The organism is Marinobacter sp. ANT_B65 (assembly GCF_002407605.1).
In the GTDB taxonomy this organism is placed as follows: Bacteria; Pseudomonadota; Gammaproteobacteria; order Pseudomonadales; family Oleiphilaceae; genus Marinobacter.
In genome coordinates, this window is record NZ_NXGV01000001.1 from 1,029,877 (window position 1) to 1,086,980 (window position 57,104).

Below are 57,104 nucleotides of genomic sequence, written 5' to 3' on the forward strand. Positions count from 1 at the left end.
CCTTGATGGCCGGCCGCCGGCCGGTATCTGATGAGGCATTGAGCCAGGCTTTGCAAGGTACCGGCCTGGCCGGGTTCGAAAATGTACCCTGTCGTAATTTGTCTGCAGGCCAGCAGCGGAGGGTAGCTCTGGCTCGTCTGTTGATAGCTGATGAACCGCTCTGGTTACTTGACGAGGTGTTTACCGCCATTGATTCAGATGGGGTTAAAGCGCTTGAGACTCTTTTGCAGCAGCGGGCCGCAGAGGGTGGCGCTGTGCTGGTTACGACCCATCATGACCTGGTTTTACCCGGTATGCATAAGCTGATTCTTGGAGCGGGAGGACTGTCTTATGAACGCTGAAGCCCGCCCGGAGGTTCGGCTTGCCAGCGGCAGTGTTGGTGCACTGGCTGCAATGAAAGCTGTTTTTGCGCGGGATATGAAGGTGGCGTTCCGGCAGCGTCAGGACCTGCTGAATCCGCTCCTGTTTTTTATTATGGTTGTCACCCTGTTTCCACTCGGCGTTAGCCCGGAAGTATCATTTTTGCGTGAAGCAGGAGCAGGTATTCTCTGGGTCGCGGCGCTGCTCTCCGTATTGCTGTCTCTGGACCACCTGTTCCGCCATGATTTTGATGATGGCACCCTCGAGCAACTCGTACTCCAGCCGCAGCCTCTGTTTTTGTTGATTCTGGCAAAAACCCTGGCTCACTGGATGCTGACCGGGCTGCCTCTGGTGGTGCTGACACCGGTTCTTGGCGTAATGGTGCATCTTGACGGGAACTCCATTGCGGTTTTGTGTCTAACGTTGCTGATTGGTACGCCGGTACTGAGCCTGATTGGAGCAATTGGCGCAGCCTTGACGCTTGGATTGCGCTCGGCAGGAGTGCTCTTGTCCCTGCTGATCATTCCACTGTACATTCCCGTGTTGATATTTGGCACGGGTACAGTTGCTGCGGCAGCGGAGGGAGCAGCTGTGGGAGCCTATGTGGCGCTGATGGGCGCTTTCCTGATGCTGGCGCTGACACTGGCGCCGTTTGCAGCGGCAGCAGCATTGAAAATCAGCCTGTCGAACGGGTAAAACAAGGTAAACGGTAGGACGGTGACCAACTGATGTGGCAATTTTTTCACAAACTGGGTTCCCCAAAATGGTTTTTCGGGATATCCGCCCGGTTCATGCCCTGGCTACTGGCCGGGGGAGTACTGTTGCTCATGGCCGGAGTTGTCTGGGGGCTGGCATTTGCACCCAAGGATTATCTCCAGGGCAACAGTTACCGGATTATCTTTATTCATGTTCCAACGGCGTTTATGGCTCAGTCGATATACATCATGATGGCGTCTGCGGCTGTTGTGACACTGGTCTGGCGCATGAAGCTGGCCGATGTGTTTGTCAAGGCGGTTACGCCGGTCGGGCTTGTTCTTACGTTTCTGGCACTGTTTACCGGGGCTGTCTGGGGTAAACCGACCTGGGGTACCTGGTGGATCTGGGACGCCCGGCTGACTTCCATGCTGATACTGCTGTTTCTGTATGGCGGTGTCATTGCTCTGGACCGGGCCATTAATGATGAGAAGTCCGCCGCACGTGCGGTAGCTGTACTGGTGCTGGTAGGGGTTGTGAATATACCCATTATCAAATACTCCGTGGAGTGGTGGAATACGCTGCATCAGCCTGCGACGTTTAAACTCACAGAAAAGCCGTCTATGCCTGCGGAAATGTGGGTGCCATTGCTGCTGTCAGTGCTGGGCTTGTATCTGATTTTTGGCTGGCTCGCCTGTGTCCGCATGCAAACGGAGATTCTGTCCCGGGAACAGCGTACCCGCTGGGTAAAAGAATTCGTAATGAAAGGAAGGAACTGACCGATGGCATTTGATTCCTTTTCTGCTTTTATCACTATGGATGGTCACGGCCCTTATGTGTGGGCATGTTACGCAGTTTTTTTCGTGCTGATGTTGCTGATGATGGTCGGGTCGGTACGGAGCAGGGCGGCAATTATTGAATCCTGCCGTCGTGGTTATGAGTTTCAGGCTGACAAGAGTAAAGTGGCGGCGACTTCTGCGCCCTCGGCATCCTTTGAACGCGTAAACGTTCCCCAAGACTGACTGACAGGTAAGTAAATGCATCCGATCCGTAAAAAGCGGCTGACTATTGTTCTGTTTCTTCTGGCAGGGCTTTCTATCGCTGTAGCGCTGACAACCTATGCGCTGCGCCAGAACATTAACCTGTTTTACGATCCAAGCCAGATTGCCGCCGGAGAGGCTCCGGTAGATGTGCGGATTCGGGCGGGAGGTATGGTGGAAGAAGGCTCGGTCATGCGGGACACGGAGAGTTTGAAGGTAGAGTTCATGGTAACCGACTTCAATGCATCGGTCCCCGTTGAGTACGTTGGTATCTTGCCGGACCTGTTTGCGGAAGGTCAGGGTATCGTTGCAATGGGCAAGCTTAACAACGAAGGCCGTTTCGTCGCAGATCAGGTTCTGGCCAAACATGATGAAAATTATATGCCCCCGGAAGTTGCTGACGCCCTGGAAAAGGCTTCGAAAGCAGGTGGGCAATCGATGCCCGGCAACGCCGTGCCTGCAACTAATTAAACACATCACATTCAACTGCCTGATTCCTGGAGAGCTTTGATGTATCCCGAACTTGGACAGCTCGCACTGATACTTTCGCTATTGCTGGCAGTGCTTCTTTCGGTTGTACCCCTTGCTGGATCACTCACCGGCCGGGACAACCTTCAGGCGTTTGCAAGGCCTCTGGCGGCGGGCATGTTTGTGTTTGTCGGACTGGCTTTTGCTGTGCTTACCCATGCTTTTGTAACCGACGATTTTTCGGTCGCCTACGTTGCCAACAACAGCAACAGCATGCTGCCCTGGTACTACAAGTTCAGTGCTGTGTGGGGAGGGCATGAGGGCTCGCTTCTGCTTTGGATACTGATGCTTACCGGATGGACTCTGGCGGTTGCCATTTTCAGCCGCCGATTACCATCGGTGATGATTTCACAGGTCTTGTCGGTTCTTGGCATGGTCAGTGTCGGATTCATGCTCTTTATCATTGTTACCTCAAATCCATTTGACCGTTTGTTGCCAAATGTTCCTTCTGACGGTGCGGATCTGAACCCGCTGCTTCAGGATTTCGGGTTGATCGTTCATCCGCCCATGCTTTACATGGGCTATGTAGGTTTCGCTGTGGCATTTGCGTTTGCTATCGCTGCGTTGATAAATGGTCGCCTGGATGCTGCCTGGGCCAGATGGTCACGGCCCTGGACAACGGTTGCCTGGGCATTTCTATCGGTAGGGATTGCCCTGGGAAGCTGGTGGGCATACTACGAACTTGGCTGGGGCGGTTGGTGGTTCTGGGATCCGGTTGAAAATGCCTCCCTGCTGCCCTGGTTGTCCGGTACGGCCCTGATGCACTCACTGGCGGTAACAGAGAAGCGTGGTGTTTTTAAAAGCTGGACAGTATTGCTGGCGATTGTCACCTTTGCGCTGAGTCTGTTGGGCACTTTCCTGGTTCGTTCCGGTGTGCTCACCTCGGTTCATGCCTTCGCGTCCGACCCTGAACGCGGTACCTTCCTGTTAGTCCTGCTTGCGTTTACCATCATTGCGAGCCTTGTACTCTATGCATTCCGGGCGCCGGTCGTTCACGTCCGCTCCCGTTACGGTTCTTTGTCGCGGGAAATTTTCCTGTTGCTGAACAACGTCTTGCTGGTTTCAGCAACGCTGTTAGTAGCTGTGGGCACACTGTATCCGCTGGTTCTTGATTTTCTGGATCTGGGCAAAATCTCTATCGGCGAGCCGTTCTTCAATCTGACTTTCAGCCCTCTGGCTGTGGCTACAGGCCTTTTGCTTGGCGTTGGCACGTTTTCCCGCTGGAAGAAAACCGATGCAGGCTGGCTTGCACGTAAGCTTTTATGGCCGCTGGCACTCAGTGTGTTGATTAGCTCGGCAGTTATGGCTGGCTATGGCGGCTTCACTCCCTGGGCATTCCTTGGCATATTTTCCGCGGTGTGGATAGCCACAGCGACCTTCTGGGATCTGTGGGACAAATCCTCTTCCAGAAAGGGCCGGGTGCATGGCCTCAAGCGTCAGTCACGCAGTTACTACGGTATGGTGCTGGGCCACCTTGGTATTGCCATAACCATGGCTGGTGCAACGGTTGTATCAAACTACGGAATTGAGCGCGATGTGCGCATGGTGCCCGGAGACGTTGCCGAGGTGGGTGACTATCAGTTTGTGTTTGTAGATATTGGTGAGCGGCAAGGGCAGAACTTTACCGCACAGTATGGCAGCTTCGATGTGATGCGGGACGGTAAGCGTATTGCTGAGCTGCATCCGGAAAAACGCCAGTACGCGGTGGGAATGAGCGTTATGACCGAGGCTGATATTGATGCAGGTCTGTTCCGCGATATTTTTGTTGCCGTCGGGGAACGTATTTCTGATAACGCCTGGGCTATTCGGCTCCAGTACAAACCACTGATTCGCTGGCTCTGGCTTGGGGCGCTGTTTATGGCTGCCGGTGGCTTCCTTGCAATATCGGATCGTCGTTACCGGATCCGTGAACGGTCTACGGAACCCTCCAGGAAATCTTCGCCTTCGCAAATCGATACTCAGGGTGCTGCGGGAGTGGTTTCATGAAGCGTTTCTGGTTATTCATGCCGTTGGTTGTGGCCGTTATTCTCGGTGTTGTGCTGTTTGCAGGCATTGGTAAAGATCCGACAAAGCTGGATTCAGCTCTGGTCGGAAAGCCGGTTCCTGCATTCAGCCTTGAAGACCTGAATGAGCCGGGAAACATTCTGGATGAAAACCTGTTCCAGGGTGAGATTACTCTACTGAATGTCTGGGGCACATGGTGCCCGTCCTGTCGTGATGAACATGGCGACCTTATGTGGCTCGCCCGGGAAAAGAATATTGTGATCATCGGGCTGAACTACAAAGACAGTCGGGATGATGCTCTGGTGTGGCTGGACCGGCTTGGTGATCCCTACCGCAAAGTCATATACGACCCCAAAGGCACTCTGGGTTTTGATCTGGGTGTTTATGGCGCGCCGGAAACCTTTGTTATTGATGCCTCCGGCGTTGTGCGATACCGCCATGTGGGTGTGGTTAACAGCGAGGTGTGGGAGCAGGTTCTGTTGCCGGTTATTAACGATGCACGGGAGAAGGGTTGATGCTTCGGATAATCTGTTTTCTCACGGTGATTCTTGCATCGGGCCTGTCTTATGGGGATGTGGCCGCTGTATATGATTTTGATAGTCTCAGCGAAGAGCAGCGTTATCAGGATCTGATTGCGGAGCTGCGGTGTCCCAAGTGTCAGAACCAGAACATTGCGGATTCAAACTCGCCTATATCCAAAGATATGAGAAACGCTGTCTATCAGATGATGCTTGATGGCGCCAGCAATGAGGAAATAGTTGAATCTCTGGTGGGGCGCTTTGGCGAGTTTGTGAAATACAAACCTGACCTGGATAGCCGCACCTTCATGCTCTGGGCGACACCTGCGATAGCGGTTCTTGGCGGCCTTCTTGTTGTTGCTGGCGTTGTTGCCCGCTCCCGTCGCGCCGGTACAACAGCACCGGCATTGAGTGCGGAAGAGCAGGCGCGCATTGATAAAATGCTTGCGAACCGGGATCAGAACGACAACGGGTGACTCGCAGTCAGAACATGCGTCTGATGTGTTAGCAACGTGCACCGTTATATTCATTTCGAACTTGTGACGATATCTCCATGACTGAAACATTCTGGATTGCCGCAACGGTACTGATCATTCTTGCCTTGGCGTTTGTGCTCTACCCCGTCATCTTCCATGGCCGGGACACCCGGCATCAGACGGATCTCCGAAACCAGAACCTGATGGCCTACCGCAGCCGTATGGCGGAGCTGGAAAGCGAATATCAGTCGGGTATTATTGACGATGAAACCTACCAACAATTACGGGATGAACTCGCCGGCGCCATGCTGGATGATGTCCCGGAAAACGAATCTCCTGTTAGAACTGTACCTGGCAGGAAGGCCGCTATGGCGGTTGCTCTGCTCTCAATACTCCTGATCCCGGCGGCCACCTTTCTGCTATATGACGAGTGGGGAGCGATGGACCGTGTTGAGGCTTTTGTTGCGATGCAGGAACTGGGTACCTCGGATGGCGCCCGTGAAGCGCAAATGAGCAAGCTTGCGGACCAGTTGCGCGAGCGGCTTGAGGCCAGTCCTGATAACCCGGATGGCTGGGCGATGCTTGGTCAGACATATATGCGTATCGAACGCTATGAGGATGCTGCCTGGGCGTTCCGGAAACTGGCTGACAGCGTCAGTTCCGATGACGGATCGCGGGCTGTAGCTCTTGGCATGTCTGCACAGGCACAGTTTTTCCGCAGTAAGGGGGCGATGACAGACGAAGTAACATCTGCAATTAACGAAGCCCGGGCGCTGAATCCCGATGAGGTTAACTCTCTTGGTCTGCTGGGAATCCACTCCTTCAGTCAGGGCAATTATCGCGAGGCGATTGATTACTGGGAGCGGATCCAGACAGTAGCACCAGATCATCCTCAGTTGGCTTCGATTCAGGGGGGAATCAAAGAGGCATATACGCGCCTGGGTGAGCAACCACCCGCTATGGATGGTAGCCCTGTGTCACAAGCTGGAGGTGCGGGAGTCAGTGTTCGAGTCACGCTCGATGAGGCGTTCAAAGAGGATATTCCAGCAGATACCACGCTGTTCCTCTTTGCCCGTGCGGCCAAAACCCAGAGCGGACCTCCCCTGGCTGTTGTCAGGTTGACAGCCGATGCGCTGCCCCTGGAGATCCGTTTGGATGACAGTTATGCCATGGCACCTCAAGCGGTGATATCAGGCGTAGATGAAGTGGTTGTGACAGCCCGTCTGACACGCTCAGGTAACATCAACGCCCAGCCTGGAGACTGGCAGGGCACCACCGACTCCCCGGTTGCCGTTTCTGAAGACCAGGGATCACCGATTACGCTGGTTATTGATAAGCAGCTGATTAACTGAGCCTCATCTCTGCCCCGACACCGACAGGTTGTCGGGGTAGAGTGGTGGCAAATCAGATTCTGAAGATGATCTTTCCATTTCTCCCCGGGCCTGCCTGAGCGCGTCGACCAGGCCACTGCCATTCCATTTTGTACTGTTTTTCTCTTCACCGCCGGTTGTCCGGCTGAACAGGCTTGCCTGCAACTGCTTGAGTTGCGTTTCCAGTTCCGTTTCCGGATATACGCTGAATGCGTCTCCGGCAGAACGGAAATCGTGGCCTGGCGAATGTAAATTGGCCCAGCTTACGAACAGTCCCGGTGTTGCAGCACTTCCTTCCTTTGCGGCCCGGACCAGTTGTTCAAAAACTGCTCTTTCGCTCCTGGTGTTAGCAGGTTCAATGTCCACGGATGCCCGGGATGAGGTTCTTCGGGTTGTCCACCAGGCAAGCATGGTAAGAACCCAGATTAGTGCCAGCACAAGACTTACCCATTGCCAGAAACGGTTGCCCTGTACCATATGAGCCTCGTTGCCGGAGCCTGCTGCTTCATTGCCGGTTTCCGGGGCAGGTGTGTCCTTGTCTGCTGTGGGGGGCAGTCCTGCGCCATCTGCAGCTACTACGTTCAGTGTTTGTGCAGGTATAACGGCTACCTTTTCACTGTCAGATTCAGTATCCCACCAGGGTATGCGAATCGCCGGAAGCAAAAGTTTTCCGGGTGCCACTGGAACCAGCGCATTGGTTTGCGTAAGGGTTGAAGCAATACCGTCAGGGCCTATACTTGTTTTTCGCACAGGCTCTTCGGGATAACTGCGAAGTCCGTCCGGCGTGGATGATGGCAAAGGCGGCAGGGCCTCTGAAGGCAGCCCGTTTGCCTGGAGGCTCAGTGTGCGTGTGAGGTTGTCCCCTGTCTTCAGGTTAAGAGTTGCGGGCATGCCTTTTTCAGCGAGAGAAAGGCTGGAAGCCGGAAGCCAGGTCGTGCCGCTGAATTCCGGCGGCACATCTTTTACGGGTACCTCGAACAGAGAAGCACTGTCCCGAAGGAACTTGAGTGAGCCATCAGCATTCCTGGCCTGGCCTTCAAAGCGAATGGCTGGCAGGTTCAACGGCCCGGGTGTTTGCGGAAACACTGCGTAGCGTCGTTCTACCACCCGGTAACGCACCCCATCGCGGTGGCGGAAGAACTCCCTCTGTTTGCCCAGAGTCTCGATGATGGCGTTGGGATGTTCAGGGTCGGACAGTTCGCCACGTATAAGGTTTCCCCGGAAGAACAGCCGCACTGTCAGTATCAGTTGCTCCTGAACATAGACTTCAGCCTTGTCTGCTGTCAGCTCAATGAAACTGTCCCGGTTGGTATTTGCCTGATCCGGAGGGTTGCCTGCGACCACCTCAATGGTTACGGGCCTGGATACAGAGTCTTTGAAGGTAAGCGCGGGAATGGTGAGCTTGCCAACTGATGTCGGTGCAAGCCGGTACGTCCAGGTAATCTCGCCCTCCATGTCGCCGTTTTCCGTGCGAATGTTGTATTGTTGATTGCGGGCAAGTATTTCGAAGTCCGGCGTCACCTTTTCAATATCCGGTGAAGGCAGGCTCGAGATGTCAAATTCGAAAAGGTTGCCCAGATTGACATCGATCTTGGTGGTGGCCTTGAGGGTCAGGGTCAGAACTTCGCCTTCGTACAGCCTGTCTCTGTCCGGTTCTGCGGTCAATTCGCCGGCGTGAGCCGGAAGCCAGAGTGCTGTCAGAACCATAAAAACCACGAGCCGGATTGCCGGAGTGATCAGCCGTTTTACCATGGTGTATCGCCCTCATCGGATGGTGTCTGGCGCTTCTGATATTGTTGCAGGAATTTTCGCTGTAAAAGTCCGCCAGGGTTGTCGGGGACACGGCGTAATGATTGTTCCTGGCTTTGCGTCAGGGGGGTTTCAGATACGGGTGCGGGGGCCAGAGCCTCTTCTTCTGAAGGCTCCCCGTCCGGAGTCTGCGCATTTGCATTGCTGTCTTCTGATGTGTCCCCGGGCTGCTGCTCTCCAGGCTCGTCCTGGTTGGTATTCTGTCCCTGATCCTGGGGATTGTTCTGGTTTTCGGCTTCGTCCGGTGACGCTTCCGACTCTCCTTCGTTGTTCTGAGAGTCTTCGTTTGCGCCAGAAGATCCGGACTTGTTTTTCTGCTGCTGGCTGTCTTCCCCGGGGGAGTCCGACGGGTTCTGATCATCGTTGCCCGGCTGCTGATCAGAATTTTCCTTCTGCTGTTCAAGCAGGTCTTCCACCAGTTGCCGGTTTACACGGGCATCTTCCAGCTCAGGATTGCGATCCAGGGCGCGGTCATAGGCTTCCATGGCCTCTTGCAGTTTTTCTGCCCGGGCAAGAGCGTTGCCGCGGTTGTAATCTGCCTGAGCTGTATCCGCTTCAGCGAAGGCTTTGGCTGCTTCATCATAACGTTCAGCCCTGTATAGCGCAGAGCCTCTCCACTCGGGAGATTCAAGTATGTCCGCAGCAGCGTCGGGATCTTTACTGATCAGTCCTTCGGCTCTCTGGTCTTGCCGTTGCCAGAGACTGTCCCAGTCCATAGCGGCTGCCGGCTGAGGTATCGCCGGCAGCAGAACCAGGGCTATCGCAGTAAAGGCTCCGCGACGCCAGCCCAGCAACAGCAAGGGCAGGGCCAGCCATAGCAACCAGTACCCGTCGTCTTTCCAGCGGTTTATAGTGAGCCCTGTGTCTGTATCCTGCCATTCGTCAGATTCCACGGGGCTGAGGTTCAGGGCATTTATATCACTGTCATCCAGCGTCAGCTCATGGCTTGCGCCTCCATTATTTCGGGCAAGCTCAGCGAGTGCGTCCGGGTCGGTGCGGACGATGACGATATTGCCCTTGTCCCGGATGAATCCGCGCCGCGCAAGGGGGATAGGGCCTCCATCACGGGTGCCGGCCGCCAGAGTACTGAGGCTAAAGCCGGAACCTGCAAGCTCATTGTGGATGGCCTCCCGATAAGAATCTGAAATGCCATCGGTAATCATCAGAATGCGGCCCTTGCCAGGAGAACCCTGCTCTAGAAGTGCGCGCGCGCTGGCAATGGCCAGGTCGGCACGGTTGCCCTGAACCGGCATGATTACCGGGTCCAGTACGTTGAGCATACCTGTGAGTGTGTTGCTGTCGTCTGTAAGGGGGGTGACTACGTGTGCGTCCCCCGAATACACCACCAGTGCGTTCAGGCTGCCTTCCCGGATCGCCAGAATGTCGCGGATCTTGCGTTTTGCGCGAGTCAGGCGGTCGGGCTCAAGATCCGTTGCCAGCATGGATAAGGATAAATCCAGCACGATCACCAGGCTGTCGCCGGGTTTCTTCAGAGGGGTGGGGGCCTCGCGCCATGCAGGACCAGCAAGTGCTATAGCAAGGATAACAACTGCGCTGATTGCAGGTACCAGACGTGATCCGGGTTTTGCTGCAGCGCCGCCGTATCGCCGGATAACCGGAGACAATAACTTTTCGGGTATCAGCCCGGCCCAGCCACTGTTGCCGGAACTCTTGTGTTTGAGTGCCAGGTAAAGCACGGGCACGATCAGCAGTAACAAGAGCCAGAACGGGCGCAGAAAATGGAGGTCAGCCATGGTTAATGCTCCCTGCAGTTTTCTGATCTGTGTGCTTGCGGGGCCGGGGCAGCTTGCCTTCGCTGCGCCGGAAGAGAAACAGGCTCAGCCAGAGAGCTGCGGCTATGCCTGCTGGCCAGAAAAAAAGATCGGTAACCGGACGGTAGAATTTTCCATCCAGCTCAATGGGCTCAAGCTGGTTAATGGTGTCGTAGATCGTCTCCAGTTCGCGCAGGCTGCGAGCGCGAAAATACTCGCCACCGGTTTGTTGCGCCATTCGTGTCAGAAGACCTTCATCAAGATCTCTTGAGGGGTTTATCCGACGTGAGCCGAGAAGTCCTCGCTGTATCATGGATTCAGCGCCAATGCCTATGGTGTAGAGCCGGATGCCCGCTGCAGCTGCAATTTCTGTGGCTTTATCGGGCGAGATCTCTCCAGCAGTGTTGGCGCCATCCGTTAGCAGCACCGCCACTCGTTGTTGTTGGGGCCTGTCCCTCAGGCGCTTTGTAGCCAGACCGACGGCATCGCCAATTGCGGTTGCACGCCCGGCCATGCCTATGCCCGATTCCTGCAGCAGTGTCTCAAGGGTTGCGAGATCAAACGTGAGAGGTGCCTGAACATAGGGCTCTGTGCCGAAAAGTATCAGGCCAAGCCGGTCCCCTTTGCGGCGGGCAATAAACTCGTTCAGTACCTTTTTGACGGCTTGCAGGCGGTTAATGCTGCGCCCCTGAAGAACCATGTCCTGCTCTTCCATGCTGGGCGAAATATCTACGACGAGCATCAGGTCGCGCCCGGATACGGGCATCTGGACCTGCTCGCCCACATGCTGTGGTCTTGCCATCGCCAGTACCAGCAAGGCCCAGGCCAGAAACAGCACCATAGTTTGCCAGCGAGGAACGCCATTACCCTGGCGCGTAACTCCAGGAAGGTCTGACAGCCAGTGGCCTACAGGAAATACCGGGGCATCCACAGTTTGCGCAACCGGCTTTTTCCATTGCAGAAGAACAGGTATCAGAACCAGAACCAGTACCCAGGGGTAGGCGAGACTCAGCATTTTTGTGCCTCCAGCCAAAGTCGCGCGAATTTCAGCGCCTGTGCGGGTTCTGCCGCAGGTTCCGGCTGCCAGGTGCTGTTCACGAGTGCTTCAGCAATGGCTTGCTGGGCAATGCCGTTATCGGGCAGGTTTTGTAGCAGGAACGCGGCCCACTGCCTGCCGGAAAGGGCTTCAGGGTGAGCCTCCGGATAACGCGCCTGTGCAACTCGTTTGAGTAGTGTGTTGAGTTGTGAAAACCACTGAGGCTCCTTTGAAGCATTGCGCTCGAGGTAAGCCAGTTCTGCTTTTGCAGGGGCTAGCCAGCGGTTTTTGTGTCGGTGGCGCCGGACCAGCCATATCAGGGCGCTGATCCCTACAAGGAGTGCAATGGCCAGAACCCACCAGCCCGGCGCGGGAGGCCAGAAGCCTCCGGCTTGTGGCAGGTGAATGTCCCGGAGCTGGCTTAACGGATCGTCTGCCATCATCTGATTCGTCCTCCGGGGCCGAGTATCGCCTGCAGGCTTGTAGCTGGTGCTTCGCGGGTTGAAACGTCGGTTGCACGGACCCCGGACAGGCGGAAGCACTCAGCAAGTGCAGCCTCGTGGTGGGTGATTTTTTCACGCCACGCCTGTTGAAAGCTGCGGTTGGACGCATCAAACCACACAGGGCCCTCTGCTCCTGCAATGGCAAAGCGGCCGCTTTGCGGCAACGCCTGCTCCAGTGGATCGACTACCCTCAGTGCACTCACGCTGTTATGGCTGGCCAGTGCCCCGAGTAAGGAACTCGTATTCCCAGAGATATTCAGAAAATCACTGATTACAAAGATCCGGCTGCCGGTGTGGGCTACACGGCGGGCTTCAGCAAGTGCAGTATCCAGGGTGATTTCGGATGAAGAAGACTCCAGAGATATGCGTTGCTGGCTGGCAAGCGTGTCGAGAATCCGTAACACAGACTTTTTGCGCCGTGCAGGGCGCTGAACGCTCAAGGCGTTACCGTTAAAGATAATGCCGCCTACCTGGTCTCCTGCTGAAAGCGAGAGCCAGGCAAGAATCGCGGCGAGCTGGGCACATCGTACCTGTTTGAAGGCCCCGGTACTGGCGAAGAAAAGGGTGGGGCCAAGATCGCACAGTAACAGAACCGGGCGTTCCCGCTCTTCTTCATAGAGTTTGGTGTGTGGGGCCTGGCGTCTTGCTGTCACACGCCAGTCAATGCTGCGGATATCGTCCCCGGGCTGATAAAGCCGCACTTCCGCAAAGGCCATCCCGCGTCCACGTTGCGACGAATGCTGAAGCCCTGCCTGACGCGCCCGTGCCGGGCGCGCCGATGGCAGTTTCAGTGCCCTGGCATCAGCCTGCAGGCGAATGAGTGCCTGCAGGCTGATGCGGGTTGTTGCATCACTGTCTGTTACATCCATGGCCGGTCTCAGGCGCTCACTGGCACGCGGTCAATCAGGCGCTGGATGACCGTGTCGGCCGTCACACCTTCGGCTTCTGCCTCGAACGTGAGCAGGATACGGTGCCGGAGCACATCGAAAGCCACTGCACGCACATCATCAGGCGTTACATAATCCCGACCATCCAGCCACGCAATGGCGCGAGCGCAGCGGTCGAGAGCGATAGTGCCTCGCGGGCTTGCACCGAAAGCCGTCCAGCGAGCCAGTTCCGGGTCCAGCGCGCCTGGGTCTCTTGTTGCCAGTACCAGCGCCAACAGATACTGCTCAACCGGCTCAGCCATATAGATATCCGCAACTTCAGCCCGGGCGTCAAAAACCTGATCGGCAGTCACGCGGATATTAGCTGTTGGCTGACCCTGGCGGTAGTCGCTTCTTGCCAGATGGAGGATGGCCTGCTCGGCCTGGGCCGATGGATAGCCGATCACCACGTGCATCAGGAAGCGATCAAGCTGGGCCTCGGGTAATGGATAAGTTCCTTCCTGCTCGATGGGGTTCTGGGTTGCCATGACCATGAACAGCCGGTCAAGCGGGAAGGTTCGCATGCCTACGCTGACCTGGCGCTCTCCCATTGCTTCGAGCAGAGCAGACTGTACTTTTGCCGGTGCGCGGTTGATTTCATCTGCCAGGACCAGGTTATGGAAAATCGGTCCGCGCTGGAATTCGAACAGCCCGGTTTCAGCGCGGTAGATCTCGCTGCCGGTGACGTCTGACGGCAACAGGTCGGGAGTGAACTGAATGCGATGAAAATCCCCTGTAAGGTGATCTGCCAGGGCCTTTATGGCTGTGGTCTTGGCCAACCCAGGTGCACCTTCTACAAGAAGGTGTCCATCAGCAAGCAATGTAATAAGAAGGCGATCAACCAGTTTTTCCTGCCCGATAATCCTATTGGCTAACTGTGCCCGTAACTCACCGAACGTATGCTGTAACGACATTGGAAGTGACTGCTCTCGTGCGTAGGTATTAAGTAAGTAGTTGCCGCAGTTTTGGTGTCTGACCGGCAAAAATCAAGGCTTTGACTATGCTTATCACACGATATTCTGATTACGTTTATTTCACACTAACTGAGGTCGCCCATGAATGCGCTGACAGTGGCCAGCAAAGATCAGTTTTTTGAACTTTTGGCTGAAGAGTTTTCCAGAAAGATTGCCAAGGCCGAAGCCAGAAAAATCAGCGAATTTGTAAAGCAGCATTATGCTCATACGCCATTGGAGGAGCTGGTCAGCCGGCGCCTCTCCGATACCTATGGTGCGGCACTTGCAGCCTGGCAGTTTCTGCAGAAACGCAGTGCCGAGGAAACTCCCGTCGCAGTATTCAATCCGGACCTGGAGAGCGATGGCTGGCAATCCACACATACCGTGGTGTTTATTCTGCATCCGAACATTCCGTTTTTGATCGATTCCCTGCGCATTGCTGTGAATCAGCGGGAAATCGGTACCCATTCAATTCAGCATTCCATACTCCAGTTAGAGCGTGACAAGGCTGGAAAGCTCAAAAATCTGCTGGCCACCAAAAAAAGCGACGCCGCCTCCGCCTATGAGGCGTTTATCGTTCTGGAAATTGACAGGCACAGTGATCCGGAAGATCTGAAGGAGCTGGAGCAGGCTCTGCAGGTTGTTTTGCACGAGGTGCGTATTGCAGTCTCAGACTTTCCGGTGGTTACCGGCAAAGTCAGCCAGATTGTAGATGAGCTGGATAACACTAGCGCCGGGATAAGTAGTGAACAAAAGGAAGAGGCTCGTGCGTTCCTGGGGTGGCTGGAGCACGACCACTTTACTTTTCTCGGCTACGATGAGTACGACTTTGTCAGTGACAAATCGGGCATGGTGGTTCGCCGGGTTGAAAATTCCGAGTTGGGCATACTTCGTGTGAATAATGAGCGCCCTGACCGGGTTCATCTCAATGAGCTGCCCAAGCGCACGCGCCATGAGATGACGCGGGCTGACGATATATTTATTTTTGCCAAGTCTGCCCAGCGCTCCCGGGTTCACCGACCGGCCTACCCGGATTACATTGCCGTCAAGAAGTTCAATAAAAAAGGCGAGGTGGTTGGCGAACACCGTTTTCTCGGTTTGTATACTGCGCGCGCTTACAATGAGCGTCCCGATGAGATTCCGCTGCTGAAGCGCAAGTTCCAGAATGTGATGAAACGCTCCGGTTTTCTGCGTGCTGACTATGCGGGCAAGGAGCTGGAACAGATACTCACGCTCTATCCCCGTGATGAGCTGTTCCAGATTGACGAGGATGAGTTGCTGGATGTTGCCAAAAATATCCTGTACATCCAGGAACGGCGGCACACTGAACTGTTTATGCGCGAAGACGTGTATGGTCAGTTTGTTACCTGTCTGGCGTTTTTTCCACGGGATATCTACAACACGGAACTTCGCCTGAAGGTTGAGCAGGTACTTCTCGAACGCCTGGATGCCGAAGACATCGAGTTTGTTACCCACTTCTCAGAGTCTGTACTGGCGAGGGTACAGTTCACCATTCGTGTTCCTCAGGTTGAAAACCGCAAGCTGCCAATCGCTGAGATACGAGAAAAAGTCATCGAGATGGCTCAGTCGTGGCGCGACGGGCTCTCGGATTCCCTGAGCGAAGCCTACGGTGAAGAGCAGGGTAATGAGCTCTACAGGCTCTGGGCCGCAGGCTTTCCTGCCAGCTACACAGAGATGTTCTCCGCGCGCAGGGCAGCTCTTGATCTTGAGCATATTTCGACTGCTTCGACTCGCAATGACCTGACGATGAGTTTCTATCGGGCACTGGAAGAGGACGAAAGCACGCTGCACTTCAAGCTGTTTTTCCCCGACCAGCCTCTGCCGCTGTCAGATGTCATGCCCATTTTCGACAACCTGGGTTTCCGTGTCCTGGGAGAACATCCGTTTGAAGTAACTGACCGCAATAACAAAACCGTCTGGATTCATGATTTCACACTTTATGCCCATAACGGCAAGGTGGTGGATATTCACCGGATACGACCAATTTTCGAAGAGCTGTTCCATCGTGTGTGGTACGGCGAAGCGGAAAATGATGCTTTCAACCGGATGCTCATTTCTTCTTACATGAGCTGGCGGGAAATTGCGTTGCTGCGCACCTACGCCCGTTATATGCGTCAGATTCGCTTTTCCAACAGCCAGACCTTCATCTCGAATACGCTGGTTAACCATGTTGAGCTCGCCCGGATTCTGCTTGAGTACTTTGACGTCCGTTTCAACCCGGATCGTTTTCAGAGTGAGGGCAAGTGCCAGGCGGCCCAGCAGAAACTGGAGATCGAGTTCAACGCGGGGCTGGAAGAGGTGGAGAACCTCAGTGAAGACCGTGTACTTCGTCTCTATCTTGAATTGATGCAGGCGACACTGCGTACCAACTACTACCAGCTTGATAAAGCTGGCGGCCCCAAGTCATACATCAGTGTGAAGTTTGACCCTTCCCGTATTCCGGATATGCCATTGCCGCTGCCTGTATTCGAGATTTTCGTGTACTCGCCCCGGGTGGAGGGTGTACACCTCCGTGGTGGCAAGGTAGCCAGGGGCGGGTTGCGCTGGTCCGACCGCTTTGAAGACTACCGGACCGAAGTGCTGGGGCTGGTCAAGGCCCAGCAGGTTAAAAACGCGGTGATCGTGCCAGTGGGCGCCAAGGGCGGTTTTGTTGCCAAACAACTGCCGGATTCGTCAGACCGCGAAGCTTTCCAGGCGGAAGGCATTGAAGCGTACAAAACATTTATCCGGGGGCTGCTGGATATTACGGACAACCTGCAGGATGCCGGTATCCTGCCTCCACCACGTGTGGTTCGCCATGACGGGGATGATCATTACCTTGTTGTTGCGGCGGATAAGGGTACCGCTACATTCTCGGATATTGCTAATGGTCTGGCTGCAGAATATAACTTCTGGATGGGTGATGCTTTTGCCTCCGGCGGCAGTAATGGTTACGACCACAAGAAGATGGGTATCACCGCCCGGGGTGCCTGGGTGTCTGTGGAGCGGCATTTCCGGGAAGTTGGTATTAATCCTGCCGAAGACGAGTTTACGGCGATTGGTATTGGCGACATGGCGGGGGATGTGTTCGGGAATGGCCTCCTGAGCTCCGAGAAAACCCGCCTGGTGGCTGCATTTAACCATATCCATATTTTTGTGGATCCGTCTCCAGACGCAGGAAAAAGCTATAAAGAGCGCAAGCGGCTGTTTGAAAAGCCCAGGTCTGCCTGGACCGATTACGACACCAAACTGATTTCCAAAGGTGGCGGTGTTTTCAGCCGTAACGCGAAGTCCATTCCGGTTAGCCCGGAAATCAAGAAGCTCCTGGGTATCAATTCTGATCGGGTACCCCCTAACATGCTGATTTCCCATATCCTGAAGGCGCCTGTCGATCTTCTCTGGATTGGAGGTATCGGCACTTACGTAAAAGGCGGTCGCGAATCCCATAGCGATGTGGGAGATAAAGCTAACGATGGTTTGCGTATCAACGGGGAAGAACTGCGCTGCAAGATTGTAGGAGAGGGTGGCAACCTGGGTATGACCCAGCTGGGCCGTATCGACTATGCCCTGAATGGGGGGCGGTTGAATACGGACTTTATTGACAACGCTGGCGGTGTTGACTGTTCGGACCATGAAGTCAATATGAAAATCCTTCTCAATCGCGCCGTTGCCATGGGTGATCTGACGGCCAAACAGCGTAACCTCATGCTGGAAGAAATGACTGATGATGTTGCTGCTCTGGTTCTCAGGAACAACTACCGGCAGACCCAGGCCATCAGTATTGCCAATGATGATGCGGCTTCCCGGCTTGAAGAATATCGCAGGTTGATGAATGTCTTTGAGAGTGAAGGCAAGCTCAACCGGGCTCTGGAGTTCCTGCCGGATGATGAAACCCTGTCTGAACGCAAACTGAACAAAAAGGGGCTGACGCGACCCGAGCTCTCTGTTCTGATTTCCTATGTCAAAGGCGACCTGAAGCAGACTCTGATAGACAGCAGCCTGCCAGATGATCCGATGCTGGCGCGGGAAATGTACAAGGTGTTTCCCCGCGCTCTGACCAAAAGATTCTCAAAAGAGTTAGGTGAGCACCAGTTGCGGCGGGAGATTATCGCCACACAGGTTGCCAACGATATGATCAACCACATGGGCATTACCTTTGTGGAGCGACTGAATCAATCAACAGGAGCAGACGCTGCATCCATTGCGCTGGCGTGGCTGATTGCACGGGACGTGTTCCGGATTGATAACTGGTGGGACAAAATCGAAGATCTCGATTTCCACATTCCGGCGCAGTTGCAGATGGAGTTGATGCGCGACCTTATGCAACTGATGCGTCGCTCTGTACGCTGGCTGTTGCGTAATCGCCGGGCAGAGCTGAGTATCCAGAACCACATGGAACGGTTTGCGGATAGCGTATGGGCTATTACCGCCGGGTTGCCAGAGTATCTGGGCGAACAGGCCCGTACTGACTGGGAAAAGCGTAACGAGGCACTGGTCAGCATCGGGCTGCCGGCAGAACTGGCATCAGTGGTATCGGGGACAGGCTATTTATACTCCTCGCTGGGCATTATTGAAGCGCAGGAAGCCACTGGAATGCCGCTGAAAACCGTTGCAAATCTCTATTATGAGTTGGGTGACAGGCTCGATCTGAACTGGTTTGCTACTGCAATAGCGGGCCTCAAGCCGGCATCTCACTGGCAGGCACTGGCGCGGGAGAGTTTCCGGGAGGATCTGGACTGGCAGCAGCGGGCGCTGACTACAGGGGTGCTTAATCTGGCTGCAAAAGCCGAGGACGTGCCTGTCTGTGTAGAGGAGTGGCTGCAGCGACACGATGCCATGATCGAACGCTGGAAAACCATGCTTCTGGAACTCAAGAGTGTGAGGGAACCCGAATATGCAATGTTCTCGGTTGCTCTGCGTGAGTTACTTGATCTTGCGCAAACCACTTTGCATCAGCCCCATGGGGACAGCAAGCCTGAGCCGGCCCCGTAACATGACTCAGACAAACTGAGTATTGCGTTGAAGCCATGATTCCCGTTCAATCGTGACCGGGAATCATGAAATGGAGTCTGTTAATGGGTCAGCTTGACCGTATTCTTGAAAAAAACCGGGCATGGGCCGAAGGTATCAAGGCCGAAGATCCGCAGTTTTTTCATCGTCTCTCGAACCAGCAGGCGCCTGAGTATCTGTGGATTGGCTGTGCCGATAGTCGCGTGCCGGCCAACCAGATTGTTGACATGCTTCCGGGTGAGCTGTTCGTGCACAGGAACGTTGCCAACGTTGTTGTGCATACTGATTTTAATTGCCTTTCGGTACTGCAGTTCGCGATAGAGGTTTTGAAAGTAAAGCATATTCTGGTAGTCGGCCATTATGGCTGTGGCGGTGTCAGAGCTGCTTTGCGCAATGAAGGCTTCGGGCTGATCAGTCATTGGCTGAGGCATGTACAGGATGTGCGGGACCGTCACCAGGCAGTGCTGGATGCAAGTTCCAATGAGCATGACCGGATTGACCGGTTGTGTGAGCTGAATGTGGTTGAACAGGTTGGGCATGTGTGTCAGAACAGCATTGTTCTGGAAGCCTGGAAGCGCGGTCAGCAACTTAACGTGCACGGTTTCGTGTACGATGTCGCTGATGGCATACTCCGTGATATGGGTATATCAGTTTCCGGCCCTGAAGACTGGGAACAGATCAAGCAGAACAGCCTGGATGAACTGGTATTGCGCCCGGTGCGCTCAGGTCGCCAGAAAAAAGTCTAGTTTCAACCGCACAACGGCGTTGTCCAGTCCATGCAGAGTTTATCCGGCTCCGGTTTACCTAATTCCCATCAGGCACTGCTAAAAAACCAGTCCTTGTTATCCGGCCGGCTGGCCTTGCTGGGTGTAGCCTCGGCACATCTGTTGCGAGAGCTTCCCGGCACTGGTCTTGCCATGAGCGAACACGCAGGGGTTTTTCATGCGCTGGGGCAGCAGGGCGCCTGGCAGGCTTGTTTTGGCTATGAAGATCCGGTTCTGGCAAATGGCGGCTCCTATGACACTGTTGTGGTGTTTTTGCCCAAAGCCAGAGCCGAACTGGAAATGCGACTGGCACTGGCACATTCGCTGGCAGCAGAGAATGCGCGATTGATACTGGTGGGGGAAAAAAAGGAAGGCATCGCCGGAGCCATAAAACAGCTGAAAGCGATTGCTCCCCAGGCCTCTAAAGTTGACAGCGCACGCCATTGTCAGGTCTGGTGTGCGGAAGGCATCAGAGTGGCACAGGGGTTCCGGGTTCAGGACTGGGTGACCTGGGGGAGTGCAGAGTGCGCGGGAATATCCGTCGAGGTTGCCGGGCTGCCTGGTATCTTCAGCCATGATGGTCTGGACAAAGGCACGCGACTGCTGCTCGAAACGCTTGCCAGGCAACCAGTTAATGCGGAACGATTACTGGACTTTGCCTGTGGAGCGGGTGTTATTGGTGCATGGATTCAGGCATGGCAGGCTGAGAACAAGGTATCCATCGCCGGTGTCGATGGTGTGGATGTCCAGTCCCAAGCGGTAATCTGTGCAAGGGAAACCTACCAATGTAATCACGCCGCCGGGAGAATTTTCGCTTCAGATGGCCTTGCGGGCATCGACGGGCTCTGGTCCGGGGTTGTCAGCAACCCACCATTTCACACTGGTGTAAAAACCGATACATCCATGACCGAGCAGTTCCTTCAGGACGTAAAGAGGCACTTGTTGCCGGGTGGGGAATTGCGTCTGGTTGCCAATAGCTTTCTGCCTTACGAGCCCCTTATCAAGCGTTACATCGGACGCGTCGAGCGCCTGAGTGAAGACGGGCGCTTCACAGTTTACCGCGCTTTTATGGGATAGTTCGATGTCTGGTCTAACAACCGCAGTACTGGATTTCGCCGGTGGCAGCCTGACTTTGAGTCGCCCTGGTACAAATGATCCGGCGCTCCGCGCCTGGAGTGCCGCCGATGAACTGCTCTTGCAGACGGCGTTTGATCACCTGGAAATGGCGCCGGATTCCCGGGTATTGGTGGTTGACGACCAATACGGAGCCTTGACGCTGGGGTTGTCCCGGTTTACACCGGATGTGGTTGCTGATAATGCACAGTTAAGTGCTGCTCTGGTACTTAATGCGAGCCAGAATCCCGGCAATCCGGCACCTGCACGCACATACAGCTGGTTGCAGCCCCCCGCCGGTTCTTATGATCTGATTCTGCTGAAGATCCCCCGCGAAGCGGACTATCTGGCCTGGCTGCTACGCTGGGTCAATAGCGCGCTCAAAACAGATGGAGTCATACTCGCGGCAGGGATGATCAAGCATCTGCCGGATCGCAGCGTTGACGTGTTTGCCGGAACAGTTGACGTGCGACAGGTGGGCCGGGCGGTAAAAAAAGCACGTGTTATCAGTTGCGGCCGGGGGCAGGCAACACTGGATAACTGGCCGGGTACCTGGAAGGGCTATGAGTTGGGAAAAGACAGTGGGCTGGAGGGCAGTCTGAAAAAAGGTGGGATTCGCGTCGCCGCCATGCCTGCGGTGTTTGCACGGGAGAAACTGGATATTGGTACACGATTGATGTTGCCCCACCTGGCAGCCGCTCTCGAGCCCTGTCGCTCTGGTGCACGTGTTCTGGATCTGGCATGCGGCAATGGCGTTCTCGGTCTGGCTGCGTTGGCCGCGAAACCGGATATTGAGATCACTTTCAGTGATGTTTCCAGTCAGGCAGTTCTCAGTGCGCGCAGTAATGCAGAAGCTGCATTTCCCGATGCCAGGGCTTTGTTTGCACATTCGGACGGGATCGCCAGCCATAACGAACCGTTTGAACGGATTCTGTTAAATCCTCCGTTTCATGAAGGCGGAGTGGTTGGCGATCATATTGCATTAAGGCTTTTCGAGCAGGCATCACGGAATCTGTCTTCAACGGGACGCTTGCTTATGGTGGGAAACCGGCACCTTGGATACCACCGGAGCTTGCGACGTTTTTTTTCGCAAGTCCGTCAGGTGGATGCTGATCCGAAATTTGTGGTCTTCGAAGCCTGGCGCGGATGACTGCCTCGCGGTCTGTAACTTATAATTCTGCCGCAGGACGGTCGTAACCCAGGCGCGCCAGTGTATCCACGATGGTTTGTGTCTGGCTGTCGATTTCGATGTTGACCTTCATACCTTCTTCTATTGCGCCAAAGGTTGTGGCCCGCAGGGTTTCCGGGATCAGGTGAACATTGAACCGGTTTCCGTCTACCTCGCCAATGGTAAGGCTGGCACCGTTGATCGCAATATAGCCTTTGGGAAAGATGTAGCGAGCCCACTGGTCTGGAACCTGAAACCAGATTGTCACGTTGTTTTCCGGGCGCAGAATTTCAACCACACTTGCGGCTGTGTGGATGTGCCCCGATAACAGATGACCACCAATCTCATCTCCGATACGCGCTGCCCGCTCAAAGTTGACATTATGTCCCGGTTCCAGATCGCCTAGTGTTGTCAGTCTCAGGGTTTCCTGCATGGCGTCGAAAAACAGAGTGTTGCCGGACTGGCGGGTAACGGTCAGACAGGTACCATTTATGGCAACTGACGCGCCAATACTTACATCCCCTGCGCTGTTATCTGGCAACCGGATTGCAAAGGTACTTAACCCGGTTGCAGCGGTGACATTTTCAACAACGGCAATACCCTGAACAATACCGGTAAACATATGAAGGCCTCTTTAGAGAATGGCGAGTATCAGTGAGTGCAGCAGTGGAAGGAAAGGATAGCGAGCACGACAGCTGTTGCCAAGTTTGGAGGTGCAAGTTCTAACTGGAAAGTCAGATGATTAAAGGTATGGGGCGGCTGGTCGATACTCTGTGAGATCATGCTCTTGAATCAGAGGTTTCATAACGAATTGGATAAACCGCCATGGCTCAGAATCAGAGTGCTGAAGAAGCTGTAACAGGAGCCGCGCAGGGTGCTGTGTTGCGTCCCGGGCGGTCTGCTGACCCTGCCCCTGCGCAGCCAGACCCGGACGAGGGTGCTGAAGCTGGTGAGGTGGATAGTGTTCAGTCCGGCGAAAAGCCAGAGGAGGGCGCTGATAGCTCTGATGGTACGGATCCGGCTCAGGCTGAGTCGCGTCAGCGAACGCTGAGGCTGATGCTGCGTCAGTGTGATCGCGTGTTACTGATGGATTTTGACCTGCTGGCCATGAACGACTGGCCAGACAGCTTCAGTGTTGCAGCTGCACGGCGAAGCCGGGATTTGTGGATGTTTTGTGCTCTGGTAGCTGCAATTATATTCCTGAGTGGCCTGACGGGTTTTGTACCCGCCTGGATTGCCGGGGGCGGATTTGGAGCCTTCGTCATTATTCTGTTATTGGGCATTCCAGCCATTCGTCGGATTTACACGTCGAAACCTTCTTATCTAGACTTGTTGATCCGGCGCCAGCGTATGATGCGTGATGCCCGGAAACACGCTGAGCACCTGGAAGGTAAAGATGGGTTGATCTGGCAATGTGCCCGCATGACCGATTTTAATCCTGCCCTCAAAAATACCAGGTTCAGCAGTCTGCTGCGGTTGTCGGAGCAGAAAGCTCTGCCCCGGGCTCTGTCCCGGCGGGAGCATGTGAGGCTTTATCTGATTTATCTTCTTGAGGCGGAGAAAGCATATAGCCGTGCTCAGGCAGCTTTTTTCGAAGGTAATCAGGATGCGATTGACAAGGGCTGGCAAAAAGCCGCTGCGAGTCCGGAGGACAGGGCTTGACATAAATGCGAGTCAAACGTATGTTTCAAACAGTCGTTTGCTTAGAGGCGCTCAAAATAAAATGGCCCAGTCGGATACTGTTGATCGAATTCTTGATGCTGCAGAGGAGTTATTTGCTGAACGTGGTTTTGCAGAGACTTCACTGCGCATGATAACCAGCAAGGCGAAGGTAAACCTTGCTGCGGTAAACTACCACTTTGGCTCCAAAAATGCGCTGATCCATGCAGTCTTTGGTCGTTTTCTGACACCATTTTCAGCAACACTCGAGAACGCATTTGACGAACTTGAAGCGCGTTGTGAAGGTAAGCCTCCAACGTTGCATCAGACTCTTTGGGCTCTTACTGAGAGCGCTGTTCGTATGCCTCAGCGCAATGAGATGGGTATTTCTATCTTCATGCGACTGCTTGGGTTGGCGTATACCCAGTCGCAAGGGCATTTGCGCAAGTTTCTTGAGCAGGAATACAGCCAGCCATTCAGCCGGTTTATGCATATGTTGAAGGAAGCCACGCCACAGCTCTCAGCTGTGGATCGTTACTGGCGTATACAGTTCATGCTTGGAGCTACTGCGTTCACAATGTCGAGCAGTGATGCTCTGCAGGATATTCTGCGCAACAAACTCGGTGTTGAAACTACCGTTCAGGAAATTGCCGCACGCCTTGTACCTTTTCTTGCTGCCGGCATGCAGGCGCAGGATGCATTGCTGATTCCTTCCATAAATCAAAAGATCCCGGTTGCCTGAGTTGTATCCTCTCGGTTAGGCTTTGCCCTGAATCCTGAAGGGAGCCTGGCCCGTTGTGAACCATCACAACCACAATTCCTGTTCAATTGATATCAACCTGGCAGACCAGAGTCTTGCCCTGCTTGATGCGAACGGGAGCACTATTATCCGCTATCCTGTTTCCACTGCGCTCAATGGCGTGGGTGAGCAGGACGGCAGTGGCTGTACACCGGCAGGTGAACACTACATACGAGCGATGATTGGTGCCGGGCAGCCTGCCAATACCGTTTTCTGTGCCCGTCGCCCCACAGGTGAAACCTACACCCCTGAGCTTGCAGCTACCAACCCCGGACGCGACTGGATTCTCAGCCGCATCCTCTGGTTATGCGGACTGGAGAAGGGGAAAAACCGTGGCGCGGGCGTTGATACTTTCCGCCGCTTTATATACATACACGGTACCCCGGATACTGAGCCAATGGGGCTGGCGCTTTCCCATGGCTGTATTCGTATGCGAAATGACGATGTCATAGAGCTTTTCGGGTATGCCTGGCCAGGGATGCCGGTTACCATTCGCTGAACCTAGACTGACAACACTGATTAGAGGGATCTGATGATCGGAGACATTATGGCCACTCTTGACGGCTGGATAGATAATTTTGGCGTGCTATCTGAGCCATGGCGTGTAGGTATTGTGGTGTTTTCGCTGGTATTCGGAACTGCTGCTGTTGCCTATATATTCAGTCATATCATTACGGCCCTGGAACGGCGGTTCACGAAGACCAATAACCTCTGGGATGACGCAGTACTGCATGCTGCCCGTAAGCCAGTAGTGGCGTTTGTCTGGCTTCAGGGGGTTTACTGGGCCGCAGAAGTGGCTCACAACTACTCATCGGCCGAAATTTTCAAAGCCAATGAAACTGTACTCAAAGTAGGCTTCATTTTTATCTTTGTCTGGGCATTGCTCAGGGCGATAAAAGAAGGAGAGGGCATTCTTGTCTCTCCGGTAAAAATGAAAAAGCCGATGGATTACACCACCATTAATGCGATCAGCAAGCTGACCAGGGCCGTGGTCATCATTACAGCGGTGCTGATCAGTCTGCAGTCTCTTGGCTATAGTCTTTCGGGCGTACTTGCCTTTGGTGGTGTGGGCGGTATTGCTGTGGGTTTTGCAGCCAAGGATTTGCTGGCCAACTTTTTTGGTGGATTTATTATCCATCTGGACCGGCCGTTCAAGGTTGGTGACTGGGTACGGTCGCCGGATCGTAACATTGAGGGAACTGTAGAGCATATCGGGTGGCGGGTTACCACTATCCGGACATTTGACAAGCGTCCTCTCTATGTCCCCAATGCGACGTTTACAACCATCGCTGTAGAAAATCCCTCGCGAATGACCAACCGGCGTATCTACGAGACCATCGGTATCCGGTATGCCGATGTGGGCGATATGGCGACCATTGTGTCCGATATCCGGTCCATGCTTGAGAGTCACGACGATATTGATAATAAACAGACCTTGATCGTGAATTTTCTGGCATTCAATCAGTCATCGCTGGATATCATGGTTTATGCCTTTACTAAAACGACCCAGTGGGTCCGTTACCATGAAGTGAAGCAGGATGTGCTTTTGAAAATCAGCGATGTGATTGCAGACCATGGCGGCGAGATAGCCTTCCCGACTCAGACCTTGTACATCAATGATGATGGCCGGTCCTCCGAGACAGAAAACGAGACCGGAAATGGTCGCAGTAAGCCAGATGAAAACGCGAGAAGTATTGACGGGAATCGCTCGCCACGCGCTAGTCAAGGTAGCCGCATGCAAGACCCTGGCCGCCGTAACGATACCCGGGAGGGCGATGTTGGTGAACAGTCCCTGGATGCGGGAGATGGAGATTGATGTCAGATACAGGCAGTGTGGTAGGGATTATTGGCGGCACCGGCCTGACAACTCTTTCAGGCCTTGAAGTCAAAGGCGCGCGAACTGTGGACACGCCATGGGGTGTGCCGTCTTCAGATCTGACCGAGGGGTGTCTTGATGGTCAGTCTGTGATGTTCCTTTCCCGTCATGGTAATCCCCACCGGATACCGCCCCACGAAGTGAACTACCGGGCGAATATAAAAGCTCTTTATGACGCGGGAGTGCGAACGGTAGTCGGAGTGAATGCGGTGGGCGGGATTCATTCAGATATGGGCCCGGCTTGTGTGGTTATCCCTGATCAGATCATTGATTACACCTGGGGCAGGGCAGGCACTTTTTTCGAGGGTGATCTGGAAGCAGTAACCCATATCGATTTTACCTGGCCCTACGATCAGGCTGCGAGGGATATTCTGATACGGGCTGCAACAAACTGTCAGGTGCCGTTTGCCGGGTTTGGTGTATACGGCGCAACTCAGGGTCCCCGGCTGGAGACGGCTGCAGAAATACGCCGTATGGAGCGGGACGGATGTGATCTGGTAGGGATGACCGGTATGCCGGAAGCGGCTCTGGCTGCGGAATTGGGTATGCGCTATGTATGTCTGGGCCTGGTTGTAAACCGGGCGGCAGGGAAGTCTGATCACATTATTACCATGGAAGAAATCGAAGCAGCCATCGAGCAGGGTATGTCTGGTGTCAGACAGATTCTTGAAAACTCGATGGCTGATCTCGGTGCGCTTGCTAGTTTGTCGCAATCTTCCTGAAGAATACGAGGACGCCGATAGTGGGGGAGTCCAGGAAGTGAATTTCCTCGCTTCGCATCCTGCGGGTTTCGCGGATCCAGGTCAGTAGCTCTGGCGGTATGTCAGGGTTGACGGCCAGCTCTGTTACTGTGCTGCTGTCGATGGTTTCGCCTGCACTGTCGCCTTCGATGACTCCCGTAGTGTCAACCTTTCCTTCCTGCCAGTGATTAAGATGAGCGGTGACGTGCAGGTAGCGCCGCCGATCGATTGTAATATACCCTTCAACTTCTCTTTGGCCTGCCTGCTTCAGCCAGTCTCCGATTTCAATACGCAGCGGCTGGCCTTTATAGTTGGGAGGGAAAGATTCGTACCATCCGGCGGACATAAGCACCCGGTAGCGACCGCTGCGCTCCAGCCGATTGGCTGCGCTCCCTAGGTGTAGCTGGTTAGGTGATGCGAGTTTGAATGACGAGATCACGTTGCCGTCACCGGTCACACGATAAAGATCTTTGCTGGTGTCCACCGGCGGCTCTACTTTCCGATTGAACATGCGCTCATTCACTGCACCCGGATCGACTATGCGCTCCAGAATGACGAACTCTGCCCGGTAAAAGTTGTTGTTGCTCTGCTGTGCATGGCTAACCATCGCAGTCGATAGTAATAAAGCCGTCAGAAGTGTACGTGCCAGTAGCTGATACATGCGATTACCGTCAGTCTGCAAGAGGTTGCTCCAGTTTTGTTCGGGCCGCTTCAGGTGGTTGCGGCACTTGGTGCAGGTGCAAGTTCGCCCAGCATCCCGGAAATGCCGTCGAGTTTACCATTGGTTGAGACGTCCTTCAGCCGAAAACGGAAGCTGTTGGCACCCTCAAGGCGATATGTGTCCGGAGCGGATTGCATTTTTTTAACCAGCGTCAATGGATCCACCGGCGTTGAGCTGCCAAATTCAATACGTGCCCATTCCTTGCCTGCGTCTACTTTAACAATGCCCAGAGCTTCCGCCTTGAGTCTGAGCTCGGTTTGCCGAACCAGGTTTTTGGCTGGCTCCGGTAATAAACCGAAGCGGTCAATCATCTCAACCTGAAGTTCTTTTAATGCATCGCGGTCGCTGACACTGGCAATTCGTTTGTAGAGCATCAACCGGTTATGAACGTCCGGGAGGTAATCCTCCGGGATCAGGGCCGGTATACGAAGGTTCATTTCTGTGCCGTGGCTAAGAGGGAGTTCGGCGTTGGGTGTGCGACCTTCGCGAATGGCTTTTACGGCTTCATCCAGCAGTTGCATGTACAGGGTGAAGCCGATGCTTTCAATCTGCCCGCTTTGCTCGTCGCCCAGCAGTTCGCCGGCACCGCGAATCTCCAGATCGTGAGTTGCAAGCATAAAGCCGGCACCGAGATCCTGGGCTTCGGAAATAGCTTCCAGTCGTTTTTTTGCGTCTGGTGTTATCGCTTTCGGTGGGGGTGTCAGCAGATAAGCGTATGCCTGGTGGTGTGAGCGGCCAACGCGGCCACGAAGCTGGTGCAACTGGGCGAGTCCGAATTTGTCTGCACGCTCGATAATAATGGTGTTGGCGCTGGGTATGTCGATGCCGGTTTCGATGATGGTGGTGCACACCAGCACGTTAAAGCGCTTGTGGTAAAAATCGGACATGATCTGTTCAAGCTGCCTTTCCCGCATCTGGCCATGAGCTACGCCCACCCGGGCCTCAGGTACGAGGCTCCGGAGATCCTCTGCGGTTTTTTCAATGCTTGCCACGTCATTGTGCAGAACATACACCTGGCCGCCCCGCAGAACCTCCCTCAGAATGGCTTCCTTGACTGTCGCCTCATCGCGCTGGCGTACAAATGTTTTCACCGAGAGCCGCCGGGCAGGCGGTGTGGCGATGATGGAGAGGTCTCTCAGGTGCCCCATCGCCATATTGAGCGTTCTTGGAATGGGTGTTGCAGTAAGATTCAGCATGTCTACTTCAGCACGCAGGGCTTTCAGTTTTTCTTTCTGCCCGACGCCGAACCGGTGTTCTTCATCAATGATTACCAGGCCAAGATTTTTGAAGTGGATGTCGCCCTGAAGCAATTTGTGGGTACCAATGACAATATCGGCTTTGCCGTTTTCGATGGATTCCTGGGCCTTGCTGGTCTGGCTGGCGCTGCGAAAGCGGCTTAGCAGTTCGATATTGACTGGAGTATCCGAGAAGCGATCGCGGAAGGATTCATAGTGTTGCTGGGCCAGCAGCGTCGTTGGTACAAGCACTGCGACCTGCTTTCCCGACCATGTGGCCAGGAAGGCGGCGCGCATGGCAACTTCGGTTTTTCCGAAACCGACATCGCCGCATACCAGTCGGTCCATGGGCTTTTCGTTGGTCATGTCTTCGAAGACGGCCTGGATAGCAACCTGCTGATCCGGTGTCTCCTCAAACGGAAAGCCTGCTGCAAAGGCGCGATATGCTTCTTTCGGGTCTTCAAAGGCGAACCCCTTGCGGGCTTCGCGGCGGGCGTATACATCCAGAAGTTCGGCTGCGGTATCGCGAATTTTTTCAAGAGCCTTTTGCTTGGCTGTGCTCCAGCGTTCAGTGCCAAGCTTGTGCAGTGGGGCGTGCTCTGTGTCTGAACCGGCGTAGCGGGAAATCAGATGCAGGCTGGATACAGGCACGTATAATTTTGAGCCACCGGCATACTCAAGCATCAGAAACTCACTGGACTCACCTTCTACGGTAATGGTTTCCAGCCCGAGGTACCGGCCAACACCATGGTCGATATGTACGACGGGTGAGCCGACTCTGAGCTCAGACAGGTCGCGATAGCCATCGTCATTTACTTCCGTTGGCTTGTCGCGTCGTCGACGCTGTAAAACCCTTTCGCCGAACAGGCCGGTTTCAGTGATCAGGGCAAGGTTGTGATCCGGTAATACCAGTCCCTGCTCCATTGGCGCAATGGTAATGCCCAGTGTGCCGCTCTCATCCGCCAGAAATTCGTGCCAGTTCTCAAAGCCCTTTAGTTGGAGTTGGTGCTCGCCAAGATTTTCAATCAGAGCTTCGCGCCGGCCTGAGGACTCTGCGCATATGAGTACCCGTCCGGCAAAAGTCTGAATAAAACGTTTAAGCCGTCCCGCCGGGTCAGCCGCTCTTGCGTCCATGGCTATTTCCGGAAGCGCTTCGCTTGAGCAGTTGGTTGCGCCGCTCCCCTCGGCCAGCTCAGGTGTTGTGGTTACCCGGGGAAAGGCTTTGAGATAACCAAACAGTTCGTCCTGCTGCAAAAACAGTACGGAAGGTGGAAGGATCGGCCGCAGTCGGTCATGACGGCGATCTTCGTGCCGGTTCCGGGTTTCTGTATCGAAGTGGTGGACGGCTTCGTTCAGGCCCTCGGCCGTAAAAACATGGGTGGTGTCCGGCAAGTAGTCAAAGAGCGTTGCTGTCTGGTCGAAAAACAAAGGTAGATAATATTCAATGCCCGGAGGTGTAATGCCGTGGCTGACATCCTGGTATATAGGCGCATTTTTGTCCGCATTTGGAAACTGCTCGAACCAGCGTCCACGGAAGCCGGAACGGGCCTCTTTGTGCCATGGGAATTCGTAAGCAGGGAGAAGTTCGATACGTTCGATCCGGTCGATGGAACGCTGGGTTTCCGGATCGAAAGTGCGCAGGGTTTCAACTTCGTTATCGAACAGGTCGATCCGGTAGGGCAGGTTGGAGCCCATGGGGAAAATATCGAGTATTGAGCCACGAACGGCGTACTCCCCATGCTCATAAACGTTTTCAGAGTGTCGGTAGCCTGCCGTTGCCAGCTGCAGGCGCCAATTATCGATGTCCAGAGACTGACCGGTTTCCAGTAGCAGGGTGTTGCCCTGGAGATAGCTCACCGGCGGCAGCCGGTGCATCAGGGTTCTGGCGGGAACTACAATCACGCCATGCTGGATGCCTGGCAATCGGTGCAAGGTACGAATCCGCCTGGAGGTAATATCCTGATGCGGTGAAAACAAATCGTAGGGCAGGGTTTCCCAGTCAGGCAGCGATAGCAGTTCCAGTCCGTCTTCAGTAACTGTGGCACCATCTTCCTCTGCCGGCAGGCCCAGAAAAAACCGCATGGACTGCTCCAGCCGGATTGCGTCGGCTGTGCTGCGTGTGATTACCAGAGTGAGCCCCTTGTGGGCCCTTGCGCTTTCACATATGGCCAGAGCGTCGCTGCTGCCATGCAATTGCCCCCAGGTGCGATGATCCGCCGGTTTCCCGGGAAATTGCGGCGCGATCAGTGTTCGCAGTGGAGTGGAAGTCGGGGCACCTTGATTCATGGGCAGTCGTTTTCTCCTGCTGTGGGGGTTGAAGGGCCTGTGAGCGGGCTATTCTAACGCCCTCAGGTGGCGGTGTCATGGCGGCACGCTTCGATGTTCGTGTCAGTTCGTATTTGCCGTTAGCCGGTTTAAGTTGGATAATGCCCCACCTTAATTATTCGACGTGCGAAAAACACAGGGGTCCCTAACGTGAGTCACGAGCAGATGAACCAGTGCCTGTCCAACTGGATGGACAGAGAATCCACCGCGGAGGCGATGATTCCGCTGATCGGCCGTCTTTACCGGAAAAACAACGTTGTCACCTCCGTATACGGTCGCGCAATTATCAATCAATCAGTTATTGATATTATTCGCGCGCACAGGTTTGTACGCCAGGTGGAACAAAGCGAGTTGTCTGTCCATGACACTCTGCCAATTCTGCAGGCCATGGACCAGATGGAGCTTGGGCGTGCACACGTCGACATCGGTAAGCTGGCTGTAAAATTCAAGGAGGAAGGCGGTGATCTGACCGAGTTCCTCAAGAAAGAAATCGGCCCGGTAGTTGGGCTTTACCCTTCCCAATCGGAAGAAGATGCCAGTAACGACACCAAAGATGTTGTGCTTTATGGCTTCGGTCGTATCGGGCGTCTGCTTGCGCGTATTCTTATAGAGAAAGCTGGTGGCGGTAATAATCTGCGTCTGCGGGCGATTGTTGTGCGCCACGGTGGCGCTGAAAGTGACCTGGAAAAACGTGCCAGCCTGCTGCGCCGCGATTCCGTGCATGGTCCCTTTGACGGCACTATCAGTGTGGATGAGGAAGAATCGGCGCTGATTGTCAACGGCAATTATATCAAGGTGATCTATTCAGCAGGCCCTGATAAGGTTGATTACACCCAGTACGGGATCAACAACGCGATAGTTGTGGATAACACAGGTATATGGCGTGATGAGGAAGGCCTTGGTCTGCACCTTAAGTCCAAGGGAGTTAGCCGGGTGCTGCTTACTGCGCCGGGTAAGGGCGATATCAAGAACATCGTTTACGGTATAAACAGTGACTGGATTACAGCCGAAGACAAGATCCTGTCTGCAGCTTCCTGTACTACCAATGCCATTACTCCTGTGCTGAAGGCGATCTATGACGAGTATGGCATTGAAGACGGCCATGTTGAGACAGTGCACTCATACACCAACGATCAGAACCTGATTGATAACTACCATAAAGGTAGTCGCCGTGGCCGGAGTGCTGCGCTGAACATGGTTATCACCGAAACCGGTGCTGCAAAGGCGGTTTCCAAGGCCTTGCCGGAGTTGACAGGTAAACTGACCGGCAACGCTATCCGGGTTCCGACTCCGAATGTCTCCATGGCAATCCTCAATCTCAACCTGAAAAAAGAGGTTGATGTGGAAGGTGTTAATGATTTTCTGCGTGAGATGGCGTTGCACTCGGAGTTGCAGAAACAAATCGATTTTGTGAACTCTCCGGAAGTTGTATCTACTGACTTCGTTGGTTCACGTCATGCCGGCATCGTTGATGCCCAGGCGACAATTACTGCTGGAAAACGGCTGATTCTCTATGTCTGGTATGACAATGAGTTTGGTTACAGTGCGCAGGTTATCCGGGTGGTTAATCAGATGGCTGGCATCAGCTATCCTATTTTCCCGAAGCGTTCGCGCGACTGAGAACAAGCGCCGGAATGGGCGCTGACAGCATCAGGAAAACGGCACCGGAAGGTGTCGTTTTTTTTTGTTTGGGGTAAACCCCGCCCCAGATTTACGTTACTGCACAAACCTGTTCTTGTTTCAGGTGGAAATAGCTTGCCTTAAACTCTATAATTGGCGCGATTTTGGGTATGTCCGGCTCCCCCGTTTCCCGACGTTGCTTCTGGGGCACAGTGGCCGGGCCATACAAATGCATAGAATAGTTTCTGATGATTGGATAAGGCTAATGATCAAGATCAAAAAAGGCCTGGATCTTCCCATCAGCGGCGCTCCCGAACAGACCATTACAGACGGTAAGCCAGTTCGCCATGTGGCGTTAATTGGTTTCGACTACATCGGCATGAAGCCGACGATGGCTGTTAAAGAAGGGGACCGTGTCAAGCGCGGTACGCTGCTGTTCACGGACAAGAAGACCGAAGGCGTTCGTTTTACATCACCCGCCGCTGGCGTGGTGAAAGAAATTAATCGCGGTGAGCGTCGGGTTTTCCAGTCAGTTGTCATCGAAATAGATGGTGACGAAGCTGAGAACTTCGCCCGCTTCAGTGATTCGGATCTGGCTGGTCTGGAACGGCAGCAGGTGGTTGATAACCTGGTTGAGTCCGGCTTGTGGACGGCTCTGAAGACCCGTCCCTACAGCAAAGTTCCTGCAATCGACACCACCCCGCATTCCATTTTTGTTTCTGTTATGGACACCAACCCGCTTGCGGCTGACCCCACTGTGGTGATTGCCGAGAATGCTGCGGCGTTTGAGAACGGCCTGACTGTTCTTGGCAGACTCACCTCTGGCAAAGTGTTTGTAACCGGCCGGCCTGGGGCCAATGTGTCTGTTCCGAAAGCAGATAACATTGAAGTCCAGCAATTTGATGGTCTGCACCCTGCCGGAAATGTAGGGACGCATATTCATCACCTTGATCCCGTGTCTGTCTCAAAGACCGTCTGGACAATTAACTACCAGGACGTGATTGATTTTGGGCATCTGTTTACAACCGGTGAACTGAACGTTAGCCGGATTGTTGCGCTTGGCGGCCCCAAAGCCTTGAAACCTCGTCTGGTTCGCACCCGCCTGGGTGCCAGTCTGGCCGAGTTGCTTGATGGTGAAGTGGCTACAGACTGTGATGTGCGCGCGATTTCCGGTTCCGTTTTTGGCGGTCGCCGTGGCGATGGCCCCTGCGCTTACCTTGGTCGTTTTGCCAATCAGGTGTCCTTGCTCGAAGAAGGCAACAAACGCCACTTCATGGGATGGTTGTCGCCTGGTATCAACAAGTTCTCTGTTCTGAACATTTACCTGTCGAAGCTTTCTGGCGGCAAACTGTTCGATTTCACCACCACAACAAATGGTAGTGAAAGAGCGATGGTGCCTGTTGGTGCCTATGAGAAGGTAATGCCCCTCGACATTCTTCCTACCCAGCTGCTGCGCGCGCTTATTGTCGGTGATACCGAAATGGCTCAGAAGCTTGGCGCTCTGGAACTGGACGAAGAAGATCTGGCGCTCTGCACCTTCGTGTGCCCGGGTAAATATGAATACGGTCCGATTCTCCGCGAGAACCTGACCCGAATCGAGATCGAGGGCTAATACGATGGCAATCAGGCAGTTTCTCGATGGAATCGAGCATCATTTTGAAAAAGGCGGCAAGTATGAGCGCTGGTATGCGCTGTACGAAGCTGCCGACACCATTTTCTACACGCCCAGTTCGGTAACCTCCACAACCTCACACGTGCGTGATGGCGTTGATCTCAAACGCATCATGATCACGGTCTGGATGTGTACCTTCCCGGCAATGTTCTTTGGTATGTGGAATATCGGTTTCCAGGCTAACAGTTTTCTGGCGTCAAACCCGGATGCATTGATTGCTGACGGTGGACTGCGCGCAGCCTTTATACAGGCTCTTGCTGTTACCGGGGCTGGTGCTGGTGTCTGGGATAATTTTGTATACGGGATGGCGTATTTTATTCCCGTTTATGCCGTCACCTTTGTGGTTGGTGGTTTCTGGGAAGTGCTGTTTGCCACCGTGCGTCGCCACGAGGTAAATGAGGGCTTCTTTGTAACCTCAATCCTGTTTGCACTGATCTGTCCTCCGACAATCCCTCTGTGGCAGGTAGCTCTGGGCATTACCTTTGGCGTAGTGATCGGCAAGGAAGTCTTCGGTGGAACCGGTAAGAACTTCCTGAACCCGGCGCTGACTGGTCGTGCGTTCCTGTACTTTGCTTACCCTGCGCAGATCTCTGGCGATACGGTATGGACTGCAGTTGATGGCTTCAGTGGAGCAACGGCCCTGAGCTGGGCAGCAAGCGGTGGTCTGGATGCGCTTGAAAGCAATATCGGCTGGATGAACGCATTCGTGGGCTCCATTCAGGGCTCCATGGGCGAAACTTCGACGCTGGCCGTGCTTATTGGTGGCCTCGTACTGGTTGGTATGCGCATCGCCAGCTACCGGATTGTGGGCGGTGTCATGATCGGCATGATCGGTATGTCTGTTCTGCTGAATGTTGTCGGTTCTGAAACCAACCCGATGTTTGCAGTTCCGGCGCACTGGCACCTGGTTATGGGTGGTTTTGCATTCGGCATGATGTTTATGGCGACTGACCCTGTGTCTGCGGCCATGACCAACACCGGTCGTTGGTGTTTCGGCATTCTGGTTGGCGTGATGACTATCCTGATCCGGGTTATTAACCCGGCTTTCCCGGAAGGTATTATGCTGGCAATTCTATTTGCTAACCTCTTTGCTCCGCTTATGGATCATTACGTGGTTCAGGCAAACGTTAAAAGGAGGCTCGCTCGTGGCTAACGGTAAAGAAACAGTCTCCAGAACGCTGATCGTTGCTTTGGTGTTGAGTATTGTATTTTCCGTTGTGGTTTCTACCGCAGCAGTGGTGCTCCGCCCGGCGCAGATCAAGAACCAGAACCTGGATATCAAAACCAACATTCTGTCTGCGGCTGGAATGCTGCCTCAGGGTGCGGGTGCTGATGAAATTGAGCAGGTTTTTTCGCAGTTTGAAGTGCGCCTTGTGGATCTGGAAACCGGCGACTTTGTGGAGCCGTCTTCGGTAAACGTGCAGGATCCCATGAAGTACGATATGTACAAAGCTGCTTCAGACCCAGAAATGTCCACTAATATACCTGCCTCGGAAGACAAGGCCGGAATCAAGCGTCGCCCCAATGTTGCCAAGGTTTACACCCTGAGCGAAAACGGGAACCTGAAACGCGTGGTTTTGCCGATTCATGGGTACGGACTTTGGTCCACGCTTTATGGATTTATGTCTCTTGAAGGTGACCTCAACACGATTGAAGGTCTGGGTTTCTATGCGCATGCGGAAACACCGGGTCTTGGTGGTGAAGTCGATAACCCGCGCTGGAAATCCCAGTGGGTTGGCAAGGAACTATACGGTGATGACAAAACCGAGCCTCAGATCCGTCTGATTAAAGGTGGTGTTGGTGCCAACACTGCGGACAAAGAGCACAAGGTTGATGCGCTTTCTGGTGCAACCCTGACCAGTCGAGGCGTTCAGCAGCTGGTTAATTACTGGATGGGTGACCGGGGTTACGCACCGTTCCTCAAGAAACTTCGTGAAGGGGAGGTCTGATCATGGCCGAAGTAACTGCCAAACAGGTTCTTTTTGAACCGATTTTCAGTAACAACCCGATCGGGCTGCAGATCCTCGGTATCTGTTCAGCGCTTGCAGTAACCACCAGCATGAACGTCACCATCGTTATGTGTCTGTCGGTTATCGCTGTTACCGCGTTTTCCAACCTGGCTGTATCACTGGTTCGTACCCAGATTCCGGGGAGTATCCGGATCATCGTACAGATGACCATTATTGCCTCCCTGGTAATTGTGGTTGATCAGATACTCAAGGCTTATGCCTATGAGATCAGCAAGCAGCTTTCTGTATTTGTTGGCCTGATCATTACCAACTGTATTGTTATGGGGCGTGCCGAAGGCTTCGCCATGAAGAACGGCCCCTGGCTGAGTTTCCTGGATGGCATCGGTAACGGTATGGGCTATTCGGTTATGCTGCTGTTCGTAGCCTTCTTCCGTGAGCTTCTGGGTGCAGGTTCATTGTTTGGTGTCACTCTGTTGTCACCAGTCAACGAAGGTGGCTGGTACATCACCAACGGCCTGTTGCTGCTGCCACCGAGTGCCTTCTTTATCATTGGCCTGGCTATCTGGGGACTGCGTACCTGGATGCCGGAGCAGGTAGAGGAAGCGGATTACAAGATGTCCCGCCACACCCATAAGGAGGCTTTCTGATGGAGCATTATATCAGCCTGCTTCTCAAAGCTATTTTCATTGAGAACATGGCGCTCGCGTTCTTCCTGGGTATGTGCACGTTTCTGGCGATTTCCAAGAAGATAGAAGCTGCTACGGGTCTGGGTATTGCTGTCGTTGTTGTACTTACACTAACGGTGCCAGTCAATAACCTGATCTACAACAACATCCTGCGTGAAGGCGCGCTGGCATGGGCGGGTTTGCCTGATGTTGATCTGAGTTTCCTCGGATTGATTACTTATATCGGTGTTATCGCGGCTATTGTCCAGATCATGGAAATGATTCTGGATAAATATATTCCGGCACTTTATTCCGCGTTGGGCGTGTTCCTGCCGTTGATTACGGTGAACTGCGCCATTATGGGGGCTGCACTTTTCATGGTGGAGCGTGACTACACCTTCAGTGAAAGTGTGGTTTATGGCTTTGGAGCCGGTGTGGGCTGGGCCCTGGCCATTGTTGCTCTGGCCGGTATCCGTGAAAAGCTGAAGTATAGCGATGTTCCTGAAGGGCTTCGTGGCCTGGGTATCACCTTCATCACTGTTGGTCTGATGTCCCTTGGCTTTATGTCCTTCTCGGGGATTTCCCTGTAACCCATCCGGTGATTCGGTTTAACGAAAAGGCGAGACCATGTATACAGAAATAATACTCGGCGTGGTCATGTTCACCGTTATCGTTCTGGCGCTTGTGGCGATCATCCTCGCGGCAAGATCCAAACTGGTAAGCACCGGTGATGTGACCATCGAAATCAATGACGATCCGGAACATACCGTGAAAACGGAAGCCGGTGGCAAGCTTCTGGGCACCCTGGCAGGAAGTGGTATTTTCCTGTCGTCAGCCTGTGGCGGTGGCGGCACCTGCGCTCAGTGCAAGTGTAAAGTGCTTGAAGGTGGCGGTGCGATGCTGGCCACAGAAAAGACTCACTTCACAAATCGTGAAGAGAAGGAAGGCTGGCGTCTGTCCTGCCAGGTTCCAGTCAAGCAAGACATGAAAATTGAAGTGCCTGAAGAGTTCTTCGGTGTGAAGAAGTGGGAGTGTGAGGTTATCTCCAACCACAACGTAGCCACTTTCATCAAAGAACTTGTGTTGAAGCTTCCGGAAGGTGAGGAAGTGGATTTCCGGGCTGGTGGTTATGTTCAGCTGGAGTGTCCTCCTTACGAAATCGACTTCAAGGATTTTGATATCGAAGAGGAGTTTCGCGGCGACTGGGACAAGCTTGATATCTGGCGCTACAAGGCAATCAATAAAGAAGACACCATCCGTGCCTACTCAATGGCGAACTATCCGGAAGAGAGGGGTCTTCTCAAGTTCAATATCCGTATCGCTACGCCACCTCCGGGTACTGATCACCTGCCGGGCATTATGTCCAGCTACGTGTTCAACCTGAAGCCTGGTGACAAGGTTACGGTTATGGGGCCGTTCGGTGAGTTTTTTGCCAAGAAAACCGAGGCGGAAATGGTGTTCATTGGTGGTGGTGCCGGTATGGCTCCCATGCGCTCCCATATCTTTGATCAGCTGAAACGTCTGAACTCCAAGCGTAAAATCAGCTTCTGGTATGGTGCCCGAAGTGTCCGCGAGATGTTCTACGTGGAAGATTTCGACATGCTTGCCAGGGAGAATGAAAATTTCGAATGGCACGTTGCCCTGTCTGACGCGCAACCTGAGGACAACTGGGAAGGCCCTACGGGCTTTATCCATAACGTACTCTACGAGAACTACCTGAAGGATCATCCTGCTCCTGAAGACTGTGAGTTCTACATGTGCGGGCCTCCTATCATGAATGCGTCTGTAATCAAGATGCTGAAGGATATGGGTGTTGAGGACGAAAACATCATGCTGGATGACTTCGGAGGTTAAACCTTTCAGATGACATTCCGCATGCTTCAACCCGTCAGGGCGGCCTTTGCCAGCATCTTTGTGATGCTGGCGCTGGCGGCCCTGGCGGGTTGCTCGTTTCAGTCAGAAGAAAAGGTCTGGGAAATCTCAGGTCCGGTATTTGGTACTACCTATCATATAAGTGTTGTCTTGCCGGAGGATCACGAGAAGCTTGAGGTTCTTGCAAAAGGCATTGATGAGGCACTTGAAGGGGTCGATGCCTCCATGTCGACATGGAGAGAGGACTCGGAACTGTCGAAACTGAATCGCAGCAAAGATCAGTCAGACTGGATTCCGGTGTCGGAAGGCCTTTTTGAAGTGCTGGCCAAGGCCGACGAGATCTCACGGTTTACCGACGGAGCCTTCGACGTAACCATCGGGCCGGTGGTCAATCTCTGGGGCTTCGGACCGGAAGCGAGGCCCGAAAAGGTTCCTTCGAAAGAAGAGCTGGAGCGCGTTTTGGCTGCTACCGGTTACGAGCAACTGGCGTTTCGGGCGGATCCACCTGCGGTAAAGGCTGCGATACCCCAGTACATAGATCTTTCAGCTATCGCAAAAGGTTACGGTGTAGATGTTGTTGCCCGTTATCTCGACAGTGTGGGCGTTGGGGCTTATCTTGTCGAAATAGGCGGGGAGATACGTACTCATGGGCAAAAACCCGACGGCAGCGTATGGCGGCTTGCTATTGAACAGCCGGTGGAAGGGGCAGAGCATACTATAAGCCGTATTGTTTCCCTGCCGTCCCGGGCGATGGCAACCTCAGGGGACTATCGTAACTATTACGAATCAGACGGCCGGCGCTTTTCCCATACAATAGATCCTGAGACCGGTCAGCCGATCACACATCACCTGGCTTCTGTCACCGTTATTGCAGATGACAGCATGACAGCTGACGCGCTGGCGACTGGTTTCACTGTAATGGGTTACGAGCGGGCAAATGTGCTCGCAACGCGGGAGAATATTCCCGCCTATTTTATTATCCGGACGAAAAACGGGTTTGAGGTACATCAGACTCCGGCATTTTCGTCGTACGTTACTCAGTAAGGGGAGGGCAATATGGGTACTTTTCTTCTGGTTTTTCTGATAGTGGTTATACTCGTAGCCGGCATGTCTGTTGGCGTGATTTTTGGCCGCAAGCCGATCAGTGGCACCTGCGGCGGGATCGGTGCGCTTGGTATCAGCTCTTCTTGTGATATATGTGGTGGCAACACCCAGAAGTGCGAAGAGGAGAATCAGCGTGTGGCCTCTGAGGCTGTTGCATCCGAAGAACTGGCCTATGATGCGACCAGAACAGAGCGCAAGCAGTAAACGCTGGCTGAGATCAAATAATCATAATTACTTTTTCACGACGTAGATAAGGAGTCACCGCGCGCATGGCAGAACATCATTATGACATCGTCGTTATCGGAGCTGGACCTTCAGGTGAAGGTGCAGCAATGAATGCGACGAAGCATGGCAAGCGTGTTGCTATCGTTGAAGACAAGCCCACAGTGGGTGGTAACTGCACCCATTGGGGTACGATTCCTTCCAAGGCTTTACGTCACTCTGTAAAACAGATCATAACCTTCAATACCAATCAGATGTTCCGGGATATAGGAGAGCCCCGTTGGTTCTCGTTTCCCCGGGTGCTGCAAAACGCTCAGAAGGTTATTGGTAAACAGGTAAAACTGCGAACCCAGTTCTATTCCCGTAATCGTGTAGATTTAATCAACGGGCGCGCTTCGTTTCTCGATAATAGCCGGCTCGAAGTCCGTGGTAACAAGTCTGTCGAGACACTGCATTTCAAACAGGTAGTGATTGCGACCGGCTCACGCCCGTATCTGCCGCCAGATCTGGATTTCCGCCATCACAGAATCTACAACTCGGACACTATTCTTAACCTGTCTCACACACCGCGCACGCTCATTATTTACGGTGCCGGAGTTATAGGTTCAGAATACGCATCAATCTTTGCGGGTCTTGGCGTAAAGGTAGATCTGATCAACCCGGGTAGTCGTCTCTTGTCATTCCTTGATGACGAGATATCGGACGCTCTGAGCTACCACCTGCGCAACAATGGCGTGCTGGTGCGTCACAATGAGCAGTATGAATCGGTAGACGGTGACGATCATGGCGTGGTTCTTTCGCTGCAGTCGGGCAAGAAAATTCGAGCAGATGCATTTCTCTGGTGTAATGGCCGGAGTGGCAATACCGATAACCTGGGGCTTGAGAACGTGGGCCTGACGCCTAACAGTCGTGGCCAGCTTGCGGTTGATGAGCATTACCGTACAGAGGTCGAGAACATCTATGCTGCCGGTGATGTTATTGGCTGGCCAAGTCTTGCAAGTGCAGCTTACGACCAGGGGCGTTCTGCTTCGTCAGATATTGTGGATGACGAGTACTTCCGGTTTGTTTCAGATGTACCCACAGGTATCTATACGATTCCCGAGATCAGCTCGGTGGGTAAAACCGAGCGAGAGCTGACAGAAGCCAAGGTGCCCTATGAAGTCGGGCAGGCGTTTTTCAAGCATCTGGCCCGGGCGCAGATTACCGGCGAGGCTGTTGGTATGCTGAAAATCCTGTTCCATCGTGAAACCAAGCAGATTCTGGGCATACACTGTTTCGGGGACCAGGCAGCCGAGATTGTTCACATTGGCCAGGCGATCATGAACCAGAAGGGTGAAGCTAACTCTCTGGATTATTTTATCAACACAACCTTTAACTACCCGACCATGGCGGAAGCTTATCGGGTAGCTGCGTTGAATGGTCTGAACCGGATCTTCTGACCGGTTCAGAGTCAGTTGGCGGGTAGGGTATTCTTATCCGCCGCTGTGCTGTTCTGGCAGTCTGTCAGTGCCAGGCAGGAGCGTGCGCGGTTGTCAAAGAACATGCGCGTGCTTGTGGGGTAATCTGTGATGATACTGTCAACGCCCATGGTTTCAAGCTGAAGCATGTCCTGGATGCGATTAACCGTCCAGCAGGAGACATGTATTCCTCTCCTGCGAGCACTCTCCACAAGCGCCGGTGAACATAGTTTCCAGTTGATGCACAAGTAGTCACAGCCCAGTCGCACCGCGACGCCGAGCGGCCTCGGGAACCTTCGCTCCGCCACGAGCCCTGTGCGGATACGTTTATTTCTTCTCCGCATTTCTTTCAGAAACCACGCGTCTGTCGACGTAATCACTGCCGTCTGGAAGAGGTTCCGGTGCTGGATGATTTCCGTTAACCGGTTACACAAAATATTCAGTCTGGTGCGATTATCCTTCTTTACTTCCAGTTGGAGGTGTTCGATACCATCAAACTGGTCCAGCAAATCTTCCAGCGTGGGGATACCGGTTTTTGCCGGCCATGGAGTTGTGTTACGCCGGGCATCCATGGCGGCAAGCTCTGCTGCCGTATACTGATATACGTTGCCTTTCTGGCCTGTGGTGCGGTCTGTCGTCAGATCATGTACCAGCACAGGTATACCGTCTTTAGACAGTACCAGGTCCAGCTCAAAATGCCGTACACCCTGCCGGTAGGCGTGCCTGAAGCCGGGTAATGTATTTTCCGGAGCTTCACCTTTAGCCCCCCGGTGTCCGTAGACGATCATTCCGCTGTTTCACCTTTCAGACGCTGGTAAATGGCCTGGCGTTTTATCCAGGTATCGTGGCAAAGCTGTATATCTTCAAGGTAAGCCGGCAGTTCGTTCATAAGCAGTGCCTGAGGCCCGTCTACAAGTGCTTTTTCCGGCTTGGGGTGGAAGTCCACCAGAACCATGTTTGCCCCTGCAATCACGCCTTGTGCCGTGGCGTGCATCACATCCAGAATGCCGTCCGGCGACTTCTCCCGGGTCCCTACAGAGTGAGACGGATCGACACAGACAGGCATGCGTGTCAGCCTTTTAACGGCCGGAACATGAGCGAAGTCCACCATGTTGCGGTGAGGCTGACCCGCTTCGGTTTTCATTCCTCGCAGGCAGAAAATCACATTTGCATTGCCTTCACTGGCCAGGTATTCCGCTGCATTGAGGGATTCGTTCAAGGTAATACCGAACCCTCGCTTGAGCAGAACCGGATAAGTGCTTTGCCGGCCGATTGCTTTCAGTAACTCAAAATTCTGGGTATTCCGGGTGCCTACCTGAAGCATGACGCCAGTTGGCCGCCCAAGCTTTTCGAGGCAGGTATCGATTTCCTCAATATGGCTTTCATGGGTAATTTCCATGGCAACTACTTTGATGCCGTGTTTCCCGGCTTTTTCAAATACCCATGGCAGGCAACCTTTACCATGCCCCTGGAAGGAGTAAGGATTGGTGCGAGGCTTGTAGGCGCCCATGCGGGTACAGACCTGGCCGTTATCCTCAAGGGCTTTCAACATCATTTCGACATGCTCTGGAACATCCACAGCACATAGCCCGGCAAAAATGTTGAGGTTGGACTGGTTAAAATCCACGCCGTTATACTGGAAACCTGTCTGGCGCTTATCATCTTTGTGACGCCCCAGAATCCGGTAGTCATCGGATATCCGGATGGCGCGTTCAACAGCTGGCAGGGCTTCGATCTCTTCCTTGTCGAGCGGCTTGGTGTCGCCGAGCAGGTAGATCTCTGTCAGCCTCTGGCTTACGCCCTGAATCTCATGGACCCGAACTGATACACCTGGCAGGTTCTCCAGAAAGTGCATCGTCTGGCGGTAGGCTTCACTGTCCATAGGGGTGTTGGGGTGGAGGATAGCTAGCATGCGAACTCCTTTGTCATATGCGGGCTAGGAGCGTGCGCTCTCTGCCTTGTGTCGTGCCTGTATGAACTCCCGATGGTTAAGATGCAGCAGGTCTGCCATACGGCGAATAAGATGTTCTTCGTATTTATCGATACGGTCATCTGCCAGGGCAACATGCCAGATGCTTTCCAGCAGGGACTGTTTGCCTTCCTGATCCAGGTGCTCATTGATCTGCCCGGTAAATTCGTACAGAGAGGTGGCATCCTCCGCCTGCGCCAGAGCGTCAGCGAGAATAGCTTCAGCCTCTTCCCGTGTTACCTGATGGGCTTTGATTGCACAGTCCACGATAACCTGCAGCTCTCGCTCGTCCTCGTCGTGGTCAACTCTTGAAAGCTGAACCATTAACGCTGTTGCGGCGATCGCAAGTTGGTGAGCATCGGGTTTATGATGCGCCGTTTCCGGTGCGCTAAACAGTTTTTTCAGGCTTTCAATCATAGTCTGTCACAATCATTTGGATGTAGTGAATGTGTATTGAGAGTGCGTTGAAAGCACGGTGACCCTCAGGTTGCCTTGTCAGCCAGTTGCCGGACCTGATTTTCCAGTTCAATCTGGTCTGCAGTGAAGCGGCGAATGCCGTCTGCCAGCTTTTCCGTGGCCATGGCATCTTCGTTGGACTCCCAGCGAAAGCGCTTCTCATCCAGAATTCCGAACCCATCCGATGAGCTGGCTCCGGCCGGCGAGAGCTTTTGTTCCAGAGTGCCATTATCGTCTTTCAGTTCCTGCAATAATGCAGGGCTGATAGTGAGCCGGTCGCAGCCGGCCAGCATTTCGATTTCCCCTGTATTGCGGAAGCTGGCACCCATTACAACCGTACTGAAACCATTAGCCTTGTAGTAGTTGTATATCCGGGCTACCGAGAGTACGCCGGGGTCCTCATCGGCCGGGAAATGATCCCGTCCGCTACTGGCAAGGTGCCAGTCCAGTATGCGACCTACGAAAGGTGAAATCAGGAAGGCGCCAGCCTGGGCGCAGGCAGCAGCCTGTACAAATGAGAACAGAAGCGTGAGATTGCAGCGGATGCCTTCCTGCTCAAGTATCTCTGCGGCACGGATGCCTTCCCAGGTTGAAGCAATTTTTATCAGAACCCGGTGGGTATCCACACCCTGCTGGTCATAGAGTTCCACAATGCGGCGAGCGCGCTTGAGTGTGGCTTCGGTATCAAATGACAGCCGCGCATCAACCTCTGTCGAAACCACACCGGGTATCAGGCCAAGTATCTCTTTGCCCGCCAGCACTGCCAGCATATCGGTTGCCAGGGTTAACTGTTCGGCATCAGAGCCGCCTTGCTTGCGCGCAATCGAGACAGCTTTATCCAGCATAGGGCGGTAGGCATCGGATGCGGCAGCTTTCAGCAAGAGCGAGGGGTTTGTTGTTGCATCTTGCGGGCGCCACTGAGCAATCGCGTCAATATCGCCAGTATCCGCCACTACAGTGGTCATGGTTTTCAATTGGTCGAGCTTGTTGGCCATTCGTAATGTCGTCCGGGTTGATATTTTTATCAGCACATCCAGATCCAGGATGCGGGTTGTACTTCTACAATAACGGGCTACAAAGACAGGAACAAGACAGCAATAAGTAAGGTTCTGGCAATGGTGTGTTAAGGCCCGGGTCAGGCGTTAGCGGTTGCATCCGTTCCCACAGAGTGTTCAGTCTCATGGACCTTTTCCAGTGCCGTCTGAATAACTTCCAGGCCGGCACCGGATTTGTGAGCGTTTTCACTGATATAGCGACGGAACTGGCGGCCACCGGGGACGCCGTGGAAAAGCCCCAGTACATGCCTGGATATATTGTTGAGGAACACGCCGCGTTCAAGCTCACTCTGTATAAACGGATACATGGCCTGGAGTGCCTCGTGGCGGGAAGCAACAGGAGCTCTGGTACCAAAGAACTCTGGATCAACTCCAGCCAGAAGCCAGGGATTGTGATAGGCCTCGCGGCCCAGCATTACGCCATCTGTGTGTTCAAGGTGCTCATGGCACTCAGTGAAGGTTTTGATGCCACCGTTGATAATAATTTCAAGATGGGGGTATTTCTGTTTCAGCCGGTACACCCAATCGTATTTTAACGGAGGTACATCCCGGTTTTCCTTAGGACTCAGGCCTTCAAGAATGGCGATACGTGCGTGCACAATAAACGTACGACAGCCTGCAGTACTGACTTTTTCAATGAACTCGCAAAGATCTTCCCAGGACTCCCTGCCATTGATGCCGATACGGTGCTTAACCGTGACCGGAAGGCTGGTGGCGTCAATCATTGCGCGCACCCCCTCTGCCACTTTATCTGGATACGCCATAAGACAAGCGCCAATCATATTGTTCTGAACCCGGTCGCTGGGGCAACCAACGTTAAGATTTACCTCACTGAAGCCAAACTGCTCAGCCAGTCTGGCGCAATGGGCCAGTTCACCTGAGTCACTGCCGCCAAGCTGGAGTGCCAGCGGGTATTCGGCAGGGTGGTGGTGCAAAAAACGCCCGGTATCGCCGTGGATCAGAGCACCTGTGGTGACCATTTCGGTATAGAGCAGGGTGTGCCGGCTAAGCAGGCGGGCGAGATAGCGGTATTGTGGTGTTGTCCAATCCATCATCGGCGCAACGCAGAAACGCCTGGATGGTTCAGCGCCGGATTCCCCGGGTGTTGCGGAGAGATTGCCCATGTATTCGGAAGATATGTCTTTGATCATTTGTTGCTCAGTCGTGCCTGTTTTCGGATCCCGGAACTAAAACAGTGCTACAGGTTGCAGCACCCAAATCTGGATCCGTATCTGGTTTCATCACACAGGAACGCCTGTGGCCTGAACAACGCTTTGTTTGAACGGATCGTTTGAGCAGCCAATTCTATCAGGAAAACGGATTCGCCGGACTTTTGGGTTCTTATCGTCCCTCATATGTTTTCAGCGATTGATTCAATATTGGTGATGATTGCAGGGGCATCCCTAAGTCGTGCCAGCCAGCTCAAAGGAATGCCGCGCTCACCTCCGACGCCGTAAAGTGCCGCCATGGCCGGCCCGATGACCCAGGCCCTTCCACAGGAATCGCCCCCGCATTGAATATTCGTGCGAACGGCTTCCGTGTAGCTGCTGGCATGGCTCAGAATATGAAAAATCACTGGCATAGCCTCACCCAGATTACAGGTGCGGCCGAAGGTGTCGCCTGCGCCGGGGGCATCCAGAACCGTGCCGGTGCGGGCTTCGGTGAGGTTATTCCGGGCCGGTGCTTCAGCTGTACCAGCGTCCAGAGCTGCTGGCATTGGGTTGCCCCGGTATAGTTGATCCAGAAGGCGCGCTGTGCACTTTGCCCAGGCCACGGCTTCGTCGTTGTGATTGGTTACCCGGACAGCTGCTTCTGTCACCTTCAGCAGGTTGTTACTGCCGTAATAGCTCGCCACCAGTGGCGGTAGTTTGGATATTGCCGGCAGTTGCATATCGTCGGCGCCACTTTCTGCCAGTTGGCTATGGTCGATATCTTTCTGTTTGATGGTGCCCAGGTTGTCCAGTGTGCCCCGGGTGGGTTTGTCGATATAGCCCTGCCAGCGGCCACCGGGCCCGAAAAACGCCTGAAAGCGCTGCTGGTAATCGCGGATATCCAGAGTGCCGTTATGAGCCAGCAGGCTGTCGGTGAGCACCCCTGTGGCTGCACCATAGTGGCTGATATCACCAGACTTTTTGCCTTCATGTGCGAAGTAGCCGAATCCGCCTTTGAAATAGTCGGCCTTAGGTGTCAGAAATTCCGGTGACGCGCCGCCAACTTCATGGATGCGCCGGCTGTCGTATAGCCAGTGCAAACCGAGACTGGCTGCATCTGCAACCCAGCCGCCGGCAAGGGCTGCGATCATCGTTGCTTTTCTTTCGCCGGACAGGGTGCAGGTCATTGGAAGCCCTCATTCGTTATAGTCGGTATTTACGATCAGGAAAGTTGCCCTTGCCGGTCACCTCCGGCTACTTGTAGCCTGCAGGATTCTGTCTGGTGATGCCAGCAGGGCATTTACTGGTGTTTCAACAGCGGGCTGGATTACTGGGCTGAGCCCCTCACATCCGCTGGGGTGTCAGCTGTTTTTGCAGGGTAACTCCCTGCTTCATTAGTACGATCGGCCTGTCCGTCCATGGCAAATGCGGTTGTGGTGGAGAACGCCAGTACAACAACGGCCAGAATCAGGGTGAACTTGTTCATGGTTATATTCCTTTTGTGGTTTTGATGGTTGGCCGCAGTTAAAGGTTTGCTGCTGCCGGTAACATGTAGACACAGGCAGTTGTGGATTTGTTACAAAGGATTTTCAGATCCAGTTCAGATTCTTTATAATGTCCGGTGTAATAAGTGGTGGAGTTGAGCAGTTTTCTGAAGGAACCATTTACTGGTTCCTATGTCAGTAGGTTATGAGCTACAGAGCGATTTGCCTTAAATGTGGTCTTGGCGCTATGTAACTTTTGTATTGTTGGTTGGGTCGTAAACCTCTTGGGTGGAGCTGGTCTCCACCTTTTTTTATTGTATCCGTACCAGATAATGCTGCCCTTATAGTGCACCGAGCTGGTGGAATCACGAATTCGCCACCCCGAACGGAATATGCACCATGGGAATATCTCCGGCTTCGGATTCCAGGTGCGACCTCTGGTCATCAAAAAACATGTGGGGTTTGAGCACGTTCAGAATGCGATCTTTCTTCATCCCACCCAGGAAGAAAACCTCATTGGCATCGACGCCCCAATGCTCCAGCGTTGTGATTACACGCTCATGGGAGGGGGCATTGCGGGCGGTTACAATGGCGATGCGTAATACCCGTCGATAATCGGGGTTTTGTGTTACGGCCTCGTCTTCCAGTTTTTGCAGGTGTGAAAGCTTGCGGAACAAATCTGCAAGTGGTCCGGGGCTGTGGGGAATTTGCGCACGGGAAGTCTCATGCTCCTGAAACTCCTCCAGCGAGCCGGTTTTGTACACTCGCTCAGAGGCGTCATCCGCAATTACTCCATCGAAGTCGAATGCAATACGCAGCTCCGGATCATCTTCGTCATCCACTACCTTGCTAGGCAGGACCGTACCTGCCGGGTGGCCGTAATCGATAGCCTGGGATACATCAGATGCATTGGCCGAAAGGAATAAGGATGCATTGAATGCGGGAATGTAGGCGTAGGGTGATTTGCCTTCCAGAAAAGCGGCTCGGGTAATGTCCAGGCCGTGGTGGTGAATAGAGTGGAAAACCCGCTTGCCGGTAATTACCGAGTTTCGTGATAGCAGGACCACTTCCACCGGGCATTGCTCGGGGAACTTCTGGTTCACACTCAGGAAGCGTTTTACGAACGGGAAAGCGACACCTTTATGCAGGGGTTCGTGCAGATGAGCTTCCTGATACTTCCGATAGGCTTTCTCACCCTGTTCCCGGAATACCTGGTCCGACCCGGAAAGATCAAACAAAGCGCTGGATGCAACCGCGATTACGAGCTTGTCTTCGATTGGGTAGGGCATCGGCAGGGTGTTCCTTTTTTTGGAGGGCATCGAACTTCGAAGCTTTAATTTTAAATCTACTGTGCAAGTGCATTTTGGTTTTATCAAGCAGGAGGCCCTTACGATTGACAATATCAACGTCGATGAAGCGGGGCGTATCAGATGTGAGATCTGAACGGTGATCCCCACGGGACAACCGAAAAAGCATGAATGGCCGAGTTCTCACCTGCGCCACTGGTAAGCGAGGCCACGAGGATTTTAGCCTGGTTCGAATGCGGCAGTTTGCATGGGTGGTGACGTACACAGCTACATTCTAGCAAAGCGAGTAGTGCTTCGATAACGATGGACATACGTAAACTATTGAAAAGTTTTGTACGACTTTGATAGAACTCTCCGGAAATCCTTGGAATCCTGTAATTAGAAGGCTAATGTTTCTCAAAAGATTATCAGAAAATAAATGGGTAATAGTGACAGTGGGTACGGGACCCTCATCGTAGAGTTTGGTCCAATCAAGTTGTTGTAAAAACTGTAGTAGGAAAAATGTCTGCGGACTAATTCTGTAATGGCTTCTGAAATTGCTGCCGGATTGGCAAACATTTCGGCAAGGTAAAGGTTTATGACCAAGTGCAGCTGGGCTGCTTAAAGGTCAGTCTGATCATACGTTAAATCTTGAGTATTATTAGGCAACCTGACGCCATTGCTTACGAACTCCACGATAATAAGTTGTTCAAGGGTTGACGGATGACGAGTACACAAGTTGATGCTGTAGTGGCGATGTTGGATGACGCTCTGCCAACTTCCAAGGATCTAGAGTCTGCACTTAAAACTGTGAAGGATCGACAAGAGGCTTTGATGCCCGGATTGTTGCCGCCGGAAATTTATAATCAAGCCTTCAAGATCATGGCCAAGCGTTTGGAAGATGTGGAGGTGATCAAAGTTAATTCCGTCATCCGGAAGCGAGACCCCTGGTATTGCGGATCAAAACCAAGTGACCTGCATTGGCCCGCCCTGAAAAAATATCTACTGAATGCAAAAAACTGGCACACGAGTGATGTTGAGAGTATAGACACAACCTCAACAGAGGTTATGTCTCTGCTAAATAATCCTAAGGAAGAAAAGTTTACATGCAAGGGCTTGGTTGTAGGTCACGTTCAGTCCGGCAAAACCGCAAACATGACAGCGGTCATGGCGAAAGCAATAGATGCTGGCTACAACACGATTATCGTTCTGGCAGGCCTGACCAATAAACTCCGCCAACAAACCCAGCTGCGGATAATGAGTGATCTCGTTGAGCGGCGCCGGGGGTATTGGCATGTGCGCACCGCGGTAGACGAAAATGGTGACTTCCAGAAGCCACCCAGCGGAGGCCTGTTATCGCATTCTGATGGTGTTCAGCTCGCCGTTGTAAAAAAGAACGTGTCTCCCCTGGAAAAGCTTTTTCGCGCTATTAAAGAGACTCCCCCTTTTGCACTAAACCGCTTGAAAGTTCTTATAATAGATGATGAGTGTGATCAGGCCAGTGTGAACTCTGCATCCGGTGAAACGGACATGACAGCTATCAACGAGCGAATCAGGGGGTTGTTAAAACTTTTCCCTTCGGTGACCTATGTTGGCTATACGGCAACGCCATTTGCGAATGTTTTTATCAACCCCTATAAGCCAGACGGCGTGACGCTGGACGACCTTTATCCGAGTGAGTTTATAACCTGTTTGCCAACTCCAGAGCGGTATTTCGGTGCCAATAAACTTTTCGGGCAACCTCCTGTGGAGTCAGACCGTGATGATAGCGACGATGGGCTGGATATGATTCGTCATATTGATGAAGATGAAATACCTCTGCTCCAGCCAGCAAAGGCGAAAGAGCGAGAGGTTTTTCAGCCAGCAATGGCTCCGTCACTTGAACAAGCTATTATGTATTTTCTTTGTTGCTGTGCAGCTCGCCGTGTTCGGGGGGATATGGATAAGCACATGTCTATGCTGGTCCACACCTCAGCATACGTAACAATGCATGACAAGCTGGCCTCACTTATCCGAGGGTGGCTCAATGTTAAAGATGCGGAGTTGCGCGTCGCAGGCAGTAATACTTCTAAGCGCCTTGAGACGGTCTGGAAGAAAGAGAATGGGCGGGTAGGAGCCGACGTTGCCAGTGAGGCTCCTATTGAGTTCTCAGATCTTATTCAAGAGATTCCCGCCGTATTGGATCGAATCGAAGTGCCTATTGAAAATGGTGCCAGTGATGACCGAATAGATTACACCGGCAACGCTAAAACATATATCGTGGTCGGCGGTTCCGTGCTTGCGAGAGGCCTTACAATAGAAGGCCTCATGGTTAGTTACTTTCTCCGATCTGCCAGTCAATACGACACCCTCCTCCAAATGGGGCGATGGTTTGGCTATCGACCTCGATATGAAGACTTGCCACGGATCTGGACTACGGAAGACTTAGCTCTTAGGTTTCGCGCATTGGCTGGGATCGAGGCTGAGGTTCGTGAAGAGATTGAAGAATACCGGATTCGGGATATAACCCCGAAGGAAATGGCGGTGCGCGTCCGTGCTATCCCGGGCATGGCAATTACGACAGCTTCGAAAATGAAAGCAGCCAATCGGTGTGCGATCAGCTATTGGGGCACTCATAGACAAACCTTCCGCTTCCATCATCGTGATGCAGCCTTGCTTGCCAGGAATTGGCAGGCAGGGGCTGACCTTGTTAGTCAAGCGGAGAATCTTGGGTTACGAAAAGTTGATTCCGAGGCGCCGCTATGGGCAGATGTGCCAAGAACGGCAATTAATCGATTCTTCTCTACATACGAGTCTCATCACGACCACAAAGACCTATCGTCAAAAGCATTAAATGATTTCATTTCGGGTGCGGGAGAGGTACTACAGAAATGGAACGTCGCGATTATAGGTTCAAAACGGACCAGAGCGTCGGACGATATGTTGGGTGTTATAGGGCAGGTACCTACTGTGAACCGTGCCAAACTCAATGCTGCCAGTGGCTCGGAAACCGCTGATATCAAAGCGTTGATGTCACGCTCTGACTTGGTTGTTGATAGTAATCTCAAGTTTGAAAAGAACATGAAATGGTCGGATTTAAAACTTGCTAGAGAAAGTTTGGTAGGCAATAAGCCACTCTTACTACTTTATATCATTGATAAAAACTCCAAGCCCCAGACGGAGGGCAGCAAAAACCGATCCAAACTCGAGGCAGTGAGCGACATCCTCGGGTACGGAGTCGTTTTCCCAGGCAGCAAAGAGTCATCAGGTAACTATTTCAGCGTTGATGTGGAGTATGTTTCTGGTGATGAGATAGACGAGATTGACGAAGAAGAGCGGGCTCAGACGGAGGCCGCAAATGTCTGAGATCGAGAAGTTCGCGAGTTATCAGTGGTCGTTGCTCAGGCAGGGTGAATGTGGCCCTGTAGGAGACGAACTCCCCACTCGGAAATCCCACGTTGAACTGCCGAGTGGTGCAATTCGATTCGCTCTAGGATGCTCAGGGGAAGCGCGATTGCTTCTGCCGTTGGGGCGGGTAGAGAAAGCTGGGAGGTTTCCGGTAAGTGCGGCACTTCAAATTAAGGAGACGATGTCCGATATCGAGGGAGTGAGCTCTAGGCTTCTCGATATTACATGTAGAATCAGAGAATTGGAGAGCGCTTTTGCTGAAGTTGTTGACGAAATTGTACTCCGGATAGAGGGTGGAGCGAGTGTTCCAGAGTCAGTTCGCAGTACGCTTCACGACTTTCGCGCACTTCTCTTGCAATCTCAAAGAAAGGACGTAAGAGCAGAGAAGGTTATTGGCCTCGTCGGCGAGTTGCTTGTGCTCAATGAATTGCTTGATCGCTCTCCTGATGCTTGGCAAGCATGGATGGGGCCTCAAGGCGGTCGACACGACTTCAGAGCTGGGAATATTGCATTAGAGGTCAAGAGTACTCGATCTCCTTCCAACAGTATCGTATCCGTGCAGTCTCTCGAACAGTTTTGTGAGCCGGTTGGTGGCAAGTTGTATCTCATCCGGTTGACTTTGGAAACGACGCCGGGAGGGATTTTGAACGTGGCGAATCTCTTCAGCCGGGCTGCACAAAGATGCTCTCGTCCAGATAAGTTGTTGGAGTTTTTCAAGGAACTGGAATGTCATGATCCCGAAGCGCCAGAATGGAATAGCTTGAGTTTCTCACTTGAAAACGAGGTTCTCTTCCGTATTGATGATGATTTTCCGAGGCTCACTTTGGAAAATTTTTGTGACAATCGGCTTCCTGCGGGAGTTCAGGGCATCAAATATGAAATTGATTTGAGCCAAGCGAATGCGTGTATTCTTCCCGAAACTCATAAAGGTGCTATCCAAGACGAGTTGATTAGATGTCTAACGCAAGAATGAAGCTGCATTCGGAGCAGTACGGAAAGTCCGGAAACATCGGTGAGAATTTCAGAAAGTTGCTCGGTTCTCCAACTCTGGACCCTCTTCAAACAGTGATCCGTGAGTCAGTTCAGAATGTTCTGGATGCGGCGAAACTCGGTAAGCCTCCAGAGGTTTTGATCAGGCTCAGGCGGCTTTCACGTGGGCAGATGGATACGATGGCCTCGGACGTTTTTGGTGATCTTCCGGAAGAAGGTAGTTCTCGCGAGCGAATTGCTGGGTTTCTCGATACAGATAGCCCTCTTGTACTGGAAATTTGCGATTTTGGAACGACTGGCCTTGGAGGGCCTACTCGTTCAGATCAGATCCCTGTCGGGACTACGCGAACAGATTTTATTGATTTTCTTAGGAATATCGGAAGTAGTCGGGATACAGATCACGGTGGTGGTACCTATGGGTTTGGGAAGGTATCCCTATATGCAATGAGTTCCTGCAATACCATCCTGGTAGACTCATATGTTCATGGAGATGAGGAAAAGTATCGTCGCTTTATGGGCTGCCACGTGGGTCGATCGTTTGACGTAGAGCGAGATAGTTACTTGCAAAGATATACCGGCCGCCATTGGTGGGGAGAGTTGTCCCCGGATGGGGACTTTGCGGAGCCTTTGACTAATGAAGATGCTGGCAACCTTGCGTTATCTTTGGGATTTTGTGAGAGAACCAAGAATAGAACAGGCACGTCAATTATGGTTCTCGGCTTGGACGTTCGTAATGATGAGGGCGCTGATGACCCACCAGAGTTGGTAGGTGCGAAAATTGTCGAGACATTGTTATGGAACTTCTGGCCTAGGATGATGGGTAGCACGCCAACATCTCGAAAGCTGACCTGTAACGTAGAGGTACACGGTGTATTTCTCGAGATACCAGCTCCTGAACGGTTTCCCCCTCTAGATCTTTTTTGCATGGCGATGGACAAGATCCGCTCCGGAGAAAATGCTGACGTTGCCATGATTTCGTCTCAGCGGCCTGTCCAAGATCTTGGTATGTTGGCAATTCAGAAGGGATTGAAAGCGAAAAGAACGCGGTTGGTGGAGGCTGAAAGTTTATTTCCTGAAAGTGCAAGTCATATAGCGGTAATGAGGCCTGTGGAGCTTGTTGTCAGGTATTTTCAGGGAGATTCCTTGCCCGATGAGCGCCTCGAGTGGGCAGGAGTCTTTGTTGTTAATGATGATAATGAGGTTGAGCAGGCATTTGCCGATGCAGAGCCTCCGGCCCATGACGACTGGATTCCTGAAAACCTGCCAAAAGGGCATGCAAAAACTTTCGTCAATGTGGCGCTGAGAGAAATAAAAAAAGCGGCGAGGGAGGTAGCAGCTGAAAGTATGGCACCGAACCCTCAGGGTGAATCAGGGCCATCGCTTGCCAAGGTTGCTGGGGACATAGGCGCAATTCTTGATAAAGGGGCTGGGGATGGCGCCGGCCGTAGACAAGCCGTTTCTGGTAAATCGAAAACCGCACCCAGAAGGGCAAGAGCAACACGACCTGTTTTCGGTAAATTGCTCGATGGGTATGGCTCTCACCTTGGCCCGGTGGCTGTTTTCCTCTCAGAGGTGGTTCAGGATGTAAATAAGTCTGGCGTCCGACTCAAAGGCGATGCGATGTTTGCAATCGATGGAAGCAGCATAGCTGCCGGTAAGAACATTACAGAGAAACCGAAGATTCTTGAGTTCCGCTTTGAAGGTGTATCAGGTGTTGTGAAAGTTGACGCGTTCGGGGTGGATATTAATGGTGAAGCCGGGTTTGTAGAGGTGCTGGTTGCCATGCCCAAGCAGGCGGCAGTTACGGTAAACCTTGAGATAGCTTGCAGGGGTGACGAGTGACTCGAACGGTTGCCTTTCCCTTTCTGACTCTTCCCGACAGTGAGATCAATGCTGAACCGTGGTCTATATGCGTTAACGGCGGTGAGTCGATACCTGCGGCAGAGTTTATTGCGGATTGGGATTATGCTACACAGATCGAATTAACCAGAAACGTAAATGTCAGCTTCGAAGGTGCGGCAGCATCTTTAGGCATTCCCCCTCGGGATCTTGAACTGGCATTGCTGGTTGAGGTCGGAACTGGGGCGGGCCGTTTTCCCCGAACGGTATTAATCTGTGAGCGGTTTCCGATTTCTGCATCATCTGGCAGCATTCAGGTCAAACTTGCGCCGGATAGTGCCAAGCTTTCTTCTTTTATTTTCCTGACAACAACCTTGGTTCTTACTGCTCCACCGGCTGCTTCTGGGAATTTGTCACCAAAACTTACGAATAGCAAACTCTGGTCCGAGCGTTTCATGACGAGGTTGGACGGAGATGAGCCGAGATTCCCTATAGAAATAGCAAGCTTCAGTAGTTTGTTTGGGAATCTTCCTGAATCGAGGGCTCCTTGGTACGTGAGCTGGAATCCCGGAGACTGGAATCGGGATTTTCATGGTGCTGTTAGATTGTATTTGAACAAGGAGTTTCCTGAATTTGTTGAACGGCTTCAGTCTGGTGACGCCTTCCTCTTGCAATCGATCAGTGTTGATATCGTAGGCCAAATTCTTGAAAAGTTGGTTATTGAGGAGGACGCGCAGGAAATTATCGCTAACGCTCCTGCAGGATCTCTCGGTGCTCAAGCTGGAAGTTGGATCAGGCTGGCCTGGCCTGGCGCACCTATCCACACGTTAAAGCAGAAGGCAGAGTCTCAACCTGGAAGGTTTCGGGCGTGTATCTGGGCTATTGCAGAGCAGCAGGATGAATTATGAGCATTGACTTATTTCCTAGACTGAGGAGGTCTGCTGTTGACCAGTTGTTGGATAAGATTAATCCAACTGCAAAGGGCTCAGCTTTCACGCTGGCTTCCAGTTTGCCTGATGGCGTTTACTATGCACCGACAGGTGGATCCAAGGTTTCGTATCCCCGTCTGGTAGAAATCCGGGCTGCAATTCTTGAAATAGCTAAAAGCACTGGATATCCAAAGCTGGCTGATCGTGCGCGTGCAGCCGATTTCGATACAGAAGTTGCAATTTGGCTTAGCGAGATCGCTTATATGGATACAGGCGAGTTCCTGCGTGACGATGTCTGGGCGTGTATTGCAACGGCATTACTTCCAGATGTTGTGATCTGGAGGTTTTCTCTTGGGGCCCGGGATCGATTTCATGGCGGAATCAGAAATGCTTTTCAGCGACTTTGGTTGCGAAGCAGGATACTCGATAGGGGCAAGGAACACCCGCAGCGTTGGGAGTTGTTGCGAGAATTGAGTGAAGACGCGCTCGTTCAGATTACTGAAAGGCCGAGTATTGCTGGGAATAAGGCACTCTCGATTGCTCTTGCTGAAGGCTGGCTATTTGCGTCTCGAAAGTAT

General features: G+C 53.1%; 50 protein-coding genes (2 of these 50 only partly in view). 33 read left to right on the forward strand and 17 right to left on the reverse strand.

Going from position 1 to position 57,104, the window contains the following annotated elements; genetic code table 11:
- From ccmA to ccmI, 9 genes are all read left to right on the forward strand, one after another.
- On the forward strand, window positions 1–341 hold the 3' portion of the coding sequence (gene ccmA, locus CPA50_RS04865) for a cytochrome c biogenesis heme-transporting ATPase CcmA (protein WP_096781320.1). It extends 301 nt beyond the left edge of the window; 341 of the gene's 642 nt are visible here — the last part of the coding sequence; the start codon falls outside the window, past its left edge; the stop codon is at window positions 339–341.
- Entirely contained in the window at window positions 331–1,056 is a 726-nt protein-coding gene (gene ccmB / locus CPA50_RS04870) for a heme exporter protein CcmB (protein WP_096781321.1), read from the forward strand. Before ccmA ends, ccmB begins: the two co-directional genes overlap by 11 nt.
- Window positions 1,057–1,088: 32 nt before the next feature.
- A complete protein-coding gene (gene ccmC, locus CPA50_RS04875) occupies window positions 1,089–1,832 on the forward strand; it encodes a heme ABC transporter permease CcmC (protein WP_096781322.1) in 744 nt (247 codons plus the stop codon).
- Between the two features lie 3 nt (window positions 1,833–1,835).
- Window positions 1,836–2,075, forward strand: coding sequence for a heme exporter protein CcmD (gene ccmD, locus CPA50_RS04880; RefSeq protein ID WP_096781323.1), 240 nt, complete (start codon window positions 1,836–1,838; stop codon window positions 2,073–2,075).
- Window positions 2,076–2,090: 15 nt separating this feature from the next.
- Window positions 2,091–2,564: a cytochrome c maturation protein CcmE gene (gene ccmE, locus CPA50_RS04885; protein WP_096781324.1), complete on the forward strand. Its 474-nt coding sequence runs from the start codon at window positions 2,091–2,093 to the stop codon at window positions 2,562–2,564.
- A gap of 39 nt (window positions 2,565–2,603) precedes the next feature.
- Window positions 2,604–4,607, forward strand: coding sequence for a heme lyase CcmF/NrfE family subunit (locus tag CPA50_RS04890; RefSeq protein ID WP_096781325.1), 2,004 nt, complete (start codon window positions 2,604–2,606; stop codon window positions 4,605–4,607).
- Window positions 4,604–5,140, forward strand: coding sequence for a DsbE family thiol:disulfide interchange protein (locus CPA50_RS04895; RefSeq protein WP_096781326.1), 537 nt, complete (start codon window positions 4,604–4,606; stop codon window positions 5,138–5,140). The genes CPA50_RS04890 and CPA50_RS04895 overlap by 4 nt, the downstream gene beginning before the upstream one ends.
- Window positions 5,140–5,619, forward strand: a complete 480-nt coding sequence (locus CPA50_RS04900; protein ID WP_096781327.1) for a cytochrome c-type biogenesis protein — start codon at window positions 5,140–5,142, stop codon at window positions 5,617–5,619. The genes CPA50_RS04895 and CPA50_RS04900 overlap by 1 nt, the downstream gene beginning before the upstream one ends.
- A gap of 77 nt (window positions 5,620–5,696) precedes the next feature.
- A complete protein-coding gene (gene ccmI, locus CPA50_RS04905) occupies window positions 5,697–6,971 on the forward strand; it encodes a c-type cytochrome biogenesis protein CcmI (protein ID WP_096781328.1) in 1,275 nt (424 codons plus the stop codon).
- A 3-nt stretch (window positions 6,972–6,974) separates the two neighbouring features.
- On the opposite strand, the gene CPA50_RS04910 is transcribed toward ccmI, so the two are convergent.
- From CPA50_RS04910 to CPA50_RS04935, 6 genes are read right to left on the reverse strand one after another with little or no spacing between them, the layout of a single operon-like run.
- Window positions 6,975–8,741 carry a BatD family protein gene (locus CPA50_RS04910; protein WP_096781329.1) on the reverse strand — a complete coding sequence of 589 codons (1,767 nt, stop codon included), beginning with the start codon at window positions 8,739–8,741 and terminating at the stop codon, window positions 6,975–6,977.
- A complete protein-coding gene (locus CPA50_RS04915) occupies window positions 8,735–10,552 on the reverse strand; it encodes a VWA domain-containing protein (protein ID WP_096781330.1) in 1,818 nt (605 codons plus the stop codon). The genes CPA50_RS04910 and CPA50_RS04915 overlap by 7 nt, the downstream gene beginning before the upstream one ends.
- Window positions 10,545–11,585, reverse strand: a complete 1,041-nt coding sequence (locus tag CPA50_RS04920; RefSeq protein WP_096781331.1) for a vWA domain-containing protein — start codon at window positions 11,583–11,585, stop codon at window positions 10,545–10,547. The genes CPA50_RS04915 and CPA50_RS04920 overlap by 8 nt, the downstream gene beginning before the upstream one ends.
- Window positions 11,579–12,049, reverse strand: coding sequence for a DUF4381 domain-containing protein (locus CPA50_RS04925; RefSeq protein WP_096781332.1), 471 nt, complete (start codon window positions 12,047–12,049; stop codon window positions 11,579–11,581). Before CPA50_RS04925 ends, CPA50_RS04920 begins: the two co-directional genes overlap by 7 nt.
- Window positions 12,046–12,978, reverse strand: coding sequence for a DUF58 domain-containing protein (locus CPA50_RS04930; protein WP_096781333.1), 933 nt, complete (start codon window positions 12,976–12,978; stop codon window positions 12,046–12,048). The genes CPA50_RS04925 and CPA50_RS04930 overlap by 4 nt, the downstream gene beginning before the upstream one ends.
- An 8-nt stretch (window positions 12,979–12,986) precedes the next feature.
- Entirely contained in the window at window positions 12,987–13,949 is a 963-nt protein-coding gene (locus CPA50_RS04935) for an AAA family ATPase (RefSeq protein ID WP_096781334.1), read from the reverse strand.
- A 141-nt stretch (window positions 13,950–14,090) separates the two neighbouring features.
- On the opposite strand from CPA50_RS04935, the gene CPA50_RS04940 reads away from it, so the two are divergent.
- The 4 genes from CPA50_RS04940 (at window position 14,091) to CPA50_RS04955 (ending at window position 22,025) form a co-directional block, all read left to right on the forward strand.
- Window positions 14,091–18,980, forward strand: a complete 4,890-nt coding sequence (locus CPA50_RS04940; protein ID WP_096781335.1) for an NAD-glutamate dehydrogenase — start codon at window positions 14,091–14,093, stop codon at window positions 18,978–18,980.
- 83 nt (window positions 18,981–19,063) lie between these two features.
- Entirely contained in the window at window positions 19,064–19,744 is a 681-nt protein-coding gene (gene can, locus CPA50_RS04945) for a carbonate dehydratase (RefSeq protein WP_096781336.1), read from the forward strand.
- Between the two features lie 30 nt (window positions 19,745–19,774).
- Complete coding sequence (locus CPA50_RS04950; RefSeq protein WP_096781337.1) at window positions 19,775–20,839, forward strand: class I SAM-dependent methyltransferase; 1,065 nt, start codon at window positions 19,775–19,777, stop codon at window positions 20,837–20,839.
- Between the two features lie 4 nt (window positions 20,840–20,843).
- The gene (locus tag CPA50_RS04955) at window positions 20,844–22,025 is read left to right on the forward strand and encodes a class I SAM-dependent methyltransferase (protein WP_096781338.1); all 1,182 of its coding nucleotides are present in this window, start codon (window positions 20,844–20,846) and stop codon (window positions 22,023–22,025) included.
- Window positions 22,026–22,044: 19 nt separating this feature from the next.
- Here CPA50_RS04955 and CPA50_RS04960 read toward each other — a convergent pair whose 3' ends face one another.
- Window positions 22,045–22,665: a riboflavin synthase subunit alpha gene (locus CPA50_RS04960; protein ID WP_096781339.1), complete on the reverse strand. Its 621-nt coding sequence runs from the start codon at window positions 22,663–22,665 to the stop codon at window positions 22,045–22,047.
- Between the two features lie 203 nt (window positions 22,666–22,868).
- Between CPA50_RS04960 and CPA50_RS04965 the strand changes: the two genes are divergently transcribed.
- The 5 genes from CPA50_RS04965 (at window position 22,869) to CPA50_RS04985 (ending at window position 27,099) form a co-directional block, all read left to right on the forward strand.
- Entirely contained in the window at window positions 22,869–23,705 is an 837-nt protein-coding gene (locus tag CPA50_RS04965; protein WP_096781340.1) for a hypothetical protein, read from the forward strand.
- Between the two features lie 61 nt (window positions 23,706–23,766).
- Complete coding sequence (locus tag CPA50_RS04970) at window positions 23,767–24,444, forward strand: TetR/AcrR family transcriptional regulator (protein ID WP_096781341.1); 678 nt, start codon at window positions 23,767–23,769, stop codon at window positions 24,442–24,444.
- 55 nt (window positions 24,445–24,499) lie between these two features.
- Window positions 24,500–25,000 (forward strand): L,D-transpeptidase, encoded by a 501-nt coding sequence (locus CPA50_RS04975; protein WP_096781342.1) that lies wholly within the window; start codon window positions 24,500–24,502, stop codon window positions 24,998–25,000.
- 33 nt (window positions 25,001–25,033) lie between these two features.
- On the forward strand, window positions 25,034–26,317 hold the full coding sequence (locus CPA50_RS04980) for a mechanosensitive ion channel family protein (protein WP_096781343.1): 1,284 nt from the start codon (window positions 25,034–25,036) through the stop codon (window positions 26,315–26,317).
- Complete coding sequence (locus tag CPA50_RS04985; RefSeq protein WP_096781344.1) at window positions 26,317–27,099, forward strand: S-methyl-5'-thioinosine phosphorylase; 783 nt, start codon at window positions 26,317–26,319, stop codon at window positions 27,097–27,099. Before CPA50_RS04980 ends, CPA50_RS04985 begins: the two co-directional genes overlap by 1 nt.
- On the opposite strand, the gene CPA50_RS04990 is transcribed toward CPA50_RS04985, so the two are convergent.
- Together CPA50_RS04990 and mfd are read right to left on the reverse strand one after the other, a co-directional pair.
- Complete coding sequence (locus tag CPA50_RS04990; RefSeq protein ID WP_413772153.1) at window positions 27,077–27,724, reverse strand: CsiV family protein; 648 nt, start codon at window positions 27,722–27,724, stop codon at window positions 27,077–27,079. The two genes, CPA50_RS04985 and CPA50_RS04990, sit on opposite strands and share 23 nt — an antisense overlap.
- Window positions 27,725–27,828: 104 nt before the next feature.
- A complete protein-coding gene (gene mfd, locus CPA50_RS04995) occupies window positions 27,829–31,359 on the reverse strand; it encodes a transcription-repair coupling factor (protein WP_096781346.1) in 3,531 nt (1,176 codons plus the stop codon).
- 204 nt (window positions 31,360–31,563) lie between these two features.
- Here mfd and CPA50_RS05000 point away from each other — a divergent pair, with 204 nt between their 5' ends.
- The 10 genes from CPA50_RS05000 (at window position 31,564) to sthA (ending at window position 41,962) form a co-directional block, all read left to right on the forward strand.
- Window positions 31,564–33,018 carry a glyceraldehyde-3-phosphate dehydrogenase gene (locus CPA50_RS05000; RefSeq protein ID WP_227519579.1) on the forward strand — a complete coding sequence of 485 codons (1,455 nt, stop codon included), beginning with the start codon at window positions 31,564–31,566 and terminating at the stop codon, window positions 33,016–33,018.
- Between the two features lie 265 nt (window positions 33,019–33,283).
- Complete coding sequence (locus CPA50_RS05005; protein ID WP_096781348.1) at window positions 33,284–34,630, forward strand: Na(+)-translocating NADH-quinone reductase subunit A; 1,347 nt, start codon at window positions 33,284–33,286, stop codon at window positions 34,628–34,630.
- A gap of 4 nt (window positions 34,631–34,634) precedes the next feature.
- Window positions 34,635–35,843 carry an NADH:ubiquinone reductase (Na(+)-transporting) subunit B gene (locus CPA50_RS05010; RefSeq protein WP_096781349.1) on the forward strand — a complete coding sequence of 403 codons (1,209 nt, stop codon included), beginning with the start codon at window positions 34,635–34,637 and terminating at the stop codon, window positions 35,841–35,843.
- Window positions 35,836–36,639 (forward strand): Na(+)-translocating NADH-quinone reductase subunit C, encoded by an 804-nt coding sequence (locus CPA50_RS05015; RefSeq protein ID WP_096781350.1) that lies wholly within the window; start codon window positions 35,836–35,838, stop codon window positions 36,637–36,639. The genes CPA50_RS05010 and CPA50_RS05015 overlap by 8 nt, the downstream gene beginning before the upstream one ends.
- Before the next feature lie 2 nt (window positions 36,640–36,641).
- Window positions 36,642–37,307: an NADH:ubiquinone reductase (Na(+)-transporting) subunit D gene (locus tag CPA50_RS05020; RefSeq protein WP_096781351.1), complete on the forward strand. Its 666-nt coding sequence runs from the start codon at window positions 36,642–36,644 to the stop codon at window positions 37,305–37,307.
- Window positions 37,307–37,915 (forward strand): NADH:ubiquinone reductase (Na(+)-transporting) subunit E, encoded by a 609-nt coding sequence (nqrE, locus tag CPA50_RS05025; protein WP_096781352.1) that lies wholly within the window; start codon window positions 37,307–37,309, stop codon window positions 37,913–37,915. The genes CPA50_RS05020 and nqrE overlap by 1 nt, the downstream gene beginning before the upstream one ends.
- Window positions 37,916–37,952: 37 nt before the next feature.
- Window positions 37,953–39,179, forward strand: a complete 1,227-nt coding sequence (gene nqrF / locus CPA50_RS05030) for an NADH:ubiquinone reductase (Na(+)-transporting) subunit F (RefSeq protein ID WP_096781353.1) — start codon at window positions 37,953–37,955, stop codon at window positions 39,177–39,179.
- A 9-nt stretch (window positions 39,180–39,188) separates the two neighbouring features.
- Window positions 39,189–40,241 carry an FAD:protein FMN transferase gene (locus CPA50_RS05035; RefSeq protein ID WP_096781354.1) on the forward strand — a complete coding sequence of 351 codons (1,053 nt, stop codon included), beginning with the start codon at window positions 39,189–39,191 and terminating at the stop codon, window positions 40,239–40,241.
- Between the two features lie 12 nt (window positions 40,242–40,253).
- A complete protein-coding gene (nqrM, locus tag CPA50_RS05040; protein ID WP_096781355.1) occupies window positions 40,254–40,505 on the forward strand; it encodes a (Na+)-NQR maturation NqrM in 252 nt (83 codons plus the stop codon).
- A gap of 65 nt (window positions 40,506–40,570) precedes the next feature.
- The gene (sthA, locus tag CPA50_RS05045; RefSeq protein WP_096781356.1) at window positions 40,571–41,962 is read left to right on the forward strand and encodes a Si-specific NAD(P)(+) transhydrogenase; all 1,392 of its coding nucleotides are present in this window, start codon (window positions 40,571–40,573) and stop codon (window positions 41,960–41,962) included.
- An 11-nt stretch (window positions 41,963–41,973) separates the two neighbouring features.
- Here sthA and CPA50_RS05050 read toward each other — a convergent pair whose 3' ends face one another.
- The 8 genes from CPA50_RS05050 to CPA50_RS05080 form a co-directional block, all read right to left on the reverse strand.
- A complete protein-coding gene (locus CPA50_RS05050) occupies window positions 41,974–42,768 on the reverse strand; it encodes a glycerophosphodiester phosphodiesterase (protein WP_096781357.1) in 795 nt (264 codons plus the stop codon).
- A complete protein-coding gene (locus CPA50_RS05055) occupies window positions 42,765–43,892 on the reverse strand; it encodes a 3-deoxy-7-phosphoheptulonate synthase (protein ID WP_096781358.1) in 1,128 nt (375 codons plus the stop codon). The genes CPA50_RS05050 and CPA50_RS05055 overlap by 4 nt, the downstream gene beginning before the upstream one ends.
- A 24-nt stretch (window positions 43,893–43,916) precedes the next feature.
- Complete coding sequence (locus CPA50_RS05060; RefSeq protein WP_096781359.1) at window positions 43,917–44,366, reverse strand: TerB family tellurite resistance protein; 450 nt, start codon at window positions 44,364–44,366, stop codon at window positions 43,917–43,919.
- 65 nt (window positions 44,367–44,431) lie between these two features.
- The gene (gene tal, locus CPA50_RS05065; protein WP_096781360.1) at window positions 44,432–45,400 is read right to left on the reverse strand and encodes a transaldolase; all 969 of its coding nucleotides are present in this window, start codon (window positions 45,398–45,400) and stop codon (window positions 44,432–44,434) included.
- A gap of 140 nt (window positions 45,401–45,540) precedes the next feature.
- On the reverse strand, window positions 45,541–46,584 hold the full coding sequence (gene dusA / locus CPA50_RS05070) for a tRNA dihydrouridine(20/20a) synthase DusA (protein ID WP_096782336.1): 1,044 nt from the start codon (window positions 46,582–46,584) through the stop codon (window positions 45,541–45,543).
- A gap of 227 nt (window positions 46,585–46,811) precedes the next feature.
- Window positions 46,812–47,798 (reverse strand): ADP-ribosylglycohydrolase family protein, encoded by a 987-nt coding sequence (locus CPA50_RS05075; protein ID WP_096781361.1) that lies wholly within the window; start codon window positions 47,796–47,798, stop codon window positions 46,812–46,814.
- Between the two features lie 140 nt (window positions 47,799–47,938).
- Entirely contained in the window at window positions 47,939–48,097 is a 159-nt protein-coding gene (locus CPA50_RS19420) for a hypothetical protein (protein WP_179397152.1), read from the reverse strand.
- 363 nt (window positions 48,098–48,460) lie between these two features.
- A complete protein-coding gene (locus tag CPA50_RS05080) occupies window positions 48,461–49,384 on the reverse strand; it encodes a 5'-nucleotidase (RefSeq protein WP_096781362.1) in 924 nt (307 codons plus the stop codon).
- A 720-nt stretch (window positions 49,385–50,104) separates the two neighbouring features.
- Here CPA50_RS05080 and CPA50_RS05085 point away from each other — a divergent pair.
- The 5 genes in view from CPA50_RS05085 to CPA50_RS05105 are tightly spaced (each overlapping or abutting the next) and all read left to right on the forward strand, a layout consistent with a single transcriptional unit that may run on beyond the window.
- A complete protein-coding gene (locus CPA50_RS05085) occupies window positions 50,105–52,726 on the forward strand; it encodes a Z1 domain-containing protein (RefSeq protein ID WP_096781363.1) in 2,622 nt (873 codons plus the stop codon).
- Window positions 52,719–53,741 (forward strand): PD-(D/E)XK motif protein, encoded by a 1,023-nt coding sequence (locus tag CPA50_RS05090; protein WP_096781364.1) that lies wholly within the window; start codon window positions 52,719–52,721, stop codon window positions 53,739–53,741. The genes CPA50_RS05085 and CPA50_RS05090 overlap by 8 nt, the downstream gene beginning before the upstream one ends.
- Window positions 53,723–55,600 (forward strand): hypothetical protein, encoded by a 1,878-nt coding sequence (locus CPA50_RS05095; protein WP_096781365.1) that lies wholly within the window; start codon window positions 53,723–53,725, stop codon window positions 55,598–55,600. The genes CPA50_RS05090 and CPA50_RS05095 overlap by 19 nt, the downstream gene beginning before the upstream one ends.
- Window positions 55,597–56,505 carry a hypothetical protein gene (locus CPA50_RS05100; RefSeq protein WP_096781366.1) on the forward strand — a complete coding sequence of 303 codons (909 nt, stop codon included), beginning with the start codon at window positions 55,597–55,599 and terminating at the stop codon, window positions 56,503–56,505. Before CPA50_RS05095 ends, CPA50_RS05100 begins: the two co-directional genes overlap by 4 nt.
- Window positions 56,502–57,104, forward strand: the 5' portion of a protein-coding gene (locus tag CPA50_RS05105; RefSeq protein ID WP_096781367.1) for a hypothetical protein. 162 nt of this gene lie beyond the right edge of the window; 603 of the gene's 765 nt are visible here — the first part of the coding sequence; it begins with the start codon at window positions 56,502–56,504; its stop codon lies beyond the right edge, outside the window. Before CPA50_RS05100 ends, CPA50_RS05105 begins: the two co-directional genes overlap by 4 nt.

What these genes read in the sequence shown, in the direction of transcription:
- CPA50_RS05000 (WP_227519579.1), top strand. Translation starts at nt 31,564, where the DNA reads ATGAACCAGTGCCTGTCCAACTGGATGGACAGAGAATCCACCGCGGAG.
- CPA50_RS04970 (WP_096781341.1), top strand. Translation starts at nt 23,767, where the DNA reads ATGGCCCAGTCGGATACTGTTGATCGAATTCTTGATGCTGCAGAGGAG.
- CPA50_RS04925 (WP_096781332.1), bottom strand. Translation starts at nt 12,049, where the DNA reads ATGATGGCAGACGATCCGTTAAGCCAGCTCCGGGACATTCACCTGCCA.
- CPA50_RS04895 (WP_096781326.1), top strand. Translation starts at nt 4,604, where the DNA reads ATGAAGCGTTTCTGGTTATTCATGCCGTTGGTTGTGGCCGTTATTCTC.
- CPA50_RS19420 (WP_179397152.1), bottom strand. Translation starts at nt 48,097, where the DNA reads ATGAACAAGTTCACCCTGATTCTGGCCGTTGTTGTACTGGCGTTCTCC.
- CPA50_RS05095 (WP_096781365.1), top strand. Translation starts at nt 53,723, where the DNA reads ATGTCTAACGCAAGAATGAAGCTGCATTCGGAGCAGTACGGAAAGTCC.
- CPA50_RS05075 (WP_096781361.1), bottom strand. Translation starts at nt 47,798, where the DNA reads ATGACCTGCACCCTGTCCGGCGAAAGAAAAGCAACGATGATCGCAGCC.
- tal (WP_096781360.1), bottom strand. Translation starts at nt 45,400, where the DNA reads ATGGCCAACAAGCTCGACCAATTGAAAACCATGACCACTGTAGTGGCG.
- nqrE (WP_096781352.1), top strand. Translation starts at nt 37,307, where the DNA reads ATGGAGCATTATATCAGCCTGCTTCTCAAAGCTATTTTCATTGAGAAC.
- CPA50_RS04955 (WP_096781338.1), top strand. Translation starts at nt 20,844, where the DNA reads ATGTCTGGTCTAACAACCGCAGTACTGGATTTCGCCGGTGGCAGCCTG.
- CPA50_RS04980 (WP_096781343.1), top strand. Translation starts at nt 25,034, where the DNA reads ATGATCGGAGACATTATGGCCACTCTTGACGGCTGGATAGATAATTTT.
- nqrF (WP_096781353.1), top strand. Translation starts at nt 37,953, where the DNA reads ATGTATACAGAAATAATACTCGGCGTGGTCATGTTCACCGTTATCGTT.
- CPA50_RS04920 (WP_096781331.1), bottom strand. Translation starts at nt 11,585, where the DNA reads ATGCTGAGTCTCGCCTACCCCTGGGTACTGGTTCTGGTTCTGATACCT.
- nqrM (WP_096781355.1), top strand. Translation starts at nt 40,254, where the DNA reads ATGGGTACTTTTCTTCTGGTTTTTCTGATAGTGGTTATACTCGTAGCC.
- CPA50_RS04915 (WP_096781330.1), bottom strand. Translation starts at nt 10,552, where the DNA reads ATGGCTGACCTCCATTTTCTGCGCCCGTTCTGGCTCTTGTTACTGCTG.
- CPA50_RS05080 (WP_096781362.1), bottom strand. Translation starts at nt 49,384, where the DNA reads ATGCCCTACCCAATCGAAGACAAGCTCGTAATCGCGGTTGCATCCAGC.
- CPA50_RS05035 (WP_096781354.1), top strand. Translation starts at nt 39,189, where the DNA reads ATGACATTCCGCATGCTTCAACCCGTCAGGGCGGCCTTTGCCAGCATC.
- CPA50_RS05050 (WP_096781357.1), bottom strand. Translation starts at nt 42,768, where the DNA reads ATGATCGTCTACGGACACCGGGGGGCTAAAGGTGAAGCTCCGGAAAAT.
- CPA50_RS05090 (WP_096781364.1), top strand. Translation starts at nt 52,719, where the DNA reads ATGTCTGAGATCGAGAAGTTCGCGAGTTATCAGTGGTCGTTGCTCAGG.
- CPA50_RS04965 (WP_096781340.1), top strand. Translation starts at nt 22,869, where the DNA reads ATGGCTCAGAATCAGAGTGCTGAAGAAGCTGTAACAGGAGCCGCGCAG.
- CPA50_RS05005 (WP_096781348.1), top strand. Translation starts at nt 33,284, where the DNA reads ATGATCAAGATCAAAAAAGGCCTGGATCTTCCCATCAGCGGCGCTCCC.
- dusA (WP_096782336.1), bottom strand. Translation starts at nt 46,584, where the DNA reads ATGGGCAATCTCTCCGCAACACCCGGGGAATCCGGCGCTGAACCATCC.
- CPA50_RS05020 (WP_096781351.1), top strand. Translation starts at nt 36,642, where the DNA reads ATGGCCGAAGTAACTGCCAAACAGGTTCTTTTTGAACCGATTTTCAGT.
- mfd (WP_096781346.1), bottom strand. Translation starts at nt 31,359, where the DNA reads ATGAATCAAGGTGCCCCGACTTCCACTCCACTGCGAACACTGATCGCG.
- ccmE (WP_096781324.1), top strand. Translation starts at nt 2,091, where the DNA reads ATGCATCCGATCCGTAAAAAGCGGCTGACTATTGTTCTGTTTCTTCTG.
- CPA50_RS05055 (WP_096781358.1), bottom strand. Translation starts at nt 43,892, where the DNA reads ATGCTAGCTATCCTCCACCCCAACACCCCTATGGACAGTGAAGCCTAC.
- CPA50_RS05060 (WP_096781359.1), bottom strand. Translation starts at nt 44,366, where the DNA reads ATGATTGAAAGCCTGAAAAAACTGTTTAGCGCACCGGAAACGGCGCAT.
- can (WP_096781336.1), top strand. Translation starts at nt 19,064, where the DNA reads ATGGGTCAGCTTGACCGTATTCTTGAAAAAAACCGGGCATGGGCCGAA.
- CPA50_RS04935 (WP_096781334.1), bottom strand. Translation starts at nt 13,949, where the DNA reads ATGTCGTTACAGCATACGTTCGGTGAGTTACGGGCACAGTTAGCCAAT.
- ccmC (WP_096781322.1), top strand. Translation starts at nt 1,089, where the DNA reads ATGTGGCAATTTTTTCACAAACTGGGTTCCCCAAAATGGTTTTTCGGG.
- CPA50_RS04950 (WP_096781337.1), top strand. Translation starts at nt 19,775, where the DNA reads ATGCAGAGTTTATCCGGCTCCGGTTTACCTAATTCCCATCAGGCACTG.
- CPA50_RS05010 (WP_096781349.1), top strand. Translation starts at nt 34,635, where the DNA reads ATGGCAATCAGGCAGTTTCTCGATGGAATCGAGCATCATTTTGAAAAA.
- CPA50_RS04910 (WP_096781329.1), bottom strand. Translation starts at nt 8,741, where the DNA reads ATGGTAAAACGGCTGATCACTCCGGCAATCCGGCTCGTGGTTTTTATG.
- CPA50_RS05085 (WP_096781363.1), top strand. Translation starts at nt 50,105, where the DNA reads ATGACGAGTACACAAGTTGATGCTGTAGTGGCGATGTTGGATGACGCT.
- CPA50_RS04900 (WP_096781327.1), top strand. Translation starts at nt 5,140, where the DNA reads ATGCTTCGGATAATCTGTTTTCTCACGGTGATTCTTGCATCGGGCCTG.
- ccmD (WP_096781323.1), top strand. Translation starts at nt 1,836, where the DNA reads ATGGCATTTGATTCCTTTTCTGCTTTTATCACTATGGATGGTCACGGC.
- CPA50_RS04985 (WP_096781344.1), top strand. Translation starts at nt 26,317, where the DNA reads ATGTCAGATACAGGCAGTGTGGTAGGGATTATTGGCGGCACCGGCCTG.
- ccmI (WP_096781328.1), top strand. Translation starts at nt 5,697, where the DNA reads ATGACTGAAACATTCTGGATTGCCGCAACGGTACTGATCATTCTTGCC.
- CPA50_RS04960 (WP_096781339.1), bottom strand. Translation starts at nt 22,665, where the DNA reads ATGTTTACCGGTATTGTTCAGGGTATTGCCGTTGTTGAAAATGTCACC.
- ccmB (WP_096781321.1), top strand. Translation starts at nt 331, where the DNA reads ATGAACGCTGAAGCCCGCCCGGAGGTTCGGCTTGCCAGCGGCAGTGTT.
- CPA50_RS04930 (WP_096781333.1), bottom strand. Translation starts at nt 12,978, where the DNA reads ATGGATGTAACAGACAGTGATGCAACAACCCGCATCAGCCTGCAGGCA.
- CPA50_RS04890 (WP_096781325.1), top strand. Translation starts at nt 2,604, where the DNA reads ATGTATCCCGAACTTGGACAGCTCGCACTGATACTTTCGCTATTGCTG.
- CPA50_RS04940 (WP_096781335.1), top strand. Translation starts at nt 14,091, where the DNA reads ATGAATGCGCTGACAGTGGCCAGCAAAGATCAGTTTTTTGAACTTTTG.
- sthA (WP_096781356.1), top strand. Translation starts at nt 40,571, where the DNA reads ATGGCAGAACATCATTATGACATCGTCGTTATCGGAGCTGGACCTTCA.
- CPA50_RS04990 (WP_413772153.1), bottom strand. Translation starts at nt 27,724, where the DNA reads ATGGTTAGCCATGCACAGCAGAGCAACAACAACTTTTACCGGGCAGAG.